This is a genomic window from Methanoregula sp. (genome assembly GCF_049690535.1).
GTDB lineage: Archaea > Halobacteriota > Methanomicrobia > Methanomicrobiales > Methanospirillaceae > Methanoregula.
On the sequence record NZ_JBAVMX010000024.1, the window covers coordinates 1 to 57,671 of the forward strand.

52 protein-coding genes and 1 tRNA gene (1 of these 53 running past the window's edge) are annotated in these 57,671 nt (G+C 52.9%); 30 read left to right on the top strand and 23 right to left on the bottom strand.

Going from position 1 to position 57,671, the window contains the following annotated elements:
• The coding region (locus WCE46_RS01580) for a heparan-alpha-glucosaminide N-acetyltransferase domain-containing protein (RefSeq protein ID WP_424732010.1) at positions 1-104 on the bottom strand (104 nt) is incomplete at its 3' end.
• Between the two features lie 122 nt (positions 105-226).
• Positions 227-311: transfer RNA gene (locus tag WCE46_RS01585), tRNA-Leu, on the bottom strand.
• Between the two features lie 302 nt (positions 312-613).
• Between WCE46_RS01585 and WCE46_RS01590 the strand changes: the two genes are divergently transcribed.
• A complete protein-coding gene (locus tag WCE46_RS01590; protein WP_424731947.1) occupies positions 614-1,114 on the top strand; it encodes a regulator of amino acid metabolism, contains ACT domain protein in 501 nt (166 codons plus the stop codon).
• Between the two features lie 18 nt (positions 1,115-1,132).
• Here WCE46_RS01590 and WCE46_RS01595 read toward each other — a convergent pair whose 3' ends face one another.
• The 5 genes from WCE46_RS01595 to WCE46_RS01615 are packed head-to-tail and all read right to left on the bottom strand — an operon-like array spanning position 1,133 to position 4,019.
• Positions 1,133-1,630: an HD domain-containing protein gene (locus WCE46_RS01595; RefSeq protein ID WP_424731948.1), complete on the bottom strand. Its 498-nt coding sequence runs from the start codon at positions 1,628-1,630 to the stop codon at positions 1,133-1,135.
• Positions 1,623-2,144, bottom strand: coding sequence for a transcription factor (locus tag WCE46_RS01600; RefSeq protein ID WP_424731949.1), 522 nt, complete (start codon positions 2,142-2,144; stop codon positions 1,623-1,625). Before WCE46_RS01600 ends, WCE46_RS01595 begins: the two co-directional genes overlap by 8 nt.
• Entirely contained in the window at positions 2,144-3,217 is a 1,074-nt protein-coding gene (locus WCE46_RS01605) for an ATP-grasp domain-containing protein (RefSeq protein WP_424731950.1), read from the bottom strand. The genes WCE46_RS01600 and WCE46_RS01605 overlap by 1 nt, the downstream gene beginning before the upstream one ends.
• Positions 3,214-3,744 carry a tRNA (cytidine(56)-2'-O)-methyltransferase gene (locus WCE46_RS01610; RefSeq protein WP_424731951.1) on the bottom strand — a complete coding sequence of 177 codons (531 nt, stop codon included), beginning with the start codon at positions 3,742-3,744 and terminating at the stop codon, positions 3,214-3,216. Before WCE46_RS01610 ends, WCE46_RS01605 begins: the two co-directional genes overlap by 4 nt.
• A 2-nt stretch (positions 3,745-3,746) precedes the next feature.
• On the bottom strand, positions 3,747-4,019 hold the full coding sequence (locus WCE46_RS01615; RefSeq protein ID WP_424731952.1) for a MarR family transcriptional regulator: 273 nt from the start codon (positions 4,017-4,019) through the stop codon (positions 3,747-3,749).
• 101 nt (positions 4,020-4,120) lie between these two features.
• Between WCE46_RS01615 and WCE46_RS01620 the strand changes: the two genes are divergently transcribed.
• Positions 4,121-4,531 carry a hypothetical protein gene (locus tag WCE46_RS01620; protein ID WP_424731953.1) on the top strand — a complete coding sequence of 137 codons (411 nt, stop codon included), beginning with the start codon at positions 4,121-4,123 and terminating at the stop codon, positions 4,529-4,531.
• Here WCE46_RS01620 and WCE46_RS01625 read toward each other — a convergent pair.
• The 3 genes from WCE46_RS01625 to WCE46_RS01635 are packed head-to-tail and all read right to left on the bottom strand — an operon-like array spanning position 4,526 to position 7,127.
• Positions 4,526-5,239, bottom strand: coding sequence for a UPF0280 family protein (locus WCE46_RS01625; RefSeq protein WP_424732011.1), 714 nt, complete (start codon positions 5,237-5,239; stop codon positions 4,526-4,528). The genes WCE46_RS01620 and WCE46_RS01625 overlap by 6 nt on opposite strands.
• Positions 5,236-5,622 carry a DUF362 domain-containing protein gene (locus WCE46_RS01630; RefSeq protein WP_424731954.1) on the bottom strand — a complete coding sequence of 129 codons (387 nt, stop codon included), beginning with the start codon at positions 5,620-5,622 and terminating at the stop codon, positions 5,236-5,238. Before WCE46_RS01630 ends, WCE46_RS01625 begins: the two co-directional genes overlap by 4 nt.
• Positions 5,619-7,127 carry a homocysteine biosynthesis protein gene (locus WCE46_RS01635; protein ID WP_424732012.1) on the bottom strand — a complete coding sequence of 503 codons (1,509 nt, stop codon included), beginning with the start codon at positions 7,125-7,127 and terminating at the stop codon, positions 5,619-5,621. The genes WCE46_RS01630 and WCE46_RS01635 overlap by 4 nt, the downstream gene beginning before the upstream one ends.
• Before the next feature lie 92 nt (positions 7,128-7,219).
• Here WCE46_RS01635 and WCE46_RS01640 point away from each other — a divergent pair, with 92 nt between their 5' ends.
• The 4 genes from WCE46_RS01640 to WCE46_RS01655 all read left to right on the top strand — a co-directional run bounded on the left by WCE46_RS01640 (position 7,220) and on the right by WCE46_RS01655 (position 11,645).
• Entirely contained in the window at positions 7,220-7,927 is a 708-nt protein-coding gene (locus WCE46_RS01640) for a Nif3-like dinuclear metal center hexameric protein (RefSeq protein ID WP_424731955.1), read from the top strand.
• Positions 7,924-8,241, top strand: coding sequence for an SWIM zinc finger family protein (locus WCE46_RS01645; protein WP_424731956.1), 318 nt, complete (start codon positions 7,924-7,926; stop codon positions 8,239-8,241). The genes WCE46_RS01640 and WCE46_RS01645 overlap by 4 nt, the downstream gene beginning before the upstream one ends.
• Positions 8,242-8,303: 62 nt before the next feature.
• Positions 8,304-11,048: an alanine--tRNA ligase gene (gene alaS, locus WCE46_RS01650; RefSeq protein WP_424731957.1), complete on the top strand. Its 2,745-nt coding sequence runs from the start codon at positions 8,304-8,306 to the stop codon at positions 11,046-11,048.
• Between the two features lie 3 nt (positions 11,049-11,051).
• On the top strand, positions 11,052-11,645 hold the full coding sequence (locus tag WCE46_RS01655) for an ArsR/SmtB family transcription factor (protein WP_424731958.1): 594 nt from the start codon (positions 11,052-11,054) through the stop codon (positions 11,643-11,645).
• Positions 11,646-11,772: 127 nt separating this feature from the next.
• Here the strand turns inward: WCE46_RS01655 and WCE46_RS01660 are convergent, their stop codons facing one another.
• From WCE46_RS01660 to WCE46_RS01670, 3 genes are all read right to left on the bottom strand, one after another.
• Positions 11,773-12,606 carry a hypothetical protein gene (locus WCE46_RS01660; protein ID WP_424731959.1) on the bottom strand — a complete coding sequence of 278 codons (834 nt, stop codon included), beginning with the start codon at positions 12,604-12,606 and terminating at the stop codon, positions 11,773-11,775.
• An 84-nt stretch (positions 12,607-12,690) separates the two neighbouring features.
• Positions 12,691-13,299 (bottom strand): imidazole glycerol phosphate synthase subunit HisH, encoded by a 609-nt coding sequence (gene hisH, locus WCE46_RS01665; RefSeq protein ID WP_424731960.1) that lies wholly within the window; start codon positions 13,297-13,299, stop codon positions 12,691-12,693.
• Positions 13,274-14,683: a phosphoadenosine phosphosulfate reductase family protein gene (locus WCE46_RS01670; protein ID WP_424731961.1), complete on the bottom strand. Its 1,410-nt coding sequence runs from the start codon at positions 14,681-14,683 to the stop codon at positions 13,274-13,276. Before WCE46_RS01670 ends, hisH begins: the two co-directional genes overlap by 26 nt.
• A gap of 209 nt (positions 14,684-14,892) precedes the next feature.
• Between WCE46_RS01670 and WCE46_RS01675 the strand changes: the two genes are divergently transcribed.
• Together WCE46_RS01675 and WCE46_RS01680 are read left to right on the top strand one after the other, a co-directional pair.
• Entirely contained in the window at positions 14,893-15,156 is a 264-nt protein-coding gene (locus WCE46_RS01675) for a hypothetical protein (RefSeq protein ID WP_424731962.1), read from the top strand.
• A complete protein-coding gene (locus tag WCE46_RS01680; RefSeq protein ID WP_424731963.1) occupies positions 15,153-15,503 on the top strand; it encodes a hypothetical protein in 351 nt (116 codons plus the stop codon). The genes WCE46_RS01675 and WCE46_RS01680 overlap by 4 nt, the downstream gene beginning before the upstream one ends.
• 199 nt (positions 15,504-15,702) lie before the next feature.
• Here WCE46_RS01680 and WCE46_RS01685 read toward each other — a convergent pair whose 3' ends face one another.
• Both WCE46_RS01685 and WCE46_RS01690 read right to left on the bottom strand, forming a co-directional pair.
• On the bottom strand, positions 15,703-16,050 hold the full coding sequence (locus tag WCE46_RS01685; protein ID WP_424731964.1) for a hypothetical protein: 348 nt from the start codon (positions 16,048-16,050) through the stop codon (positions 15,703-15,705).
• Positions 16,051-16,740: 690 nt separating this feature from the next.
• Positions 16,741-18,429, bottom strand: a complete 1,689-nt coding sequence (locus tag WCE46_RS01690; protein ID WP_424731965.1) for a PAS domain S-box protein — start codon at positions 18,427-18,429, stop codon at positions 16,741-16,743.
• Between the two features lie 392 nt (positions 18,430-18,821).
• Between WCE46_RS01690 and WCE46_RS01695 the strand changes: the two genes are divergently transcribed.
• The 7 genes from WCE46_RS01695 (at position 18,822) to WCE46_RS01725 (ending at position 28,038) form a co-directional block, all read left to right on the top strand.
• Positions 18,822-19,001 (top strand): hypothetical protein, encoded by a 180-nt coding sequence (locus WCE46_RS01695; protein WP_424731966.1) that lies wholly within the window; start codon positions 18,822-18,824, stop codon positions 18,999-19,001.
• Positions 19,002-19,018: 17 nt separating this feature from the next.
• Complete coding sequence (locus WCE46_RS01700; protein ID WP_424731967.1) at positions 19,019-19,612, top strand: acetate uptake transporter; 594 nt, start codon at positions 19,019-19,021, stop codon at positions 19,610-19,612.
• 5 nt (positions 19,613-19,617) lie between these two features.
• Positions 19,618-21,096 carry a methyl-accepting chemotaxis protein gene (locus WCE46_RS01705; RefSeq protein ID WP_424731968.1) on the top strand — a complete coding sequence of 493 codons (1,479 nt, stop codon included), beginning with the start codon at positions 19,618-19,620 and terminating at the stop codon, positions 21,094-21,096.
• A gap of 15 nt (positions 21,097-21,111) precedes the next feature.
• The gene (locus WCE46_RS01710; RefSeq protein WP_424731969.1) at positions 21,112-21,651 is read left to right on the top strand and encodes a chemotaxis protein CheW; all 540 of its coding nucleotides are present in this window, start codon (positions 21,112-21,114) and stop codon (positions 21,649-21,651) included.
• Between the two features lie 127 nt (positions 21,652-21,778).
• Complete coding sequence (locus WCE46_RS01715; RefSeq protein WP_424731970.1) at positions 21,779-22,219, top strand: response regulator; 441 nt, start codon at positions 21,779-21,781, stop codon at positions 22,217-22,219.
• Positions 22,216-24,609, top strand: coding sequence for a PAS domain S-box protein (locus WCE46_RS01720; RefSeq protein WP_424731971.1), 2,394 nt, complete (start codon positions 22,216-22,218; stop codon positions 24,607-24,609). The genes WCE46_RS01715 and WCE46_RS01720 overlap by 4 nt, the downstream gene beginning before the upstream one ends.
• 324 nt (positions 24,610-24,933) lie before the next feature.
• A complete protein-coding gene (locus WCE46_RS01725) occupies positions 24,934-28,038 on the top strand; it encodes a PAS domain S-box protein (RefSeq protein WP_424731972.1) in 3,105 nt (1,034 codons plus the stop codon).
• A 761-nt stretch (positions 28,039-28,799) separates the two neighbouring features.
• Here WCE46_RS01725 and WCE46_RS01730 read toward each other — a convergent pair.
• Entirely contained in the window at positions 28,800-30,377 is a 1,578-nt protein-coding gene (locus tag WCE46_RS01730; RefSeq protein WP_424731973.1) for an L-lactate permease, read from the bottom strand.
• Between the two features lie 166 nt (positions 30,378-30,543).
• Between WCE46_RS01730 and WCE46_RS01735 the strand changes: the two genes are divergently transcribed.
• From WCE46_RS01735 to WCE46_RS01755, 5 genes are all read left to right on the top strand, one after another.
• Positions 30,544-31,857 carry a protoporphyrinogen/coproporphyrinogen oxidase gene (locus WCE46_RS01735; protein WP_424731974.1) on the top strand — a complete coding sequence of 438 codons (1,314 nt, stop codon included), beginning with the start codon at positions 30,544-30,546 and terminating at the stop codon, positions 31,855-31,857.
• Positions 31,858-31,931: 74 nt separating this feature from the next.
• Positions 31,932-32,630, top strand: coding sequence for a glycosyltransferase (locus WCE46_RS01740; RefSeq protein ID WP_424731975.1), 699 nt, complete (start codon positions 31,932-31,934; stop codon positions 32,628-32,630).
• 36 nt (positions 32,631-32,666) lie between these two features.
• Complete coding sequence (locus tag WCE46_RS01745; protein WP_424731976.1) at positions 32,667-33,086, top strand: PaaI family thioesterase; 420 nt, start codon at positions 32,667-32,669, stop codon at positions 33,084-33,086.
• A 79-nt stretch (positions 33,087-33,165) separates the two neighbouring features.
• Positions 33,166-33,720 (top strand): ferredoxin domain-containing protein, encoded by a 555-nt coding sequence (locus WCE46_RS01750; protein WP_424731977.1) that lies wholly within the window; start codon positions 33,166-33,168, stop codon positions 33,718-33,720.
• Between the two features lie 13 nt (positions 33,721-33,733).
• Positions 33,734-34,813 carry a GHMP kinase gene (locus WCE46_RS01755; protein ID WP_424731978.1) on the top strand — a complete coding sequence of 360 codons (1,080 nt, stop codon included), beginning with the start codon at positions 33,734-33,736 and terminating at the stop codon, positions 34,811-34,813.
• A gap of 105 nt (positions 34,814-34,918) precedes the next feature.
• Here the strand turns inward: WCE46_RS01755 and WCE46_RS01760 are convergent, their stop codons facing one another.
• The gene (locus tag WCE46_RS01760; RefSeq protein ID WP_424731979.1) at positions 34,919-35,578 is read right to left on the bottom strand and encodes a VTT domain-containing protein; all 660 of its coding nucleotides are present in this window, start codon (positions 35,576-35,578) and stop codon (positions 34,919-34,921) included.
• A gap of 147 nt (positions 35,579-35,725) precedes the next feature.
• On the opposite strand from WCE46_RS01760, the gene WCE46_RS01765 reads away from it, so the two are divergent.
• Positions 35,726-36,583 (top strand): PEGA domain-containing protein, encoded by an 858-nt coding sequence (locus WCE46_RS01765; RefSeq protein ID WP_424731980.1) that lies wholly within the window; start codon positions 35,726-35,728, stop codon positions 36,581-36,583.
• Between the two features lie 310 nt (positions 36,584-36,893).
• Entirely contained in the window at positions 36,894-39,356 is a 2,463-nt protein-coding gene (locus WCE46_RS01770; protein WP_424731981.1) for a PAS domain S-box protein, read from the top strand.
• 223 nt (positions 39,357-39,579) lie between these two features.
• Here the strand turns inward: WCE46_RS01770 and WCE46_RS01775 are convergent, their stop codons facing one another.
• The 5 genes from WCE46_RS01775 to WCE46_RS01795 all read right to left on the bottom strand — a co-directional run bounded on the left by WCE46_RS01775 (position 39,580) and on the right by WCE46_RS01795 (position 43,740).
• Positions 39,580-40,101, bottom strand: coding sequence for a PEGA domain-containing protein (locus tag WCE46_RS01775; protein WP_424731982.1), 522 nt, complete (start codon positions 40,099-40,101; stop codon positions 39,580-39,582).
• 118 nt (positions 40,102-40,219) lie between these two features.
• Positions 40,220-40,864, bottom strand: a complete 645-nt coding sequence (locus WCE46_RS01780; RefSeq protein ID WP_424731983.1) for a class I SAM-dependent methyltransferase — start codon at positions 40,862-40,864, stop codon at positions 40,220-40,222.
• A gap of 92 nt (positions 40,865-40,956) precedes the next feature.
• Positions 40,957-42,246, bottom strand: a complete 1,290-nt coding sequence (locus WCE46_RS01785) for a magnesium transporter MgtE N-terminal domain-containing protein (RefSeq protein WP_424731984.1) — start codon at positions 42,244-42,246, stop codon at positions 40,957-40,959.
• Complete coding sequence (locus WCE46_RS01790) at positions 42,243-42,458, bottom strand: hypothetical protein (RefSeq protein ID WP_424731985.1); 216 nt, start codon at positions 42,456-42,458, stop codon at positions 42,243-42,245. Before WCE46_RS01790 ends, WCE46_RS01785 begins: the two co-directional genes overlap by 4 nt.
• A gap of 13 nt (positions 42,459-42,471) precedes the next feature.
• Entirely contained in the window at positions 42,472-43,740 is a 1,269-nt protein-coding gene (locus tag WCE46_RS01795; RefSeq protein WP_424731986.1) for an NRAMP family divalent metal transporter, read from the bottom strand.
• A 445-nt stretch (positions 43,741-44,185) separates the two neighbouring features.
• Between WCE46_RS01795 and serS the strand changes: the two genes are divergently transcribed.
• The 7 genes from serS (at position 44,186) to WCE46_RS01830 (ending at position 55,460) form a co-directional block, all read left to right on the top strand.
• Positions 44,186-45,463, top strand: a complete 1,278-nt coding sequence (gene serS / locus WCE46_RS01800; RefSeq protein WP_424731987.1) for a serine--tRNA ligase — start codon at positions 44,186-44,188, stop codon at positions 45,461-45,463.
• 104 nt (positions 45,464-45,567) lie between these two features.
• Positions 45,568-47,106, top strand: coding sequence for a zinc ribbon domain-containing protein (locus tag WCE46_RS01805; RefSeq protein WP_424731988.1), 1,539 nt, complete (start codon positions 45,568-45,570; stop codon positions 47,104-47,106).
• A gap of 83 nt (positions 47,107-47,189) precedes the next feature.
• The gene (locus WCE46_RS01810; protein ID WP_424731989.1) at positions 47,190-48,143 is read left to right on the top strand and encodes a PEGA domain-containing protein; all 954 of its coding nucleotides are present in this window, start codon (positions 47,190-47,192) and stop codon (positions 48,141-48,143) included.
• Between the two features lie 237 nt (positions 48,144-48,380).
• The gene (cooS, locus tag WCE46_RS01815) at positions 48,381-50,342 is read left to right on the top strand and encodes an anaerobic carbon-monoxide dehydrogenase catalytic subunit (protein WP_424731990.1); all 1,962 of its coding nucleotides are present in this window, start codon (positions 48,381-48,383) and stop codon (positions 50,340-50,342) included.
• A complete protein-coding gene (locus WCE46_RS01820) occupies positions 50,339-51,232 on the top strand; it encodes an AAA family ATPase (RefSeq protein ID WP_424731991.1) in 894 nt (297 codons plus the stop codon). Before cooS ends, WCE46_RS01820 begins: the two co-directional genes overlap by 4 nt.
• A 144-nt stretch (positions 51,233-51,376) precedes the next feature.
• Positions 51,377-52,258 (top strand): NAD(+) diphosphatase, encoded by an 882-nt coding sequence (nudC, locus tag WCE46_RS01825; protein WP_424731992.1) that lies wholly within the window; start codon positions 51,377-51,379, stop codon positions 52,256-52,258.
• A gap of 145 nt (positions 52,259-52,403) precedes the next feature.
• The gene (locus WCE46_RS01830; protein ID WP_424731993.1) at positions 52,404-55,460 is read left to right on the top strand and encodes a response regulator; all 3,057 of its coding nucleotides are present in this window, start codon (positions 52,404-52,406) and stop codon (positions 55,458-55,460) included.
• Positions 55,461-55,794: 334 nt separating this feature from the next.
• On the opposite strand, the gene WCE46_RS01835 is transcribed toward WCE46_RS01830, so the two are convergent.
• The gene (locus tag WCE46_RS01835) at positions 55,795-56,535 is read right to left on the bottom strand and encodes a metal-dependent hydrolase (protein WP_424731994.1); all 741 of its coding nucleotides are present in this window, start codon (positions 56,533-56,535) and stop codon (positions 55,795-55,797) included.
• Between the two features lie 459 nt (positions 56,536-56,994).
• Here WCE46_RS01835 and modA point away from each other — a divergent pair, with 459 nt between their 5' ends.
• Positions 56,995-57,671, top strand: the 5' portion of a protein-coding gene (modA, locus tag WCE46_RS01840; protein WP_424731995.1) for a molybdate ABC transporter substrate-binding protein. It continues 280 nt past the right edge of the window; only the first 677 of its 957 coding nucleotides appear in the window; its start codon is at positions 56,995-56,997; its stop codon lies beyond the right edge, outside the window.

A 57,671-nucleotide genomic window follows, 5' to 3' on the forward strand; every position in this document is an offset into this window, starting at 1 on the left:
ATCCGGAAGAATGAGAGATCAAAAAGGGAATGGAAGATAATCATCATCATGATGGCGATACCCCGGAGAAGATCGATCTCAGGATATCGTGCCGTGCCGCGCATGTGTAGTGGTACAATTGCTCCCGGACTCTGATATGTATTTTTGTAAAAACCGGGTGAGCGCGGAGAATTCTTTTACTGGCGGATAACTTGCAAAAAGCTGGAAACCTGCCCCTTCAGAAAAGTGCGAGGGATGGGATTCGAACCCAAGAACTCCTACGAGACTAGGCCCTCAACCTAGCGCCTTTGACCTGGCTTGGCTACCCTCGCCCGAATAGAATTGCACCAGCGGACACCGGAACCCCGGCTTACCTCGCTTTTGTGCCATAACAAAGAGGTTGTCTATCTAAAAGAATGTTATGGCATATTTCAGGCAAGCCACGTCAGAACATTAAGGCCGTGACCGATCCGGCCGGTGCCCGGACGCCCGCCCGGCCCGGGATGGACCGGCCTCATCTGACCTGCATGGCTTAGACGTTCTTTCCCGGCACCCCCGGACACTTTTTTTATAGACGCTGATGACATGCAGGAAGCATACATGTATATTTTCATACGTTTTACCCGGTGCGTGTATGTGGTCTGATATCATCCACGAATTTGCCGACTCGCCATCGCAGGGTCGCGTGGTGCGGTTCCTCCTCGAAAACGGTTTCGGGGTCAACACAGACGGGAAGATCTGCAGTAACGGCATCGATATCCCGGCAACCGCCATTGCAAAGGCGATCGGTTCGGACCGCCGCGTCGTGGATGCCACCGCCCGGCGCATCCTTGAACGCCCGTTCCTGCGCGGGATATTCTTAAACATGCGGGCGACTCCCGACCTGAGCCGGGTGGCAGAGTCCCTCGGGCTCTCGGTTATCACCGTCATGCCAAAAGACGCAAACGAGAAAGGCATCGTAGGAGCGGCTGTGCGTGTGCTCTCCAACCATTCGCTTGCAATACGGCAGATCTTTGTCACCGACCCCCAGTTCTCCGAGGACCCGAAACTCGTCATCATCATGGAAGACCCGCTGCCTGCCGGTGTGGTAGACGAGATCCGCGCCCTCCCGCAGGTGCGCCAGGTCATCATATAAAAAAAAGTCCTTTTTTGCTTACTGCGTAAGCTCTTCTACTTCATCTGAAAGCCGGCGTATCCGTTTCCGGATCTTTTTTGGCAGGCGGCTTGACGACGCGAGGCTTTCATCGATCGTCACCCTTTTTGTACCGGCAATCAGGTTATCCGCATGGGTGACGATCTTTTCTTCGATCGTCTGCGGCATGCAGTCCCGGGGGTCAAGCCCGAGGGCCACGCATTCGTCTGTGGTCATCCCAGCCCCGGTGTGACACTCCACGATCCGCGCAACGTTCTCGGGAAATCCCATCTCGCGCAGGAGATCCGCACCCTTCTGGGCATGGTCGATCCCGTGCGTGACCCCCCGTCCGATATCGTGGAGTAGCGCTCCCGTCATGACGAGTTCCTGGTCGGCACGATCGCACTTTCGTGCGTACTCCATCGCACAGTCACAGACCGCCTCGCAATGGGCGATCACCTTCGGGCTGCACCCGGCATTTTTTAAGAGCTCGATGCAGCGTTCCCGTGTTTCAGGCATGGCCGAGCGCTTTTTTCATGGCGTCGATACGCTCATGGAGCGCCTTTACGAGCATGTCGTTATCGAAATGAGAGAGCGGCTGCTCGCAGTTCGGGCACTTGAAGTCGCCGCCCATGGCCTGCGTGAAGGTAAAAATATCGTGGCAGTCCTTGCAGATGAAAAAATCGTTCTCCTCTTCGAACTGCACCCGGTGCTCGAGTTTGTCCAGCACCACGTCCATATCATCGCGGATGGCGTCGTGGATATGATCGATCCGCAGCTGCCAGAGGTACGTGAGCCAGCCGGTCTCGTTGTTCTTGATCCTGTGATATTCGGCAAGCCGCTTCTCATACAGTGTATAGAGCGTGTGCCGCACGGAGTTTAGGTTAATCCCGGTACTTGCGGCCAGATCCTCATCGCTGTGTTCGCCCTCTTTGGGGAACTTTTCCAAAAGATTGAGGCCTTCGTCACCAATCAGCCGGTGAATGTAAGCTCGCATTGCCGGGTCATTCAGCACTTCTTCCACAGGATCCATCAGGCAATATATTGTCGGACAGAGCTAATATTTTTATCCAGCGCAGAAAGTGCCTCATCGCGTGTTTTCCCGGTCCCGGAAACGCTCACAACTGCCTGTTCCTTTTCAAAAAAAGTTCCCGGCCACGGGATGTCGGACACCAGCGGTGCGAGATCTTTGAGGTCTGCATCCAGTGTCATGTCCCGTTCGGCAAAGATGATGCGCCGCGCTGCATATTCCTGCACCTTCGGCGCTTCCGGCAGCGTCCCCGCGCAGGCATTGACATGATACTGGAACAGGCTGCACCCGTATGCCATCTCCACCGTGTCAACCGTTCCCTGGAAACGGGGGTTCACTTCGATTACATATGGTGCGTCCTTGCCGATCACAAAATCGATGCCAATGGTGCCCATGCAGCCGCTTGCTGCGGCGATCTTCTCGGCAAGGGCGATCATCTCGCCGCACAGCGGGTGGTAAAAAGGCGTGACCGACCCGGAGAACCCGAACGTAGATTCACCGTCTCCCCTGAGCAGTTGTTCGTTTACGGCAATCGCACGGGCAGCATGGCCGTTTGCCACGCAGCAGACGCTTGCAGGAATACCGTCAATTATCTGCTGGCGGATGTAGGGGATGTCCGGGTACAGGGATGCCCATGATCTCTCCTCTGCGGCATCGCGGAGTATCGCGTTACGCCATCCACCCGCACCCCGGCGCGGCTTTGCCATCACCGGGTATTCTCCAGCGGCAGCGATGAGGGGTACCGGAACCTTAAGATCCTCAAAAAAGTGCTGCATATCCAATTTGTCAAGGAACCGGCCTACCTTGTCCCGGGGTGTCCCGCAGAGCGGGACCGGGAACGTCAGGTCTTCGGCACCCGAAGTAGCGACGACAAAATCAAAAGAATACTTGCGGCACATCCGGTCAACGGTCCCGGGAAGATCAGAGAGATCTTCAAACTTCATCCTGTCCCGGGTATACCAGGACAGGTCCTGATCGCAGAAATGGTCGACCGCACAGACTTCGTACCCGGCCTGTGCCGCCGACTGCGCCACATGGCGCGTGGAAAACCCGGCAACGAGGACCCGGCCTCTCACAACTCCTCCGTCTGCTTCCCGGCCTTTGATGGGACGATCCGGATCTTCGCGTCAGGGAACGGATGGGAGAACTCCGTTCCTTCATAGAGGTGATCCAAAAAGAGTGCGAGGCTTGAGATCTCCGAATGGGGCTGGCCGGTCACAGCAACATTGTAATCCGCAAGGCCGTACATTTCGCCGGGCACTTTCTCCGCCCCGACCACCACGAGAAGTTTCTCGCACGGCCGGATCTCGCTGATGATATCGGGCAGGTTGATCCCGTACATCGTGAGGTGGACAACTTTCCCCCCGGCAGCCTTCCAGTCCCTGATGCAGACACGCCACTTGACATTATCCTCGCAGAAAAATTTCCCGCCCCACCGGTCTGCCACATCATCGACGCTCTCGACCACGCCCTTGTCGCTCGCGGCAAGATACATGCCCGAAGCGCCGAGCGCCCGGCCGGTCAACGCGACGTGGGTAGTTACCCGCTGGTCACGCTCGGGCCGGTGCCCGATCCGGAGTATTGCAACTTCTTTTCCTGTCATAGTTACTTCTTCCTTGCTTTTATCACGCCATCTTCGATAACGTACGGAAGCTCATTATCGTATTTTGCCTGGCATTTTATGAGTGACTCCCCGACAGAGAGAATCCGGATCTTTCCGCCGGTTCGGTTGATGAGGAGATTATGGTCGAGCCGGACGAGCGACGCATCAACCGTTGCTGCGTCAAGGCCGCTCTCTTGTACCAGTTCTTCCGCAGTAACAGTACTCTTCTGCGCGATGATATGGTAGATCAGCCAGTCGGCGTCCTCTTCTTTCACCTGTAATCATTCCAGCCCGGCCTGATTATAGTTTATTGCCCACATGATTTTTGACCGGCCTCTACGGCACTCTTTTTGTCCTTTCCCGCGAATCTTATCCCATGGATACAGAAAATCCCGCGCCGTCATTTTCCGAACTGGTCAGGATAGCGGACTGCCTGCTCGATGAAAGCGGCGAGGATGAGGATGCGCTTATGCGCCGGCTGGAGACCCTGCCCGGACCGGTGAGAAACGAACTCCTTGTATCGGATCTCCTGAACGCATGGCAGGTATTCTATTATTTCTTCCGCACCGTGCCCGACGAACTGGTACGGGAGCGCCTCGAACTCGAACCTGCCTCATCGCTTGTTGAGGGAGTGGAGATTGATGAGATCGAATTGCTCACCCGGGTATTCCTCGTAAAAAACAGCATACCGACAATTATCGTTACTGACGGAAAAGACCCGCTGAAAACATTCTCCGGTGCCAGTGCGGTTGCCGACAGCCAGACCTATATCGAATCGACGCTATAACCGGTCGCCCGCGCTTATCAGCTGTTCGTCCACCCGGGCCGGGACAACGGGGGGGACGACGCCCCATTTTATGACTATTTCTCCCATAATCGCGAAGACTCCCTGTACCTTGTCAGGATCGATCTGCTCAAGGATGCTCCTGTCATCCGGTCGTACCTGGTTGCAGACTGCGGTTGCCCATGCGTCGGCGAGCAGGGGGTCGGGTGCGAAGATCGTAACCGCGTCTGCTATACCAAAGGAGATGGACGGGCCGACCGTCGCCGACGATGTGCAGATGCCAAACGGTGTATTGTGCGGCGGGACGACAAAGGCGATTTTGTCTGAGAGCGGTGCGGTCCCGGCATGCACGCCGACCCGGACGTCCCGGTCGCTGACAAGAGCGATATCCCCGCCGTTATCGATCACCCCGAACCGGGCACCCGCCCCGATCATGGCATCGATTCCGGCGGCGGCAATGGCGCCTGCAACGGTCGCCATGGGCCCGACGCCGGCGTCTGCGGCAGCGGCGGCCATGTGCAGGATCAGGGGCTCGTCCGTATCCGGCTTATACGGTGAAAAGGTGCTTGCAAAAAAAGGGTCGCGGGCAATATAGCCCTCGAGCACCTGCCGGGCAGCGATTATGCCACCCTTAGCTGCTGCCGCGTGAGCGGGGGTCTCTGCGAGGATCGCTGCAAAGGTCTCGCGGAACCGGAACGGCTCGCGGATCATAGGGGTAATGACAGCGCCTTGTGCGGGCACGCATCCACGCATTTGCCGCAAAGCACGCACCGGTCTTCCGCGATCGCAAGTTTCCACTCATGGTCAAACGAGAAGACCTCGCGGGGGCAGATCGAGATACAGGCGCCGCAGTCCACGCACTCGCTCGTATTGAGGTTGATCCCGTGTTCGAGCAGTCGCACGGTCGCCCCGAGCCGGGTCATGGTTGTCCGGATCAGCTGGCACTGGTCATCGGGCACTTCGATGAGCGCCTCGCCCTCAGATGAATCGATCATGGCCCGTTCGACATTGATGAGGACTCCGGTATCCTTTACCGCCTGCGCGATGATCGGGGCGCTCCCTTTCCCCCGCGAAAAGTTCACGAGCAGTTTCATTTCAGCCACCTCCCGCCAAAGAGTTTCCCGAGATTGATCGCGGTGAGCATTCCGATCACGTGGCGATCCTTATCGACTACCGGCAATGCGCTGATGTTATTCTGTTCGAGTTTCCGGACCGCGATATCGACTGCTTCATCGGTCGTGGTCGTTACGACTCTCTTTTTCATGATATCGCTTACCGTGCATGCCTTCCCCGGGTTTGCAACTGCCTTTGAGACATCAAACGTGGTCACGATCCCCACTAGCCTGCCATCGCTCCCAATGACCGGCAGGTGGTTGGTCTCCCCTTTGAGGAGTTTCTGTGCTGCCGTTCGGATCTCCTCGGATTCCCCGACACTCACGACCTGCCGGTCCATGATGTCCATCACGCGCGGGCCTTTCCTGCTCTCGTGCATCGGGTGTACTTTCTTTGTCGCATCGATCGGCCGGGTGGGCAGTGCGAGTTGCATGGCGCCTTTCCCGATCCAGTCTTTGAGTTCTTCGGCAACCTTTCGTGCCCTCCTGAAACTTGACAGCGAGGAGGTTCGCACCTGTTCGCCGTTGATCTCGACAGCACCCGATCGCAGTTCTTCATAGGTCACGCTCCGGATCAGGGGCCGGTTGCGGCTCGGTACGCCGTAATCGATCAGGTCAACCGAGATATCCTTATCACGGACCGCCGTTGCCCGGACCACGTCGAGGTCGAGCACCGGCAGCGGCACCCCGAGCCCCACGTAAAGGGTAACGCCGTAGCCGGTCATGGTCGCGGCGCGGAGGTACTCGGAGGACATCTCTTTGAGGTTGCCCGTAACCATCAGTGTCCCGAAACCGCCGCCCGGCGAGTGCTGCGTTCCTTCTCCGACCACCATGCCCTGCGCGCCGCACAAAAAGATCGGGACGCCGCTTCCTATCAGCCGGAGTTTCGGGTCGTTTGAGATTGGGTTTAACACGCCTGCTCCCGAGTAGGTGATGTTACCGGAATTCGGGAGGAGCGTTCCCATGTAGGTATGCAGGAGCCGGTCGGTCGTGTTCGTCGCCGCGTTGTACCGCTGGTACGCGTTCCGCGGGTTGCACATGATCGCCTGGTTGAGGTTTTCAAGGAGCAGTTCAGTTGTAATGGTCCTGCGCGGGTAACAGTCGGTGCCCCGGGAGGTTGCCCGCAGCTCCACGGATTTTCCCGAGACAAGATCCTCGAGTACATGGGCGCCGCCGTACTGCTCTTCGAGTGTATCCGACTGCTGGGTCGCGCCGATATATGTATCTACCGCGGCGAGCCCTCCGTAGGCCTCGACATCGTTGAGCCAGATCCGCTCCATCCGGATGGGCGGTTCCGAATGCCCGAAATTCAAAAACGCGCCGGATGAACACATCGCACCAAACGTACCGGTGGTAACAACATCGACGTCCTTAAGCGCGCCTTCCTCACCCAACTCGTCAACGAGGCCGGGCATCTCCTCTGCGGTGACAACACGGGCACTGCCGTCACGGATGCGCTCGTTGATCTGTTCGATGGACTTATGCATGACCAGATATGCCATTTTATGAATATTAAAACTCACTGCTATTACCCAAAGTAATAAATGGTATATATCCCCGACCAGCGATACTTCTGTATATGCACCTGCGTGCCTTTGCAGAAGTGATGGAAGCACTTGCCCCTCCGGCCCTTGCCGAAGAGTTCGATGCCGGCAGGATCGGGCTCGTGGTGGAGGGAAAACCGGAGATCGAGAAGATCTGCTGTGCCCTGGATGCCACGCCGGCAGTGGTCCGGCAGGCAGTCTCATCCGGCGCTGATATGCTCGTCGTCCACCACACCCCGATCTGGACACCGCTTACGGCCCTCACCGGGCCCACCGCCTCCCTGATGAGGGAGATCCTCGCCGGGAACCTGAACGTGTACGTGATGCACACGAACTTCGATCACGCGACCGGCGGCGTCAACGATGCCCTTGCTGAACTTCTCGGACTTTCGGAATGCGAGCCGATGTCGCTTGGCGCGGTGGGCACCTGCGAACTTCCGCTTCCGGAAATCTCCCGAAGACTGGGCGGGAACCTGCGGGTCTGGGGGAACCTCGCATCCTGCCGGCGGCTTGCAGTCGTCGCCGGCAGCGGTTTTGATCTCTCCCTCATGGCCGAAGCACGACAGATTGGGGCCGATGCGTTCCTCTCGGCCGAGATGAAACATTCGGTCGCCCGGGCCGCCCCGCTCCCCTGCATCGAGTCGACCCACTATGCACTTGAAGCGCCGGCCATGAAACGCCTTGCGGGACAGCGGGGCTGGCAGTACATCGACGATCCTCCGCTCCTCTCTGTCTGCCCATGAGCGATATCTGGCAGCAGCTGCGTGAAAAAAAAACGCTGGATGACGAGCTCCGCACCGGCATTGTCGCTGAATTCGGGACCCGGGGCACAAAGGCACTCGACGCGATCGATCGCAATCTCGTAAAAAAATATCTTGATTTCTTTGTCGTCACCGGATCGACCGGTGAACACGTGGTCTCTGAAAATGTCTGTACCTGCCGGGATTTTGCCTTCCGGCAAAAACCCTGCTGGCACCTCATTGCGGTCCGGATTGCAGAATCAACCGGTGCGTATGAATCCATTGATGCATGGTACCAGGAAAACTGGAAAAAATAAGTGCAGCCAAAGACAATAACTATCCTGGTACCCTTAATTATACAAGCAGTACGTGGTTTTTCATGTTCGAAGAAGAATACCAACTCGAATATTTCAAGAATCAGGGGTTCACACGGAAGATCTGCAAATCATGCGGTTCTGCTTTCTGGACGCGCGACAGCTCCCGCGATAACTGCGGTGACGCAGTCTGTGAACCCTATACGTTCATCGGGAATCCCGTCTTTACTCCCCACACCGTTGATGAGATGCGCGAGGCATTTCTCTCCTTTTTTGAAAAGAACGGGCACACGCGCATCGAGCGCTACCCGGTGGCCGCACGCTGGCGGGATGATATCTACCTGACCATCGCCTCCATCGCCGACTTCCAGCCCTTTGTAACAAGTGGTATTGTCCCGCCGCCCGCAAACCCGCTCACCATCTCACAACCATGCATCCGGTTAAACGATCTCGATTCAGTCGGGAAATCCGGGCGTCACCTGACCACGTTCGAGATGCTCGCCCACCACGCCTTTAACACACCGGATGAGGAGATCTACTGGAAAGATCGCACAGTCGAACTCTGCGATCAGTTCCTTGCATCCATCGGTGGTGATCTCAACAAGGTCACATACAAAGAACACCCGTGGATCGGGGGCGGGAATGCAGGCCCGAGTGTCGAGGTCATGATCGGCGGCCTTGAGGTTGCGACCCTTGTCTTTATGAGCCTTGGCCGGCAGAAAACAAACCATCCCGGCTATGACCTCAATGGCGAGATGTACTATCCGATAAAACTCCGGATTGTTGATACCGGGTACGGGCTTGAACGGCTGGTCTGGGCATCGAAAGGATCCCCGACGATCTACGATGCCGTCTTCCCAGAAATGGTCAGCCGGGTCATGAGTTCGGCCGGGCTTTCACACCTGCTCGAAAACAAGGACTATACAAAGATCCTGGCCTTAAACGCGAAGTTCGCCGGGCTCATGGACATCTCCGGCTCCAATCTCTTTAACCTTCGAAAGAAGGTGGCGGCCGCAATCGACATTTCTCCTGAGAAACTTGACCGGATGATTACACCGGTTGAGAAAGTGTATGCGATTGTCGACCACACCCGGTGCCTTGCGTACATGCTCGGCGACTGCATCGTTCCGTCAAACGTCCGGGAAGGCTACCTTGCCCGGCTCGTCATCCGCCGTACCCTGCGGATGATGAACGAGTTCAAGATGAAGGACTCCCTTGCTGATCTCATCGAAGAACAGATGAAGATCATCGGGATGAACAAGTTCCAGCAGGATATCGCCATCGTCCGTGAGATCGTCGACCGTGAAGTCGTGAAGTACGCCGACACGCTCGAACGCGGAACCCGGATCGTCCAGAAGGTCGCAAGGACCTACAAGGCAAAGAGCCAGCGTGTGCCACTCTCCGAGATCATCACCCTGTACGATTCCCACGGCATCCCGCCCGAGATGATCAAGGATATTGCCGGAAATGAAGGTGCGGTCATCGATCTACCGGACAATTTCTACTCCCAGATAGCCGACATGCACTCCGAGTCAAAGAAGGAGGCTGTCATAGACAAGACCTCGAAATATGCCGAACGGGTCCAGGGCCTCCCGCCGACAAAGAAACTCTATTACGAGCAGCCCGAGGACTTCGAGTTTGAAGCGGTCGTCATCGACTTCTTCGAAGGGTATGCGGTGCTCGACCAGACGCTCTTTTACCCGGAGGGCGGTGGCCAGCCAGCAGATACCGGCAGCCTCGTAGGTGCTGACAGCATGACACGGGTTGACGATGTGGTCAAAGTCGGAGATGTTATCCTTCACCATATCAGCGGCGGTCTCCTCCAGCGTGGCGAGCGGGTCAAGGGGATGGTCGATGAGGAACGGCGGTTCTCGCTGATGCGCCACCACACGGCCACCCATATTCTTCTCCATGCCTCAAAAGAGGTGCTCGGCGCTCATATCCACCAGTCAGGTGCGCAGAAAGGGGCGGAGAGCTCGCGTATCGACATCCGGCATTTCAAGCATATCACTCCGGAGGAGCTGCGCAAGATCGAGATCGCGGCAAACCGGATGGTGATGGCAAATCAGCAGGTCGAGATCTCGGTCGAGAACCGGACGAAAGCAGAGCAGGAGTACGGCTTCTCCCTGTATCAGGGAGGTGTCCCGCAGGGAAAGGATATCCGGGTGGTAAAAGTCGCCGGAGATATTGAGGCCTGTGCAGGGACGCACTGCCGGAGCACCGGGGAGATCGGGATTATCAAGATCCTCCGGGTCGAGCACATCCAGGACGGGATCGAGCGCATTGAGTTCGCGGCCGGGACGGCAGCAGTCTATTACCTGCAGCACCTCGAGCAGCTTGCGACCACCTCTGCCGATACCCTGTCCGTCCAGATCGAAAACCTCCCGGCCACGGTCACCCGATTCTTCTCTGAATGGAAAGATCAGAGAAAAGAGATCGAACGCATGAGCCAGAAACTGGTGGATCTTGAGATAAAGACCGTCAAGCCTGAGACCATCGGCGGAATATCCGTTGTTGTAAAACGGATCGATCTCGCGCCGCGTGAACTTTCGACGATTGCCACCGCGCTTTCTGAACACGGCGGGGTTGTTCTCCTTGCGACCCCGGGCGAGACCGCACGGGTCGTCCTTGCATCGGGCGACAGCCGGGTGAACGCCGGGGAGATCATCGGACAGGTATGCAGCCTTCTTGGCGGCAAAGGTGGCGGAAAACCCTCGATGGCGCAGGGTGGCGGGCCGGATGTTGAAAAACTCGACCTCGCCCTGAACGTGGGGCGTGAGCGGATCATCGCGGCACTGCAGAAAAAGTAAAAAATGACCGGAAACGTGGTGGTGCTGGAACCGGGCGACGAACGGGCGCAGAAGATTGCAAAAGCCATGGCCAGCCAGACAGCAAATGATATCCTTACCCTCCTTGCTGCCGGCACAAAAAGTCTCACCGATATCACGGAGCAGCTGAAAATCCCTCTCACTACCGCAAAATACCACACCGAAAACCTGCTCGACGCCGGCCTTCTTACGGTCTCTGAAACCCGGTACAGCATCAAAGGGCGCGAAGTCAGGATGTATGCACTCACCGATCAGATCCTGATTGTCGCACCAAAACAGACCGACATCCGTGCCCTTCTCCTCAAGTACAGTTCCCTTTTTGTGATTGTCATCGCTGGCACGCTTTCGATCTTCACCCTTGCACCCCTGTTCTCTTCACAGACTGCAATAGAGGCAGCGCCCATGATGGCGACCCGGGAAACCTCGGGAGCGGGTTTGTACGCGGCAAAAGCCATGACAGATACGGGCATTGTTCAGGAAGTATTCCCTGACTTTGCACTTGCTTTCTTCTGTGGTGGGGTATTTGTTATTCTCGCCCTGCTCTGCTACGAGGCATATCTCTGGAAAAAGAAACGATAAACAGACTCGTGGCTAAACCATTTTTTACAAATCCGGTCTCCCCGGTTGCGGCAGTGTGCTGCCCGACAGGGAAGAAGTATTTCCCGGCTTTTGGTCTCATTAAAAAAAAAGAATATTTGAATGATTTTTATGTACGGTCTTTATTGATCTTTCCTGCAATCAGCATGGCGATCAGGAGTGCCCCGATCACGATACCGGCTGGCAGCGGTGACTTTGTGGGAGTGGGGATGGGTGTAAAGGTAACCTTCGGTGTGGTGCTGACCGTTTTTACTACCGTCAAGGTGGGCACAGTTGTTGCCGTTGTCGGTGCCACCACGTGGAACGTGATAGTGGCAATAGCGCCATTCGCATCGGCAAACTTGACATCATAATCATCCGGCTGCGTGACGGAAATCGTCTGCGAGAACGCACCATCGCCGCTCTGGATCATGGTTGTGGTCCGGATATACTGGGGGCCAAACACGCGTCCGGCTGACTGGCCGTCGACCTGGACCTGTATGCCGGCGTTACCCCCTTTCTGGAGAGAACCCGCAATCACGAGTGCATCGGCCAGGTTCTGGGTTGTCGGGGATGTAATAGTAAGTTCACCGGATCGATCGGTGAGGGTCACAAGTTCGCTCATTATAGAATCAGAGCGCACATCCGGCACGACACCGTTAAACTGGATCTCTACCTTATACTGGCCACCTTTGAGACCTGTCGTGTCAAAGAGCTTGTACTGGGTAGCCTGGTTCGACTGGATGGTCATAGTCTGACGGTCGAGTTCTGTAGATGTATACTGGGACTGGTAAAAGACAAGATCGAAACTGGTCCCGGGCGGGTAATCGGAATCAACCGCGCATTTCAGGGTCTGACCGACCGGGATTGAATTTGGCGAACAGTTCAGGTAAATACCATATGCGGATGCCGATCCCACAAGGAACAGGGAGAGCAGGGCGAGGACAAGAATATACCTCTTCATGTCTACATGGTCGAATGCGCAAAATTAAAAAGGTTCCCCTTTTTTCCAAAAAAAATTCAGGATTGTCTGCATTCTTTTGATACGTCAGACAAGGTCAATAAAATTTTTGAGCAGGCACAGACCGACAGCTCCGCTCTTTTCAGGGTGGAACTGAACGCCGTACACGTTGTCCCGGACAACGGACGAGGCAAAGGGGACGATGTATTCTGTTGTCGTAAGCGTATATTCCGGTATCGTATCTGCATAGTACGAATGGACAAAATAGACATACTCTTCCGGGGAGAGCCCGGAAAAGAGCGGGTTGTTTTCTTTATTAAGCCGTATCGTATTCCAGCCCATATGGGGTACTTTTACTCCCGGGACATGCGGGAACCTGCGCACCCGGCCCGGGATAAGTCCCAGCCCCTCGTGCGTCCCGTGCTCTTCGCTTGAGTCCATGAGCATCTGCATGCCAAGGCAGATCCCAAGAAGAGGCACCTCTTTTGATGCAGCGCAAACTGTCTCTTTGAGGGGGCCCAGCTGGTCCATTCCTTCGTGGAAAGCGCCGACTCCCGGGAGCACGATGCCATCGGCCGCTGCGATCTCATCCACATTCCCGGTAATGGTGGCACGAGCTCCCGCGGCCTCGATCCCGCGCATGACGCTCCGCAGGTTCCCGAGGCCATAATCAATGATGGTGACGCTCTTTTTCATGGACTCCCTCCTTTAACCTCCACGCCCCGCTTGTAATCCAGTCATCCGGCAGTCTCTGTGCCTGCTGCCAGGCTTTCAGTCGTTCATGCCAACCGTTCCAGAGCCCGGCAAAGTCGCTCTCGATCATGTGGATCAATGCCATATCACTGGACGGGCACATGAAACATCCGATCCGATCCAGCCGATGCTCATAGAGCCGGTTGTAGGGCGCCTCTTCCCGGAACAGGTACAGCCAGACATGAAGTGCGGTCCAGTCCTGGATTGGCGCAGCAGATACCTGGACTTTTACCGTCGGGTTTCTCCAGACCCGGTCACTCTCTGCCCGGGAGAGGGATTCATACCTGCGCTGCCCGATAAAGGAGAGGCATTCGCCCCAGGTCGAACGGATGGTCGCGGCGACCGGCAGAAGTTTGCAGACGCTGCAGCACCAGCGGGCATTAACCGCCGGCGGGCCCTCACGGGCGAGCGTCTCATAGAATTTTTCCGAGGTTTTGGTGCGGATAACCTCTGCGTTGTACTTCTGCTGCACGGCCTCCACGTTTGCATATGTGTCGGGAAACTCAAGGCCGGTATCGGCAAAGAGCAGCGGAACGTTCCCGAGTGCTTTTCTGACCACAAGCAGGGTTACAAGGCTGTCCTTTCCCCCGGAGTAGGAGACCGTCGGCTGGAGAGGGTACGCGGCAGCGACATCTTTTACAAACCGTACCGATTCGTCTTCAGCCCGCGCAATTACATCGGCATTTGCCCGGATTGCATCCTGCCATGTCGCCCTCCCCGGCACGATCTGCGAGGGGACGTTCCTGCGGGTGCGGACGATCTGGCCTTTCTGCATCGCCCGCGCCTCTTCTGCCCCCGCTTTTGCCCGGCCCACCGCAATACACTCTTCGCTTTCTGTGACAACAAAAACCTCGTCACCGGTACAAATTGCATCATCGAGGGATACGAGGCCGGGCCTGAGGACGCTCATTCCCTGATCACGGATGAACGGTGCAGCGCTGTCATCCACCACAACGACGTGTTTTGTTGGTTTGAAGAGGACATATGCCTCCGGCCGGGGTATCGGTTCCCAGCGTCGCTCTTTTGGAATATAGCGGATGGAACCGGCAATCCCGCCGCCGATCACGATCTCTTCCATCCGGTCATTATCCGGCACCTTGTTTAAGAGGACCAGATGCCCGTCCGGAACAAGCGGCGCCCCGAAGTGTTCTTCAAAGATACTGTTGATGAGCGCGATATCAGCTGGAAAAGCCGGTCGTGCATCTCCCGGGGGGGTGAGCGGGACTTCGCGGGTTGGTGCACCGCAGGCGCAGGTTTTTGAAAGGACCGGTGTATGGCACTGGTCGCACCAGCGCAGCAGGATCTTACCGAGATAGGACGGGTGCATTCCCACATCTGTTCGCGTTTGTCCGATAAAAGTGTAGGCGCTGTGTCCTGCGCACGGCTATACGATCATTCATTGTACAAGATGGAAAACAGTCGCCCTGCATAAGGGAATTGCACGAGGTTTGATATGCACCGGTTCTCCATTTTAGTACTGTGATACGAGACAGCAGGGAACCCGGTAATCCCGGGGTTTTCGGAGTGTGATTGCAGGTGACCCTTGACATCTGGCTTTTTGCGGCTGTCTGCCTTTTTATTCTTGCCTTCTGTGCAGTACTGCGTGTCATTTCCGGTCCGACCCTGCATGACCGGTTGATCGCAGCAAATATGGCTGTCACCCTTGCCTGTGCGGGAGCGCTATCCCTCACCGTTTCAGTCGGGGACCTGATTATTCCTGTACTAACAGGGCTGCTTGCATGTATCGTGTTTGCGACCACCATACGGATCTCCCAGGTACAAAAGAGGGAAACACCATGATCGAGTTCGCCGTTGACGTGCTCCTGTATATCCTTCTTCTCGCGGCCATCGGGTTTGGATGGATCAGCGTAATTGGCCTGCTCCTCTTTCCGGATATCCGGAGCAGGGCTTTTACCGGTCTTCGTGCCGGTATTCTTGCCATGACGCTTGTTACCTCGTCCGCGATCTGCTATAGCATCTTTACCTGGACAAGAGATGGCGGGATGCAGTACCTGATGCTGGTTCTTGCCGCCGCCCTTATGCTTGTCATGGTCGTCGCCTTAAACCGGATTGCTGCAGACGCTATCTGCCGTAAGACCGTACCGGTCGGCCCATCGCATACCGGTGAACAGAAAGATCGGTCATAATCTTTTTTACAACAGCCGCAATCCCGGAATCAGGAACCAATAGTCCGGACAAGAACAAAAGTGAGAACTGTATGCTCTCCCAACTCCGTAAAGAAAAAATTCTGTTTTGCTTTGGCAATTCCTGGTGCAGGAACTTAATCCACAACACAATAGAGAAAAAGTAGGGCAATCCCGGTCAACTTTCAGTACGATTTTTCCTTTAAAGGGCCTCTTCAGTTACGGGCTCCTCTGTTTCAAGATCAAGGAAACAGAGGACAGCTGCAATCCCCAGGATAAGAATTGCCGGCAGGTACAAATACAGCAAATTAAGTGTGCCGGCGAGCGGGACTGAAAGTGTGATCCAGACCGCGGAGGAGAGCAGCATCCAGCCGGCAAACCGGGTTTCACTGTTTGCTATCGCCGCACCCATCAGGCCGAGGCTGGAGAAAAGTGCAGCCTGGACCCCGGAGAGTGTCATTTCAGAGGATCCTGAAGAAAAAATCACGTATCCTGCGGTCGCAATACCCAGAAATCCTCCGATTGCGCCAATGATAAATTGCCGCTTCATCTGTACACGATAGCACAACACATGCTCATAAAGATTCCTTTTTTATTTTTTGTTTTAAAATAGCCGGGATCGGATGAAAGCGCATGAGCCGGAGTCTAAAGAAAATCCTGCTGCATAATGAATTTGCCAAGTGCCTGTATACAGGATGTACTAAAAATAATGCCCGATTAACTCGTTTTTAGCCAAACAAGTCATAATTGAGAGGATTGCGCATTTCGCTCCTGATCGCCCGTAAAATCCGTTCTATTTGGGATACCCCGTTTTTGCGCGGGACAAAGTTGAGATTTATAGCGATTCTATGCAGGAAACTATCATTTTGACCAAAATATTTATGTATTCATAGAATAATGAAAATTATAACCCTTTCCGGTGGGAGGTGTGAAGAAGATGGTTGTAGCAAAGAAACCAGCCGCAAAGAAGGCTCCAGCAAAAAAACCCGCCGTAAAGAAGGCAGCCCCTAAGAAGAAATAATCTTTTGGGCATTATTTTATTTTTTTTAGATTTTTAAAAAATTCTTCAAAAAAAAGTTGCGCTCGTTGTTGGTGCTCTGATTACCTGATTCACAGAATCAGGTTCCGCACACCCCACTCCTGCCGGGTGAGAACCAAATCCCGTGATCCTGGTATACCCACAGCCGGAGATAAATAATAAAGCCGGACCCGACGTATCGATCACGTGCTTTACGGGATATTATTGCACAGCGGCAAACCTGTACGCACCCTCAGGCACTATCATCTCGAACCGTGCACCTTTTCCTGCTATTCCCGTCTCCCGTATGGTAATACCGGTAATCGCAAGGATTTCCCGGGTGAGGAAGAGTCCATATCCGGTATTTTTTCCGTATCCCCTGGTAAATATATGCTCTTTATCCTGTTCGGGGATACCAATGCCATCGTCTTCAATGGCAAGAACCACGTTTTTTTCTGCCTGCTGGTATGATACACAGATCCGGGAGACATGTTTGCCGTGGCGGAGTGCATTTTCAATAAGGTTGAAAAAGACTTTCTCCATCAGGAGGTCTGCATAAATCTCCAGATTTCCCGTGTTGAGTACAACAGATACGTTCCCGACATTTGCCGTTACGAGAACTGACGAGATGCTCGTTTTTACATTTTTCCACTGGGGTGGTTGCACGCCAACATTCTGGTAAATCCGGGTGAACACAATCTGACTATGGATCGTTTTGACAATATTTTCCTCTTTCTTAATCATGCCAGCAAAGTTATCGTCACCCGGTAACTTTTTCAGGCGGGTAATGTACCCTTCCAGCATGGTGAGCTGATTAAGAATATCATGCCGTGTGATACTGGTTAAAAGGCTGACTTGTTTATTCGCCTTTTTTATTGCATCCTCCGCCTGCTTACGTTCTGTAATGTCTCTGACCACCGAGATTGCCACCTGTTTTCCCTGGAGATGGCCGATATGGACATTGATCTCGACCGGAACGAGAGTGCCGTCTTTTTTCCGGTGCCGGGTCTCGAAGACCGTATGGCCGGTTGTGGACAACTCCTTTGCTATATCTGGTAAAGGCCGGCTGTGTTCACCGGAGACACGATCAAGAGCCCCCTGCATCAGCAGTTCGTCGCGGGTAAACTGCAGCATCCGGCAGGCTGTTTCGTTCACATCGATAAATTTTCCGAGCTTCCCGTCTGGTCCAATTTCATGGAGGTGGATTCCGTCATTTACTGTGTCAAAGATGCCCCGAAACTTCTCCTCGCTTTCCTTCAATGCGTTCTGTACCTGGATTTGCTCCAGGATCTGTTTTTCAAGAGCATCGTTGGTCATGACGAGTTCTGCGGTCCGGTCTTTCACCTGTTTTTCAAGGACAACCTGGTACTTTTTCATTTCCGTAATATCTTCAAAGATGATACCAACAGCACGCCCGCCTTCTTCAAACACGAGGGGAGTAAATTTCATCCGGAAATACCGGTCTTCATCTGCCCCTTGAATATGAATATCAAACACGCTGCCTGATCCATCGAGTGCCCGGTCAACTGCGTCAAAATGCTCCCTGGTAAAATAGGGGGCAAGTGAGGAATGTTCTAATTGCCGTCCCTTCAGATCCTCTTTTGAAACCTTAAAATAATCGAGGAACGAGTCATTGGCCTCCTGTATGAAGAGATCCTTATCGAGGATAAGAATAAGATCTGATGCAAGGCTCAGCAGGTTGGTCAACGGAAGCCGCTGGGAAAGATAGAAAAGTTTTGCCCGGCCCAGTTCCCTCATGTCTGCCTGACCGGACATCACCAGGGAATTAAGGTATTTTGCTGATGTTGCCCGGTTAAGCGAGAGTTTTTTTGAAACTTCCTCGATGGTCAGGCCTTTTGGATTCAGTCTCAATATATCTTTGATCCGTTCCAGCTCATTTTCCCGTTCCAAAATACCAGCGACCTTATATGTGAAATGTGATCACTGACAATATATATTACTGTTGTTCAACTCTAATAAACATCTTTGATAATCATCATAAAACTAAATATTTAAATAGTTTGTAGATGAACAGAATGATCACTGCCCAAAGCTGTATCAGACCGGCTCAGGGAAGTCAACATTCAAAAACATCGGGTGATGGGGTTTGAATTCAAAAACAACAATTCTGGAAAACCGGGCAGGAAACGCACCTACCAACCGGTCTGTTGAGGATGATCTAAAAAGGCATTTTGCTGTTCTTTATGATCTCTCACAAAAATTTGAGGATTACAGATCTATCCCGACAATCCCCGTCGATCACCAACCGGGGTACAGGTAAGAAAAGGACGCTGCGAGGAATCATGAATCACCGTCTCAAAAAACAGGAAACTGCTGCGCTCTGGGTGCAGTATAATGATCTGATGGTCCCGGTTTTCACAGCCGGGATTTCCCGCTGGATGGATAATGGAGCACGGGCAGCCGGGGTTCTGCAGCAGGACCCGGTCAGGTTCAGCAATAAAGAGATCATTGTTGCACAATAAAACCGGAGGGGTAAACGATGGATACTGAAACAAGCACTATCAAGGACACTACCAGGATTGCTGATACAACTGCCAACCCGACACCGCTTGGACTACTGGCGTTTGGCATGACTACGGTGCTGCTGAACCTGCACAACACCGGGTTCTTTGCGATGGGGTCGGCAATCTTTGCGATGGGGATATTCTTCGGAGGTATTGCACAGATCATCGCAGGTATCATGGAATGGAAGAAGAACAACACGTTCGGCACAACTGCGTTTGTCTCGTACGGTTTTTTCTGGATCTCGCTTGTGGGCCTGATCCTCATGCCGGTGCTTGGCTGGAGCGGCCCGCTCCAGATGGAAGCGCTTGTATCGTTCCTCACCTTGTGGGGATTATTCTCATTTGTGATGTTCATCATCACATTCAGGCTGCCAAAAGCGTTTCAGGTGATCTTTGGATCCCTGACATTATTGTTCCTGCTCTTAATTGCGGGGAACGCGACAGGTAATGTTACCGTACTCCAGATCGCCGGTGTCGTAGGTATTATCTGCGGACTCTCCGCGATGTATACCGGCCTTGGGCAGGTAATGAATGAAGTGTATAAAGAACAGGTTATCAGACTCGGGTGAAAAAAATGGTAGAATTACAAGACTTTACAGAAATGTTTGAAAAGAATCCGCTGGCACATGCAGTAGTGGACGCGAATCTCAAGTTTCTCATGGTAAATGATGCATTCTGCAAACTGGTCGGATATAGTAAGGACCGGTTGCTGGCACTCAGATACTCAGATTTCCGGGCACAGGGAATGATGAAGTATCTCGATGAATCAGGTGAATCACTTGTTGATGCGGTTAACGGCAGACGGACTACTGTGGGCCAGAGTACGCTTGAAACCCCTTCAGGATCACACGTTGTTGTCCGAACAAACATTCCGCTGTTAAGTGAAAACAGGGATGTAAAATACATCTATGTCACGTACAACGAAATCACAAAGGTGGTTAAGGCCCGGAAATTTATGGAAAACGAAGTCGGGGAACTAAGTAAGATCTACGCCCGGATGGCAGAAGGAGATTTAACCGCCCGGTATGAGGTCACCAAGCCAGATGAAGATACCAAAGAGACCTATGATACGATCATCGAGCTCCGGGATGCAGTCCGTGGGATCGTTGTCAACCTTGAAAACAACATCAAAGATGTCAACAAAAAGATGCAGAACCTGACCTCGACTGCAGACAATGCCACCCGCAGTGTCGAAGAAGGTTCCAAAGGAGTCCAGCAGATCGCGCAGAATGCAGGTAAAGTAAGCAGCAATGCCGAAAAAGCATCACAGGGTGTTGAACAGATCGCAAAAGCCATGCAGGACATGAGTGCGGCGATAGAAGAAATCACCTCAAGCATGGAGTCGGTCTCGAACCTCTCCAAACAGACCAATGATCTTTCCAAATCCGGTGCAGAGCTCGCGGGCAAGACGGAGAAGAGCATGAGCGAGATCTCCGCATCCTCATCTAAAGTCTATGATATCGTGTCGGACGTGGAGAAACAGATGGGGGAGATCTCCAAGATCGTTGTGCTCATCCGCGAGCTGGCCAACCAGACCAACCTGCTGGCACTCAATGCCGCCATTGAAGCCGCACGTGCCGGTGATGCGGGACGGGGTTTTGCTGTCGTTGCAACAGAAGTGAAATCGCTGGCCCAGGAGTCCCGGAACTCCGCCGAGCGGATCGAGGATATGATCGCGACCTTGAAAAAGAGCACCCAGGACGCGTCTGCCGCGATGAACGAATCGAAAGGGCTTGTCGAGCAGGGTTCAAAGATGGTAACCGAGACGGTGCAGTCCTTCAACAAGATTGCGGCTGCTGTTGAGAAGGTAGCAGCAAGCGCAACCGAGGTTGCGGCAGCAACCGAAGAGCAGGCGGCAACAACAGAAGAGATTACGGCAAGTGTCAGCGAAGTTTCGCATCTGGTGGAACAGACTGCAAAGGAAGCCGGTGATGCGGCAGCAGCGACTGAAGAATCCTCAGCCGCTCTGGATGAGATCACCCGGATGATGGAGACCGTAGATAAAATCGCTGTCGAGGCAATGGAAGCAAACAAAAAATTCAAGGTGGATTAAACGGGGTGCGTTACCATGGCGGCAAAAGTTAGCGAGCCAGAAGAAACGCAGGCCCGGACCACGGAAGATATTGCCAGGAGGCGGCAAAACAGCATCCAGATCGTGGAGTTTGTGCTTGGTAAAGAACTCTTTGCCATCGACCTCTTCGATGTCAAGGAAGTCGTCGAATACACAACGATCACCAAACTTCCCAACGTGCCGGCATACGTGAAGGGGATCATCGATCTCCGGGGCGAGATTACAACCATCATCGATCTCAAGCACCGGCTTAACATCACGGAGACCAGCCAGGTCGCTGCCGAATCCTCCCGGATCATCGTGCTCGACGACAAGATTACCGGCACCAAGATCGGGATCCTTGTCGACGATGTGACCTCGGTTTCGACATTTGAGGCAAAACAGGTGGACTATACCTCTGCCTCAGTGAGCAAGGAGGATACAGCAATCATCGGGATTATCAAGCGAAAAGTGAAGGTCAAGGACAAGGAGAAGAATGAACTGATCATCTGGATCGATATCAAGCAGCTGCTCGGGGATATTGATACATCGGTCTGAATTCATTCTCCTCCGGCTTTGTGGAGTTATCCGGTAAATCCCGGGATATGATCATCAAAACGGGTAGGGCACATACCCTCCCTTTTTTCACTCAAACGAGTCTGGCACGTAAGGAGGGGGTTTGTTCATGATTTCCGCACTCTATGTCGATGACTGGTTGCCATTACTCGATACCATCGGGCGTATCCTGGAGAAAAAAGGAGATATTGTGGTTGAAACATCTTACTCAATCGAAGATGCGTTGCGGAAACTTGACTACCTCTCCTTTGATGTCCTTATCACAGATTACAATTCCACGGAATCGGCCGGTATCGATCTCCTCCGGCAGACACGACAGAAAGGAATTATTGCCCCGTTTATTTTCTTCACACTGGAGCAAAACGTTGGCATTGAACGGGAAGCCACCAGGTACGGCGGGGTTGCATTTGTCCCGAAACTGCTCGACTCTGGCTCGAACTTTGGCGAGCTCGAAAGGACTATCCGGTCAATAGTTATGGTATCTCACCCGGGAGAGATACACCCGCACAAGGATCCGCTCTCCCCGTCAAGGGGGAGATCCTCATCATGATCTCGGTTCTCTATGTCGATGATGAGCCTGCCCTGCTTGAGATCGGCAAACTCTATCTTGAACGGAACAGCCAGTTCAGTGTTGACATCATTACTTCTGCCCCGGCCGCTCTTACCCTGCTGAAAACGAAGAGGTATGATGCCATTATCTCTGACTACCAGATGCCGGGGATGGACGGTATCGAATTTTTAAAGAATATAAGGACTTCAGGAAAGACTATCCCGTTTATCCTTTTCACTGGCCGGGGCCGTGAGGAAGTTATCATTCAGGCCCTGAATGGGGGGGCAGATTTTTATCTCCAGAAAGGTGGGGAGCCTGTTTCGCAGTTCACCGAGCTCGCGCACAAAATCCGCCAGGCCGTCCAGCAGAGAAGGGCAGAATCTAGTATCCGGGATCATGAGCGCCGTGAAGCGGATATCCTTAACTTCCTGCCTGACGCAACCTTCGCCATCGACAAGACAGGGATCGTCATCGCATGGAACCATGCCATGGAAAAGATGACCGGGATCAAACCCTCGGAGATCCTCGGGAAAGGCAATTATGAATATTCTTTCCTGTTGTACCATGAACGTCGCCCGATGCTCATTGACCTCATTCTGGCCCCTGATGATCGGTTTGAGAAAGACCGGTATCTCTATACCCTCCACGACAACACGAATCTGACGGCTGAGTCAACTTTTGAAAAACCGGATGGAACACATGTCCATATCTGGGGAAAAGCCAGCCGCCTTTTTGATCAGGATGGGAACCTTACCGGCGCGATCGAGTCCATCCGGGACATTACTGAACGCAAGCAGGCAGAGACAGAATTCCGTGCAGCCCACGAACAGCTCACCGCTGCCGAGGAAGAACTGCGCAGCCAGTATAATGAGCTGGCACAGAGCGAACGGTTAATCCGGGAAAGTGATGAGAAGTTCAGATCTCTTGTTGAGTATGCCCTTGAAGCAATACTTATCCTCGATTTACAGGGAAAGATCCTGTTTGCCAACAATGCGGCGCTCAACCTGACCGAAGCCGGGGGTGATGCCGGATTTATTGGGCGTAATGTGATGGAATTCATTGCGCCGGAGTCCCGGGAGGATATTATCCGGGATTTTATTCAGATATCCGATGGTCACGATGCATATCTTGCACAGTACTACGTAATTTCAGCAAAAGGAAAAAAAATCTGTGTGGAAAGCATTGGGAAGATCATAAGGTACGAAGGGAAGCAAACAGCTCTCATCTCCCTGCGGGACGTCACCGAACGGAAACGGGTCGAGGATGAACTCCGGGCCGCGTACGAGCAGATTTCCGCACAGGAGGAAGAGCTCCGCGGACAGTATGACGAGATGGTCGCCCTGCAGGAGCGGACCGCCGAAGCACAACAGATGCTTACTCAGGTGCTCAATACGGTCCCGGTCCGGGTATTCTGGAAGGATCTTGACCTTCGCTATGTAGGGTGCAACGAAACGTTCAGCCGTGACGCCGGGCTCTCTGCTCCAGCTGACCTGATCGGGAAGACCGATTTTGACATGGGGTGGAAGGAACAGGCTGAGTTGTACCGTGCCGATGACCGGGTGGTTATCGATACCGGCATCCCGAAAGTCGGGTACGAGGAGCCCCAGAATGCAGCGGATGGGAACTGCATCTGGCTTCGGACCAGTAAAGTCCCGTTGCGGGATCCCAGCGGGACTATTATCGGCATCCTTGGAACGTATGAGGATATCACCGACAGCAAGAGAGCGGAAGACGCACTCTGCCAGGCAAATAAAAATCTCAATATTCTTTCAGGAATCACCCGGCACGACATTGACAACCAGCTCACGATAATGAAGGGTTACCTTACATTACTCAAGAAAAAACACCCTGATATTTTAATTGATGAAAATTTTAAGAAGATCAACACCTCCGCACAGCACATATCGTCAATGATCCAGTTCACGAAAGAATACGAGGAAATAGGCGGTAATGTCCCGTTCTGGCAAAACTGCCGCACGATCGTTGAGACCGCGGCAATGCAAATCCCTTTTGGACAGATCGTAATGAAAAATGATCTTCATGCAGGAACCGAGGTGTATGCCGACCCGCTGATTATCAAGGTCTTCTACAATCTCATGGATAACGCTGTACGGTATGGAGGGAAAATTACAACTATCCGGTTCTTTTCTGAAAACCGGAATGGTGAATATAGTATCGTGTGCGAAGATGACGGAATCGGAATCCCTCACGATGAAAAGGAGAAGATCTTCGAGCGGGGATTTGGCAAAACCACTGGCCTCGGGCTCTTCCTCGCCCGCGAGATCCTGTCAATCACCGGCATCACCATCAGGGAGACCGGGGAACCGGGAAGAGGCGCCCGGTTTGAGATGACGGTTTCGAAAGGTGCTTACCGTCTCATCGAAGGATAATATAATTTACATACGTTCACGTCTTGCAACCGGGTTATAATCTCATAAAAAATCCATCCTGCAGTGACGCGGATTATTCGAAGATTTGCGCATACAGAAAAAAAGGAAATTTTTTCGGGCAAAATCTCAAAGAAAAAATCTGATATCACGTGGGGCTTTGGCACATGCCGCCGTCCCATGTATGAGATATTTGTCACAACAATCTACCCTCTAACGGAGTCCCAAAAAGCTGCCGATAAAACCAGGGCTCCGGTGTCTGAAAATGGGAGCACGCGTTTATAATATCATAGAACGACAAGACCTATTGCCATTGACGGATGTCGTATGTATACTGTCCTCTATGTTGATGATGAGCCGGGTCTGCTTGAGATCAGCAAACTCTTCCTTGAGGAGGATGGGCAGTTTATCGTCGATACTATTACTTCCGCATCAGCTGCGCTTACCCTGATGGATACAAAGATCTACGATGCCATTATCTCTGACTACCAGATGCCAGGGATGGATGGCATCGAATTTTTAAAGAAAGTAAGATCTTCAGGAAATACCATCCCGTTTATCCTTTTTACCGGTCGCGGCCGGGAAGAAATTGTTATACAGGCCTTAAACGAAGGGGCCGATTCCTATCTCCAGAAAGGCGGGGAGCCGGTGTCACAGTTCGCCGAACTTGCACACCAGATCGTCCATGCCGTGAAACGGAAACGGGCTGAGAATGAGCTGAAGGTTAGTGAGGAAAAGTATCGCCGAATTGTCGAGACCGCAGAAGAAGGTATCTGGCAGACGGACGAGAACCAAATACCTAAAACGACCTATGTCAACAGACGTATGGCGGAAATGCTCGGTTACACTCCGGAAGAGATGACAGGCCGGGACTTAACTTCTTTCATGGTGGCAGAAGATATACCAGACCTCAACTACCGGAGAGAGGAGCGCACTCAGGGAAAGAGTGGCCGGAATGAACGCCGCCTCGTCACAAAAGACGGGAAAATCCGGTGGATGTGGGCATCTACGACCCCGCTCATGGATCCAAACGGCACGTTTCTGGGTGCCTTTACAATGTATTCCGATATCACGGAGCGTAAAACAGCGGAAGATGAGATTGCCCGCCGTAATGAGGATCTTCATGCAGCATACGAGCAGCTGACAGCGACCGAAGAAGAACTCCGGCAGAATTACGATGAACTGGCAAAAAGCCAGGAACTGATTAAAGAGAGCGAAAAGAAATACAGGAACGTTGTCGAGGATCAGACCGAATTCATCTCCCGGTTCTTACCTGATGGCACTCATATCTTTGTCAATGAAGCCTACTGCCGGTATTTCGGCCTGAAACGCGATGATATTATAGGGCACCAGTTCCGGCCCAGGATCCCAGTCGAAGACCGGGAGCGTGTGAAAAAGTTCTTTACGTCTTTAAACCAGGACCACCCGATCGATATCATCGAAAACCGGATTATCATGCCGGATGGCGCACTCCGGTGGCAGTGGTGGAGCGATCGGGCAATCTTCGATTCTTCCGGAACTGTTACCGAATACCAGGCAGTAGGCCGGGATATTACGGAAGAAAAAATTACCGAGATTGCATTGCAGGAAAGCGAACAGCGCAATGCTGCCATGATCGCCGCATTGCCAGACATCCTTTTTGTTCTTGACCGTGATGGCACGTATCTCGATTTTCAGGCAGCAGACAATAATCTGTTGTCTGTGTCACCGGATCGGATTCTCGGAAAAAATATTATTGATGCCGGTTTTGATGCAGATACTACAAAGACCCTCCATCTGGCGATTTCAACAGCGATTGAAACCGGAATCCCCCAAAAAATCGAATACAAACTTGTCGTACCTGCAGGCAACTCCTGGTTCGAGGCCCGGCTGGTCCGGCTTGGTGCCGACCGTGTACTGGGCATTGTCCGAGATATTACCGAACGCAAGCAGACCGAAGATGAACTACTCAAAAAAAGCGAAGAATTAAAAGTGCAATTTGACGCACTTGCAAGCATCGAAAATATCACCCGGTTAAGTGAAGAGCGGCTGATCATGGCTCAGAATATAGGTTTGACCGGCTGCTGGGAATTTGACTTAACCACTGACAAAATCTGGGGATCAGCCGAAGGACTTCGCATTTTCGGATTTCCTCCGGTAGCCGGAGATTTCTCCATTGAAGATATCGAGGCCTGCATTCCGGAACGGCAGCGGGTCCATCAGGCACTCCTTGACCTGATCACCATGGGTAATGAGTATAACATGGAGTACGCAATTAATCCCGCAGACGGCTCACCGCCAAAGATGATCCATTCAGTCGCCCGACGCGAAAATGATTCACAGGGCAACGTGATCAAGATCATGGGAGTCCTCCAGGACATCTCCGAACGCAAGCGGGCAGAAGAAGAGATAATTTTTAAAAATCTCGTCCTGTCAACACAACAGGAAACCTCCCTTAATGGGATCCTTATCGTGGATGAACAGGGAAAAATCATTAATTTTAATCAGAAATTTATCGAAATTTGGGAGATCCCCCCGGATTTTATAGCGTCCCGGTCAGATGAACCCGTGCTCCAGTATGTCGTAGAACAGGTTGTTGATCCGGAAGCGTTCCTTTCCCGTGTACGATATCTCTATGATCATAAAGACGAGAAAAGTTTTGAAGAAATTACTCTTAAGGATGGACGGATACTGGACCGGTTCTCGGCTCCGATAATAGGGGAAAATGGAATCTATTACGGGAGGGTGTGGTATTTCCGGGATATCTCCGAGCGTAAGCGGGCGGAAGATGCCCTCCACCTCGTGAACCGTAAGCTCAACCTCCTCACCGGCATCACCCGGCACGACATCCTCAATAAGATCTCAATTATTCTCGGGAATCTTAAATTTGCAGAAAAAAAATTCACCGAGCCCTCTCTGGTCGAGATTTTAAAGAAAATTGAATCCGCTACAATGGCGATCCGCACACAGATCGAATTCACCCGAACCTATCAGGATCTTGGCGTACAAGCGCCAGCCTGGTTCCGGGTTTGCGATGTGATCCGAAGTGTCAAGCCTCAGACGATCTCCCTTATCTGCAGCTGCGATTCCTGTGAGATCTTTGCAGATCCGATGATCGCGAAGGTGTTCTTCAATCTGTTTGACAATGCAGTGAAGTATGGGATGGGTGTGACAACCGTCACGATTGAATGCAGACCGTCGCACGACGAGTTGATCGTTGGGTTTGCCGACAACGGTGTTGGCATCCTACCTGAAGAGAAGGAGCATATCTTTGAACGGGGCTTTGGGAAAAACACCGGTCTTGGGCTTTTCCTTGCAAAGGAGATCCTCTCAATCACCGGGATCAGTATACGGGAAACCGGGGAACCTGGAAAAGGCGCACGTTTTGAGATTATCGTGCCGAAAGCGGGGTACCGGTTTGCAGATGTGAAGGAAAACCCTGGGAAACTTTGAGACTGACGAGGCATGTCTCATATCAATTATACCCCCATCACCCTTCAAAATGACCGGGATGCGGACATTATCATCTACAGTATACCTGCCATAATCCGGGCCCTATCCAGCCTCCGATTCCTCACAATCGACCCGAAAAGAAGCCCGTATCGGGCTCCGTTTAAAAATAAGCCCAAATCAGCCGTATTTTGTTAATCGGACAAAATAAAACGTTCACATAAACGCGTTTTGAGGCCATTTCTCAGGCCCGGTCGGGTTTTCGTTGATCGTGAAAATGATCGCTGCCAGAACGTGAATATGGCCTGCTAATGGGCATTATATGGGGCTCAATTTGGACTTATTTTTGTAAATGGGGGCGTATAAACGCCAGGATTTTTGAGGGTGGCGATCGGGCGATTTTACGGGCTTTTTTAGGTATATCTGAGTAAGATAACAGGCATCGGGGCCTGTCCTTATTCAGGGACTTCTCTGATCGGCTCATTCAGTTATCTTCACATGTCGCTTCAGGTTTCTGATGACACTTCCTCAAATTTTCCACAACCCGGAAAATTCTCCTGCAGGGAGAGATCGTCAATGCAACAAATGCCTCGTTTGCGTATGTCCTTCGTAAAACCCATGGAGGTTTTGCTATCTTTCCGGTTTTACTTTTTTAGCGTAAAGGACCGGGTGTGCCCGCCGGATTACCTATGTGGCATCGCCTCACAGACGCGTCCAAAAAAACAGAGTTTGATGGGTCTTTTGGGATCCGCTAAAAAAGGAGATTAGAGGTAAAGCATCATGACCAGCATCACACCGGTAATGAGCGTCAGTATAATCGCGACCGGAGCAAGCTTTCGCACGACTTCCCCTTCTATCCCTAACTTATCGACAACTGCAGCAGCATTGATAATCTTTGCGACTGCAACACCAGACGCAATGCCTCCTGCTACCAGGTGGGCGGAATAAACCTGGAGGAAGTTAAGGTTGAGGACATCGGTCGATTTTTTGATAATACCATAGAACATGACGTTGGATGACGTCTCACTTCCCGCGACAAATGACCCGAACAGTCCCAGCATGGGGCTGAACAGAGGGAACGCGACGCCAAAGATAAGGGCCAGCACGAGGCCGATAACCATGTTCATGTTTAATGCCGCCGGAGCTAAGGTGAGCGCACCGTTGCTCACCGATTTTCCTGACCAGTCCATCACATACGCAATGGCAAAAAAGACCATCGCGGCCAAGGTCGGGCTCCATGCCCGTTTCAGCCAGAGTTTGGTAATCTTTCCAACCTCATCTTTTGACCGGATCAGGAGAGGTGCCGTGACAAGCGTACTGATGAGCACCCAGAAATACGCCTGGCTCAGGAGATTCAGGTTGACAATCTGGTCGGCCATAACCGGAATTTTCTGCATGTTGCCGAGTATCGAAGGCAGACCGGACTTGATAACCGGGATGCTGATGACAATACAGAACAGGACCAGAACCACCCAGGGAAGCGCTGCCTTCCAGAGTGGCATCTTACCTTTCCGTTCCTCTTTTGCGGCCTGAATTGCGGCAGGCTCGGCGACATCGAGCGGCCGGCCCCGGATCTTCCGCATCAGGAGGATGACTACAACGGTAACGAGACCGGAGAAGACGCCCACAAGGCCGATCGCTGCTGGCGGGAGGATATGCACGAAGAGGATCGCACAAAGCCCCAGCGTTAGGCCGGCGACCAGTGCTGTGACAAATCCTTTTTTCACACCGGCGATACCATCGGCAACCCAGAGCATGGCAAGCGCAATGCCGGTCGAGATCACCGGCAGGAACCACGCGACCGTGATGCCGAGTGCCCTCACGTCAAGCCCGAAAACGGATGCCGGAAGCGTTATCGGGACTGCAAGGAGTGAGAACGAGGTGAGTGGATCATATCCCAGACAGGGCAGGGCAACTGCTGCAATGGGAGAGAACCCGAGCGCGAGCATAATGGGCGGGAGCATGGTCACCGGGGTCGCGCCGATAGATACCAGAAATGTCCCAAAACCGACGTTCAGGATCATAATCTGTTCGTACCGTTCCGCAGCCACCGTTTTGATGTACGCCGTGATGCTGCTGATAGCACCCGTCACGTCCATCATAGTGACCTGCAGGATGGAAAAGAGCACCATCAGCGAGATCCCAAACGACGAAAGTACGCCGTCCCAGGACGCCGCCAGTGCAACACTAGCGCTTGTCTGGAAAAAGAATACCGCAATGATGACGGTCAACACCCATCCGACGACACTCATCAGCGTTCCGGACTTCCGGAAAAGGACAAGCCCGATAAAGATCAGGAGCATTGGCAGGATGGCCAGGATAAACTGAATACTCAGGTCCACTTTGATCTACCCTCCGGGGTATGAGTATAAAGTCTGCTATGTTATAGCATAACATTATCGATCTGATCCTGTTAAATCTGTGAACAGGGTGTACGGACTGGGGGGGATGAGCCACAAGGCAAAGGAACGGTGAGTTCTATAAATTCTGCCCGCCAACAGTTGGGCAGTGAAAACGGCAATTCTCGGGGGTGGGTTGTCCGGCCTGATGCTGGCCCGGCTCCTGCACGAAAAAAATACAGATCTTGTGGTCCTTGAAGCAGAGCCGGAATACGGTGGACTCTGCCGGTCGCGGACCACCAACGGGTTCACGTTCGATATCGGCGGTTCGCACATCATTTTTTCACGGGATACCGAAGTACTCACCTTCATGCGGCAGCAGATTGCCGGAAACGAACAGGAGAATGCGCGGAATACAAAGATCTTTTACAAGGGCCGGTACGTGAAATACCCCTTTGAGAATGGTCTTTCAGAGCTGCCTGCTGAGGACCGGTTCTTCTGTATCAGCGAGTTTGTAAAAACGCTTATTGCCGTGGAAAAAGGCGACCTTCCGGCACCGGAGACATTCCGCGACTGGATCTACTACACGTTCGGGAAAGGGATCGCGGAGTGCTACATGGTGCCGTACAACGAGAAGATCTGGAAGTACCCGACAGAGAAAATGTCCCGGCACTGGGTAGACGGGCGCATCCCGAGGCCACCGGTCGATGACGTGATCAAATCCGCGATTGGCATCCCGACCGAAGGGTACACCCACCAGTCCGTCTTCTCTTACCCGCTTGACGGCGGGATCGAAGCGCTCGTAAAGGCAATCGCTCGACCGGTTGAACAGTACATCCAAACGGATTTCCGGATCCGTTCGATCAGGAAAAAGGGAAAACAGTGGATCATCAGTAACGGCACGGAATCGATCGAGGCAGACCGTATCATCTCAACCATTCCCATCCAGCACCTGATTGCAGCACTTGACCATGTGCCGGGGAAGGTCAGGAAGGCCTGCGCGGCCCTCACGTACAACTCGCTTGTCTGTGTCAACATCGGCCTTCGTGGGAGCGTGCCGGATTATTCGTGGCTCTACATTCCCGACCCGGCACTCGGGAAGACCAACCGGATCTCGTTTCCATCCCAGTACAGCCGGCACGTGGCACCTGAGGGACATTCCGCGATCCTTGCCGAGATCACGCACCAGCCCAGCGACAACGTGGCGCAGATGACTGATGAAGATCTTATCGCAGAGGTCACCGACACCCTTGCTGAAATGGACCTGGTAACTCCTGACCAGATCGTCTCTGCGTCCGTCGTGCGCCAGCCGTTTGCGTACGTCGTCTACGATACAGAATACCAGAAAAATATTGCCATTGTCCGGGATTACTGCGGATCGATTGGCATCCCGCTCGTAGGCCGGTTTTCCCAGTTCGAGTACCTCAATATGGACGGCTGCATCAGGAGCGTGCTGGATTTTGTAAAATCGTATTCGGCCTGAAGCAGTTTCCCATTCACGGCATCACGCTTATAATCCGACAACCTAAAAAATGTACAGGAGTTTTTCTGACCCGCATGATATCGGTAATCGTCCCGTCATTCAATGAAGAGGAGAATATCGCCCAGTGCCTCGTATCGCTCTCGCACCAGACGGTCAATAAAAGCGAGTACGAGATCATTGTCGTTGACGGAGGGTCAACGGACAGTACCTGCGAGATTGCCCGAAAGTATGCCGATAAGGTTTTTATCCAGACCTCAAAGAAAGTCGGCGGGGCGCGAAACGACGGTGTAATGGCCTCAAAAGGCGATATTATCGCATCAACCGATGCCGACTGTATCCTCCCGCCGGACTGGATCGAGCGGATCAGGAATGATTTTTCTGATCCGGCCGTCGTGCAGGTCTATGGCCCGGTCTACCCTATCGAGGACAGTATCGGCAACCATTTCTCACTTTTTCTCGCAAATACCTTTTCCCGTATCGGGTACTACAGCCGTACCTTTTACTACACACTCGGCTGCAACACCGCGTTCCGTAAGGATGCATTTCTCAAAGCCGGCATGTACCGGTGCATCGATGCCGGGGACGATATCGAGATAGCGATGCGCATGAAAGATGAGGGAAAGATCCGTTTTGACGGGAAACTGAAGGTCGGGTTTTCCATGCGCCGGTACCAGCAGTACGGCACACTCAAATCGCTGTATGAATGGTTCTACATTGTCGCCCATGGTGGGGAGACCCAGAAGTATGCGTATTCCCAGAAAAAATACAAATGATCAGCGGGCAGGCCGCACAATATGCGTGGAACGCATATGACCGGCGCAGGAAAAACGCCGGCCGGTACTTCATCGGATTTTGTGCGCGAACAGGTTGCTGCATTCGAAAACAATGCATTTGCCCGGCTGCTGGGACTGCACATCGTTGAGGCCCGTGACGGCTATGCACGCGTCGAAATGGATTGTGCCGGAAAACTCAACCCCCACGGTATCGCGCATGGCGGTGCCGTCTTTTCGCTTGCCGACCATGCATTTGGCATTGCTTCCAACTGTGGCAATAATCACTATACGGCGGTCTCGGTATCCATCCAGTATCTCCTGCCCGCAAAAGGCCGGCTCTCTGCGGTTGCGGAACGTATCGCGGTAAACGAAACCTGTGACACATTCCGTGTGATGGTATACGAGGGTGACCGCACGGTTGCGGTTTTTGACGGCGTTGCGTTCAGGCTCCCCTGAGTGCCGCGCCGGGATTTTTTTAGCGTACCGCCCCACACACCCTGCGACTTTATCACCCGGCAGTTTCTCATACTCACCCATGACTGTTGAGAAAACAGCAGTGACTGCAGTCGCCGGACTCATGGCGCTTGCAGCCCGCACCGCACCAAAAGCACATGGGGATGATGAGATACTCCTCTCCGTGCTCACGGACGCCCAGATCAAAAAACTTTCCCGCGCGATGTCTGACTATGGCACGAAAAACGGGCTGGGGTATTTCCTGCGCGATGCCAGGAATGTTGCTGCTTCTGACGCGTGTCTTGTTATAGGCGTCCGCGGGATTGCCACGGTCGGTCTCAACTGCGGGGCCTGCGGGTATGCAACCTGTGCCGCCGTTGTAAAAGCAGCAGAGAAAAAGAAATCCGCAACAACCGTGTATGCCGGCCCCAACTGTGCGGTACGGATGGCGGATCTCGGGATTGCCCTTGGGTCTGCGGTAAAAACTGCCCAGATCCATAACGTGGACAACCGGATCATGTACACGGCCGGATCGGTTGCGATGAACCTCGGGTTTCTTGGTAAAGACTGCACGGTCGCCTTTGCGATTCCGCTCTCGGCATCGGGGAAAAGCATTTTCTTCGATCGGAAAGCATAACCGGTGAAAGACAATGCCAGTCATGATGATACGCGGCGGCGATCTCGATCTCGTTGAATACGAGTTCAGGTCATTCCTTCCCGGAGAAATTACAAAGACGCTCGGTTTTGAGAAGAATACCTACCGGCTGCGCCCGAAAAAAGGTAAAGTCGTGGTAAAGGCACCGGCCCGGATCCACCTCTCCGTTCTTGACATGAACCGGTTTGCACCGGATCACGCGGGCGGCGGGGGGATCGGTTTTGCTATCCAGTGTTACTGTACCGCCGAAGTCGAGTGCACCCAGCAGGGACTCTTGATCGATTACAACCGGTCGGCCATTATCGAGAACTTTGTCGCCGTCTTTAACAAGGCGGTTGGGTATACCGGCGGCTTTAAGATAAAAGCGACCGACCACCAGCGCAAGCATGTTGGCCTCGGGTCGACAAGCACCGTGATGATCGCAGTCGCGACTGCCATGAACGAGGCAGTCGGCTCGCCGCTGACGAATGCAGAACTCCGCCGGCTCATCGGCCACAACTATGTCGAGGAGACTGCAGAAGGCACCATTGCGTTCGGCTTCGAGACCGGTGTCGGCCCCGCTGCAAGCACCCATGGAGGCATGGCAGTGATGGGAGATGAGCTCGTGCTCGTGTACCACCACCCGTTTGCGGAAGGAAAAAATGTCTTTATCGTTGTCCCGCCGACCGACATCTCTTCAGCCGGCACAAAAGAGTTTGATCTCCTGATGAACCGGGCAAGAACACTTGACTACCGGGACCGGGAACTCAAGGCGTACCTCTTCATGATGGATTTCATCCCGGCGCTCGAACGAGAGGATATAAAAAAGATCGGGGATGTCGTCTGGGAGATCGAGTTCCGGGGATCGAAACGAGCAGAGATCGAACACCACAGCTACCGGATCTACCAGTACATGAGCATGCTGCGCGAGGCCAGCCTTGAGTTTGTCGGTATGAGTTCTGTCGGGCCGTCGATTGCAATCGTGACCGAGAAGGACCGCAAAGCAATCCAGAAGATCCTCAAACCCATTGGCCTCGAGATCGCCATCGCGACAAAAGTGGATAATAAAGGTATGACGGTCACGTGCAGGAAATAATGGTCACTGCATTTGGAAAACTTTTTTTTTTAATAATTTTACTTTGTTTCACCGGTTTCTTGTCGCATCCGATGTGATCTTTGGCAGTTCTGAGAATGGTTGAAATTACTGGCTGCCCGGTTTATTCTTCTGCCGGTAAGCCTGGATGATCCCGACGATGATGAGGAGAATCGTTCCTGCAGTCACCGCGAGGACAAGGAAAAGAAGCACGCTCATATTCTGCTGGACAACCGGGAGCCTGCCAACATAATAACCGGCAAGCACAACGACAAGCGTCCATGAGACGGCCCCCAGCACATTGTAGAACAGGAACTTACGGTATTTCATCGTCCCGACGCCTGCAAGGAACGGTGCAAACGTACGGACAACGGGTACAAACCGGGCAACAAAGATCGTGGTGCCGCCGTACTTCTCGTAAAAGGAGTATGTCCGGTCGATGTACTCTTTTTTGATAAAGTTCGGGAACCGTTGCTGGAAAATATGCAGTCCGATGTAGCTGCCCAGCCAGTAATTGACCGTATCCCCCAGGACCGCCCCGAGGATATATGCTGCGATCAGGAAATCAATGTTCAGGATCCCGCTTGCGGCTGCCGCCCCGGATACAAACAACAGGGAATCCCCGGGCAGGAACGGTGTGATAACAAAACCCGTTTCAAAAAAAATGATGCAGAACAGGAAAAAATATGTCCAGATACCGTAGCTCTGGGTAACGGCCATCAGGTGATGATCAAGATGGAAGATGAGGCCGAAGATCGATTCTATCATGAATGATACAGATATTGGACGAGCAGTCTATATCAACGTCACCGCTGTTTTTGTTCCGGCATGATTTCCAGATACTTGTATGTCAACGTATATTGTTGAAAAAACCCAGATACTCAGACAATAGTACCTATATGCGATGTGATTACCATGAACGTCCACAATAAGACCCTGTACCCGCTCTTCCTGTGCGGCATTCTCTGTATCGCACTTCTCCTTGTCGCTCCGGTGCATGCATTCACGGCAGATTCACTCAGTATCACCGTTGCAAAAAACGGTGATGCTACTGCCGCGTTTACATACACCCTTGACGGGGTAATTGAAAATGCCATTCCTGAATCCATACTCCAGGAACAGCTGGTCAAAGGACTGGCAACAAGTTCGGATCCACCCCAGATACTCTCGTTTTCCAAGTCAGAAGCAGATCTCTACCTGAAAAATTTCGCCATGGTAACCGATGTACCGACAGGAACAGAGTACCAGACTGCGTCCATGGATTTCAAGAAAGCCCAGATTGCCCTCCAGAACTCTGCCGTAAGCACGGTTATATCCGCGGATTTTTCTCCGAAAGTTACAACGGTCACCTTCCCTGATGGGTATTCCCGCCAGCTGACCTCTTCATCGGTCCTGCCAAGCCTTGACCATACGGTTATCGATCCGGCAAAAGCAAATGCGGTACCGACAATAAATCCCTCGGCACTTGGGGCCCTTAATATAAGTTCATACCCGGAGAATGTGCGTGTGTATATCGATACGATCTATGTCGGGGACACTCCCGGAACATTTTCCCAGATCTCCCCGGGCCAGCATGAGATTATGCTGGAAGCAGACGGGTATGTCCCCCTTACAACAAATGTTACCGTAAACCCGGGAGAGACAACACCGCTTATTGAGGATCTGGACTTTGTCCCGACACCAACAACGAAAGCAAACGCACCTGGTTCCGGTGCAGTTATCGGGGTACTCGTTCTTGTGATGTGCGGCGTGGCGGTTCTGCACAGGAAATAAATCCTATTTTTATCCATCGTCAACTATATTCGCGGATCGGCCCGTCAACACATGATCGGGCTTTTTAGTAACCTTGTCCCTGGCTCTCTCATATGGCCTTCGCGGTATTTCAGAACCTCAATACCTATAAGAGATGGTGCGATAACGTGACCCGTCGCACGTTCCTTCAATGCGTTCTCTGACATATGTCGAGTACGAAAATAGATGCGACAAAATTATTTTTCTCGGGTGTAAAACACAGCATTCATATATTGTTCAACTATTATATCTCACGGTCAAAACCGGGGGAATTCTCCACGAGGCGTTCCTTGTGATCTCTGTGCTGTATGTTGACGATGAAGAGGTACTTCTCGAAATCGCGAAGATTTTCATAGAACGGAGCGGGGAAATTTCTGTCGATACTGCCACCTCTGCTCCGCTTGCCCTTCAGAAACTCAAGCAGGCTGATTTTGATGTAATCGTGTCAGATTACCAGATGCCGGAGATGGACGGCATCGAGTTTCTCAGGCATCTCCGCGCAGAAAAAAATTACACGCCGTTTATTATATTTACCGGCCGTGGTCGCGAGGAGATTGTCATCCAGGCCTTCAATGAAGGGGCCGATTTTTATATCCAGAAAGGCGGGGAGCCGAAGAGTCAGTTCGCCGAACTGACGCATAAGATCCAGATGGCGGTCCAACATCGAAGGGCCACTGAAAAAATACAAGTTCTCAACAGATTATATTCGGTACTTTCTGCAACCAACAAGGCGATCGTTCACCTCCGTACAAAGAGCGAATTTTTTTCCGAGATCTGCCGGATTCTCGTGGAAACCGGAGGATTCCGCATGGTATGGATCGGTCTTTCTGATCCGGAACACTTAACGATCCGGCCTGTTACCTCTGCCGGTTATATCGACGGTTATCTTGATACGATCAGTATCTCTACGGAAGATATCCCCCGGGGCCGCGGACCGACCGGCGCTGCATATAGAGAAGGGAAGTTTTATTACTCTAACGACGTTTCACGTGATCCAAACATGGAAGTGTGGCGGGAAAGCGCCCTGATACGTGGTTATCTTGCAAATGCTGCATTCCCATTTGCCCTTGGAACAAAAAACGCCGGTGTGATATCCCTTTACGCATCTGTTACCGGATTTTTTGATGCGCAAATTATCGATCTTCTGGAAGAACTGGCCATTGACATGTCCTTTGCCCTCAAGACTATAGATGAGGAGAATGACCGAAAGCGGGCAGAGATGGAGATTGCCCGCCGCAATGAGGAACTGCATGCTGCATACGAGCATCTGACAGTAACCGAAGAAGAACTCCGGCAAAATTACGATGAACTGGCAAAAAGCCAGAAACTACTTTCCGAGAGCGAGAAGCAGTACAGAAATGTAGTTGAGGACCAGACCGAATTTATCTCCCGGTTCCTGCCTGACGGTACGCACGTTTTTGTTAACGATGCCTACTGCCGGTATTTCGGCCTGAAACGTAACGAGATCGTCGGGAGCCGGTTCCGGCCAAAGATCCCTAGTGAGGATCAGGATCGCGTAAAACGTTTTTTTGCCTCCTTAACCCCGGATCACCCGGTTGCCAGTATCGAACATCGCAGTATTATGCCGGACGGCTCGATGTGGTGGCAGTGGTGGAGCGACCGTGCAATCTTCGATTCTTCCGGAACGATTGTCGAATATCAGTCGGTAGGCATGGATATAACGGAAAAAAAGGCAACTGAAGCAGTGCTGCTCGAAAGTGAACAGCGTATGAATTCTATTTATAATACTGTCGGAGACGTCATATTTCAACTGGCGGTCGAAGATGGTGAACATTACCGCTTCACCTCAGTTAACTCTGCCTTTAGCAGAACCACCGGATTAGCCGCTGATCAGGTTATCGGCAGGAATGTGAATGATATCATCCCCGAGCCATCTCTCTCCATGGTTCTGGAAAAATACCGCAACGCCATCGAAGAAAAGGTCATCGTTCATTGGGAGGAAACCTCCAATTATCCATCCGGACAGGTAACCGGAGACGTCAGTATCGCACCCATCTTTGACGAGGTGGGTACCTGCACGCACCTGATCGGATCAGTGCATGATATCACTGAACGCAAGCGGATGGAAGAAGCCCTCCATCAGGCAAACCGAAAACTCAACCTGCTCTCCAGTATCACCCGGCACGACATCAACAACCAGCTGACGATGCTGCTGGGATATCTCGCAATGCTGGAAAAAAAGCGAGCTGATCCCGCATTCAATGAGTATTTCCAGAAAGCCAAAACTACCGTTGAACGCATCTCTGCAAATATCGGGTTTACCAGGGAATATCAATCGATCGGTATAACGGCCCCGGTCTGGCAGGATTGTCGCACACTCATTGACACTGCGGCAAAGAAAGTCTCCCCCGGGAAGATCAATGTGATAAACGATCTTCCTGCCGGAACCGAAATATTTTCAGACCCTCTCATTGAGAAGGTCTTCTATAACCTCATCGACAATGCTCTTCACTATGGTGGCGAAAAAATGACAAAAATCCGGTTCTTCTCTTATGAAACTGATACCGGGCTTAACCTTGTCTGTGAGGATGATGGAAGTGGGATCGACAAAGAGGATAAAAAGCATCTTTTCGAGCGGGGAGCCGGGAAAAATACCGGGCTTGGCCTTTTCCTTTCCCACGAAATCCTCTCAATCACTGGAATCACTATTTGGGAGATGGGAGTGCCTGGAGAGGGAGCCCGGTTTGAGATTATTGTGCCAAAAGGGGTGTACCGGGTCACCAATGCACAGTAAAACTTTTCACTGCACGGGAGATCTGACAGTCTAAAGTTTTGATACGATTATGATTAGGACCGGGATACTGGGAAAGACTTGCCGTAGCAATGCAACAGAACCCGTAGTTATGATTTTTTCTGATCCTGGTGCCCGGTACCATCAACGCATTACAGGACATGTATAACCCCGTCTATTTTAAACCGACAAGACCGTAGGTACGAAAAAAAGAGAAATTGTGTTTTTAGCGCCGTGACCGGATCGAAAGGATACCGATGACACCAAATGCTGCAAAGACCGCAAACGGCAGGCTGCCGGATTTTGTCGGCTGCGGTGAGGTCTGGGCTGAGGTCGTCATTTCAGCGGTAACATTGGCCTGGGTTCCTGCTGGTGCCGGAGCGGTCACATTTGCCTGCCCTGCAGTCGTGTTTGCTGCTGCGAGTGGGGCGAGAGTTACATCGATCTCAACAGTCTCATTTTTCCCCGGGACTGAAGTGATGTTTGCTGAGTAGAGTTCGTATCCGGCCTTCTCAACAGTAATGACGCGGTAGGGGGTTCCAGTCGTGTAGACCGGTACTGCCAGCTGACTGTTATTCGTGACACCCTTGAAATCAGAATCAAAGGTAACATTTGCTCCGTCAACGTTTGCCTTGACAAGGTAGGTGCCCATGTCCCCGCCGATAAGCTGCGGGGCGGCAGTCGCAGTTACTGCCGTCGTCTGGTTATCTGCGGGAGCCACTGCTGATACGCATCCGACAATTGCCATGCACACAATAAGAGTTAAAAAGAATACTCTCTTCACACAATCACATCCAAGTACGGAATAAAAGAACGTTTCACGCCCATTTAAAAATTCCTTCTTGATCCAGAGGACAATGGTGAAATTAACCCTTTTTTTGGGAAATTTTTTTAAACGTGGCGGCGATCTCAGCGCGGGGGAGCGGCTGTCCGCGCACTGTCATCGTCCAGCGTCGGGTGTTACACCCGCAGAGCTGTAGTGTGCAGAAAAGTTCACAAACCTCATGTTCGGTGAAATAATGAGTGGCGATCCCGTTTTTCCGCAGAAATGTACCCGGTTCGGTTTCGCTCCCGGTACCGGCCCGTAAATCCCCGATGGAAAAACCGGAAAAATACAGTGTGCCCCCCACCTTGAGCACCCGTGCCGATTCCAGAGCGCACCGGATACGCCCGGCTGCCGGCAGGTGCCCGATCACGTGGAACGCGATCACACTGTCAAACGAGGCCTCGCGAAACGGCAGGGAGCCGACATCGGCAAGGGCGATTTCCGCGCAGGCATTTTTCGGGGAAAGGGACCTGCACAGGATCACAGCAGAAGATGAAAAGTCGATGCCGACAACTTCGCACTTTTTTTCTGTGAGCGCGGAGAATGTCTTCCCGCTCCCGCACCCGAGTTCGAGCACGCGCTCCCCGTCACAGAGCGGGGGGAGATGATGGACTGCCCCGCCCCAGATCCGCCCCCTCCGGGAATAATCGTTGTCCCAGTGGTCTGCATCGCCATCCCTGTTCATGTGAGTATGTCTCTTTTAATCACGCTACCTAGATACGTATCCCGCGTGGCAGAACCGCCATGCAAAGATCCCTTTCGTCCAGACCCTTACTCTTATTCAAGGAAGTGGTGGGTCAGGTTCATGACATCCCGGTACTTGATGACCCCGACAAGGTGCTTGTCGTCATCGGTGACCGGCAGGGCCCGGAAACTATACCGCTCAAATTCCTGCGATGCCTCCTTAAGAGTACTTCCTGCCTCCAGGCCGATCACATTCTCTGTCATGATCGCAGAGAGAGGCGCCTTGTCATCCGCGCTCAACAGTTCCTTTAAATCGATTACGCCCAGCAACCGGTTCTCGCCATCCACGACATAGATGTACATAACGACATCTTTTCCCCGTGCATGCCGGGGATAATCGTTCTGCACATACTCGACAAGGGTATCCGGGGAGAACGTGAGAATCTTCTGGGTTGTGTAGTGGATCACCTTCTCCTCCTGCTTTTCCATGATCGCCCTCAGGTTTTTCGCATTATCTGGATTGAGAGCCGCAAGGATATCTTCAGCATCCGCATGAGGGATGACCGAAAGGACGTCGGCCGCCTGTCCCGGTGTCATATCGTTGATGAGCTGGACAACCTTGTCTGTAGAGAGTGATGAAATGATATCGCGCTGCACCTGTGGTTCGATCTCTTCAAGTGTATCACTTGCATGCTCGTGATCGAGTGTGGAGAAGAGCATGACCCGCTGATCGTGATCCATCTCTTCGAGGATATCTGCAAGATCGACAGGATGGATCTCCGAAAGTTTGTCCTTTAAGACATTCAGTTTAATATTTCCCTTGAATCTCCCGATGTTCGTCGGGAGGGGCTGAATGTATTTCCATGATATCATCTGCTCTGCTTCGGTATCGGCAGATGTGTAGAGGATCTTCGCAAGTATACCGAGGCCCAGCCTCCGGAGACGGGCCGCTTTCCCGGTATCCACATCGGTGACATACAGTTTCTTGTTCCGCAGGACAAGCCGGATATCGTAGACTATTTCGACCTCATTCTCTTCAAGGTCGATCACTTTCTTGTCGAGAACATAATCCCGGAGGAGAATGACATCATCTCCCGGTTCGATCTCATAGGGTGTGAGATCCCCGATAGTGACCTCGATTCCCCGGCCGGTGAGGGTGTGGACATTCTCCCATGGGATGAGGAGACTGGGATTGCCAAAAGACCGGGAGACGTACAGTGACCGAACCTCGGGGATCTTTGCGGTCTCTGCAATCACGAGATCAACAAGCGATCCTATTTTTTTTCCTGAACGAAGGACGGGGACATTCAGGATATCGGAAAGAAGGATCTCGAGGTCCCCGGCCATCGCAGAGGTAGGTACAGTATCCTGCTGCGTCATCATGCACCCCCGTGGACGATCGTCCAGAATTTGTACCCGAGCAGAACCACAAGAAAGATGAGATACAACCTGAGGAAGAGGAGGGCAAATTTCGCGCCTTTCGATAGTTTGATCTTGGGTGTTGCATATCTCCTGTTGATCCTGGTGATAATCTCGGTCGATTCATGGATGGCACTTCCGATCCGTTCCCCGAAGATACTTTCAATTGCTACCATATCTCTCCCTCCCTTACCCGAACAGGTTCGGGAATAGTGTGCTGATACCGTAGAGTGTTGACACAAAGATAATGCACACGACTATCGTTATGTTCGCGATATTGTCAAACAAGGTATTTTTATATTTCCCCATTATTTCCTCGCTGTTCAGAAGGATAATCAAAAATACCAGCGCTGCCGGCAAAAGGGTCACAGCAACGACCTGCACAAAGAGGGTGATCAACACCAGCGGAGCACCTGGTATAAGCACAACCGCACCAGCGGTGATCAGTCCTATGAAGTAATATACGTAGAACCAGAACGCCTCTTTTACCTTATAGTTCAGTGAGTGCGCCCAGCCGAAGACCTCCCCGAATGCCCAGGAGTTTGTGAGTGCTATGCAGATCGCACCGAGGAAACCTGCATCGAAAAGGCCGATGGCAACAAGCGTCCCTACCCACGGGTGCGTTCCCATAATTACCTGTGCAGCCTGCGCGGCACTCTCGATATTCATCCCGTAGAGGAGCGTCCCGGTCACGACAATCACAAAGATCGCGACGATTACCGTGAAGATTGCGCCGACAATGGTGTCGAATTTTCCCCACGGGATATCCTTCTCCTTCATCTGTTTGTCGACAACAGCACTCTGCTGGAAGAAGATCATCCATGGCGCGATCGTCGTGCCGATATTTGCCATCAGAAAGAAGAACAGTTCCCCGTTAAAGCCTCCCGGGAAATTGGGGATGATACCCGCCCTGAGGATATCGGGGACAGAGGGGTGGATAATAATTGCTGCCGGGATATAGATCAGGTTGACGAGACAGAATGCCATGGTGATCTTCTCCCACGTCCAGTACCGGCCCGACATGACGATCCCGAGCATGACGAATATGACAATGATGACGGTGAGTATGGGTGGTACACTGAAGATGCTGAGCGCTGCGGTCATACCGATAAACTCAGTGACCATGGTCAGCCAGTTGACGATACTGAGATCCAAAAGGGAGAACCAGCCCCAGAACGAGCCAAATGCACTGAAGATCGCCTCCGCATGCCCATGCTTGGTGACGGCGCCCAGCCGTACTGTCATTTCCTGCACGAAATACGCGACAGGCCCGAGCAGGATGAGGAACCAGATAAGGTTGTACCCGAATTTAGCACCGGTTGCTGCATAGGTTGTGATCCCACCTGCGTCGTTGTCCGCGATCATCACAATCAGGCCTGGACCGGCAAGCAGCAGGTAGATCTTGATGGTCTTAATAATCCGGCTGTAATTAAAATAGAATTTTGATAAAAAATCCATGGTACCCTTCCTTTCCTTATTTTTAGTGCATTGTCTCTGTCATCCCCCCATTCGATCTGAATGGCAGTTGAAGAAAATCTTCCCGAAAACCGGGGACGTTTCCTACCACCAGACAGGTGGATACCGGAGTCATATATAATTATCCCGTTCGACGGAATTTTTTCGGTAGTAAAACGCCATTTTTGAGCAGGCCTTATCACACCTTAACAGCACAAGCAAAAATCTACGATTTTTAATCGAATAAAACACGAATTTGCGGATTCCGAATATTTTTATGAGGATACAGGCTGTTTTTTTTGGAAACCGGAAACTGCGCTATGCCGGCAGGTACCTTTCGCTGGTGTATTGAAACATAATAAGATACAACAAGATACACCAATAAAGGAATATAACATCTGAACCAGTCCCTTGTAACAGATGGGGATTATCATTTGAGGTGCGCGAAATGTTGGACATCAGGTTTGTACGGGCGAGCCCGGAGATCGTAAAAGCCGATCTGGTGAAACGAAACTCTCCGGAAAAAATTGCATGGGTGGACGAGATTCTTGCAAAAGATGCGAGGTCCCGCGACCTCAAGGTACAGACCGATGAACTCCGGCGCCGGAGAAATACAATTGCACGGGAGATAAACGAGGCGAGAAAAGCGGGAAACGATCCGGCGTCCCTGATGGCAGAAGCAGCCGGGCTCCCGGCAAAGATCAAGAATAACGATACAGAGCAGGAAGAGATCCAGAAGATCATCCGCACCCGGCTCATGCGCCTCCCCAACATCCTGCATGAGACTGTACCTCAGGGAAAAGACGATACCGAAAACCTCGAGATCCGGCGTGTCGGCACCCCGCGCACGGTTGACTTCGAGATCCGGAACCACGGGCAGCTGGCCGCTGACCGGGGCTGGGCGGACTTCGAGCGGGCGGCAAAGATCTCCGGCGCAGGCTTCTATTTCCTTAAAGGCAGCCTCGTTATGCTGGACCTTGCGCTCCAGCGCTTTGCCCTCGACCTGCTCGAAAAGAAAGGATTTACCCCGGTTGTCCCGCCGTTCATGATCAACCGGGGCTCGTATGAAGGGGTCACCGATCTCGATGATTTCGAGAAGGTGATGTACAAGATCGATGGCGACGAGACATACCTGATTGCGACAAGCGAACATCCGATCGCTGCGATGTACCAGGACGAAATCTTTGAGGAAAAAGACCTGCCGTTGCGCCTCGCCGGACTATCCACCTGCTTCCGGCGGGAAATCGGCGCTCATGGTCTTGACACAAAAGGGCTCTTCCGGGTCCACCAGTTCACAAAAATAGAGCAGTTTGTTTTCTGCAGGCCGGAAGATTCCTGGCAGATCCACGAAGAACTGCTGGCTAATGCCGAAGAGGTTTTCCGGAAACTGGATCTCCCCTACCATGTTGTCAATATCTGTACCGGGGATATCGGTACGGTTGCAGCAAAGAAATACGATATCGAGGCATGGATGCCCCGGGAGAACGCCTACAAAGAGGTTGTTTCCTGCTCCAACTGTACCGCGTACCAGGCAGCTAGTCTCAATATACGGGTACGGGACAAGGAAAATTTCGAATCAAAACGGTATATCCATACCCTTAACTCGACCGCGATTGCCACATCACGGGCCCTGCGGTGCATCCTGGAGAATTATCAGAACCAGGATGGATCGGTTACGATCCCGACCGTGCTGCGGCCCTACATGAACGACCGCGAATTCCTGTAATATCTGCGGGTTTTACCTCTCATTTTTTATCATCAAACGCAGTACATCTGATAAATACTTATTTGCCAAAGATAGTGCAAGAGTATAAGTGAGAATGTGGTACTATGGGCTATCCCGATTTGAAAAGTGATGAAACCATTATTCTGACCGCACAGCAGGTAAAAGTAAAATCTGTGCCGTTCGAACTGGTGCTCACCAACCGGCGTCTTATTATCATCGACAGCGAGAAGAACGTTGTCCCTACACAGCAGATTCCGCTGATCACCATCAGAAACGTAACCTCCGGGGAGAATGCAATCCGCGACCCGGTCATCACCCTTACAATCCTGACAGATACGGCGGATACCCGGGAGATGGCGCTTACTTTTGCCATGCAGACTGCCGGTGAGCGCAAGCGCGAGGCCGGGGAGTGGGTCAAAGCCCTCAAGAAATATATCACTGAGGCAGTATCGTATCCGGTGGAGATGGCCCCGGATACACAGGCTCCCGTGGAAACCCGTCTGGACCATGCCGGAACTCCCGGTATAAAAAAGAAGATCGAGATTGCCCGCCCGATAAAAAAGATCATGGTGGATACGAGCCACATGCCGCCAAAACCGGTCGAGACCTCGACACTGCCCGAGGGTTCGTTCTGTGGCCGGTGCGGGAACCGCATGCCCCCGGGATCAACATTCTGTAACCGGTGCGGAACCAAAGTTGCAGCCCTGGTCGGACAGGAAACTGTTTCTGCCACACCGGAACAGATTACGACAGCCCCGGCAACCGCTGCTGCATGGCCCGGCGACCACAGGGGCCGGCCCATTGAGCAGATCATTCACTCAATCGAGCCCCTGATTGAAGATTCGGTGCCCCGCACGGAAACCACACCCGCAATCCCGGAACCGGAGCAGGCACTCTACGTTCCCCCGGAAGTGCCCGAAGCCCCTGCAGCTGAGACGACGCCGGCCGCTGAAGGAACACCGGGAACAGAACCGGCACCCGCCGCTGCCCCGGCAGTCCCGCCCGTTTCACCGTTCCCTCCGCTGCCACCGGTACCTGCAGCCCCCCGGAAAAAACGTTCAAAGATCTTTGCGGCGGCCATTATCCTCATCGTAATTATTGCGGTAGCAGCCGGGGGATTTATGGTCATGAAAAACCTGCAGAAGAGTGCCGTGGTCACTCCGGTGACAACGACAATTCCCACCCCGACCGCCACCATTCCGACCGCAAAGCCAACAGCTGTCGTAACAACCGTTGTCACTACCGCTGTGCCGACAACACCACAGGTGCTGATCCCGCAAACGGGTGTCTGGGTTGAGGTCACATACGACAAAACCTACACCGGACAGGTAGGAACCCCGGGTTCACAGGTCGCAGTCACTGATACCGGTGATCATTTCTATATTGTTCCGACCAGTACCGGAACCGTTGCCGTGTCCCTCCAGAAAACTGATGGTTCCGGTGACGAACTTAAAGTGACCGTCTACGATGCTGGTACGGCAGTAAAATCTGTGTCAACGACCACGCCCATGGGGCGGATTGACCTGCAGTTTGCCCTCACGGCTCCGACAATCCCCCCGACTCCCGTTATAGCAACACTCCCCACGACATCCCTTTCATCGACTGCATCAGCAACGGCAAATGCAACCAATAGCACGGTGTAACCGCAGAGAAATACCATCAACCATCACCGGTTTTTTTGTCCGGGCGTTGGACAGCCAAAAAAGATGTGAACGGATGAATCCTTATGATATACCGTAACCTGTTTGCAGGAATTTTCCTGCTCTTCGTGCTCGCGGGTGCGGCAGCTGCATCCGGCTCGATACAGACTTACCTGGGCGACACCGTCAAGCTTTCCGGGTATTCTTCTGACAGTCAGACTGTCTACCTCTTCCTGACCGGACCGAACCTCCCGGTAAACGGGGTGGCCCTGGATAACATCAACAACCGGGCTGACCAGGGTGGGTTTACTGAAGTCAGCGTTGACAGTAACAATCACTGGGAATACGATTGGGGCACAAATTCACTGGGTGGGAGACTCGATTCCGGCACGTATACTGTCTGGGTGGTTGACAGCCCCAGTGATCTTTCTCATCTTGATAACGCAGAATACAGCACGATCTCTGTTTCACTGGGGAATCCCAGTATCAGCATTGTCACTCCGGTTATCCCGGGGAGTTTCGATCTCCGTTCGATCCCGGACAATGCATCAGTCGTAATAAACGGGGACTATAAAGGGAGCACTCCCCTAACTCTCTCCGGTCTCGATCCCGGCACCTACAATATCACGTTCTCCCGGTTCAATTATGAAAAGTTCTCCACACGTGCAGCGATCGAACCCGGTTCGATTACCGAAGTAACTGCAACGCTCCAGCCAAAGACCGGAACCCTTGTAATTAACACCACACCTGTAGGTGCGCAGATAGTCCTTGACGGAATAAGTGTAGGCACCGCACCGGTCACCAGTACGAACCTAGCCGCCGGTAACCACACGATCAATGCAACGCTTGAAGGGTACATCCCTGTCGAAGAACAGGTTCATGTGATTGCTGACCAGTCGGTTACAAGCACAATTGAACTCAAAAAACCTTCCACAGTCATCCCGGGAATTTCCGTACCTGTACCGATCCCGGTGACTATCGGCGCCTGCACCTGTGCGATCCTGATTTTTGCGTTCTGCCGCCCGCGTGCGGGCCGGTAAAAATTGCTGAAGTGGCGAGTCCCGGAAAATACCGATACATTTCCTGTTTTGTCGGATATGTGGCGTATCACGTTCCCGGATACTGATCGATAAAAATACCGGGGCAAGACCGCTCCATTACTTTATTTTTATTATACGGACGGTGAGGAAGGCCCTGTCAGAGAAGTACCTGACCAAAGGGCTATATACCACGTCGGGCGATTATCCACTAACCAATGTCGATGGAGTGAGTAATCTATGTCAGAAGAAGAACCAAAACCCGTTCTGGTCCGGGAACGGCTCGATGTCTGCGAGCTGGACCGGGCCCGGATGTCCCTCTTAAACCCTGCGCTGATCGCGCAGAAGATGGCTGAGCGGACAATCGATGAGAATGCAAAGCCCCTCATAGAGATGGCGATGAAGGAGGGCATTGAGACAGTCTGGGACCGTTTTGAGATGCAGCAGCCCCCGTGCAAGTACTGCGAAGCGGGGATCTCCTGCTCGCGGTGCACCATGGGACCGTGCCGGATCATACCGCCCCACCGGATCCGGGGCGTCTGTGGAGCCGATGCAGACCTGATCGTATCGCGCAACCTGCTTGACACTATCGCGACCGGCTCGGCCGCCCATTCCGATCACGGCCGCGACATTGTCGAGACGCTGTACCTTGTCGGGACAGGAAAGACCAAAGACTATGGCATCGCCGATCCGGATAAACTGCGCCTGATTGCAAAAGAGTACGGCATTGAGACCTCAGGAAAGAGCGCACATGAACTCGCCGCTGCGGTCGGGAGCGCCATGCTCGAAGAGTATGGGATGGTAAAAAACACCCTCCAGTTCCTCAACAGGGCGCCAAAAGGCACCCGGGAGACGTGGAACAATCTCGGTATCTCCCCGAGGGGGATCGACCGCGAAGTGGTGGACTGCATGCACCGGATCCAGATGGGGGTCGGAGCGGATTATGTAAATATCCTGTTACAGGGCCTCCGGTGCAGCCTCTCTGACGGGTGGGGCGGGTCGATGATGGGAACCGATGTTTCCGATATCCTCTTTGGTACGCCGACCATTAAATCGTCACGGATTAATCTCGGGGTGCTCAAGGAGGACTATGTCAATATCGCAGTCCACGGCCACAACCCGGTTCTCTCCGAGATGATCGTAAAGGCAGTTGCGGACCCCGAACTCGTGGCCCTTGCCCGGAAAAACGGCGCAAAGGGGATCAATCTTGTCGGGCTCTGCTGCACGGGAAGCGAGCTTTTGATGCGCAAGGGCGTCCCAATGACCGGCAACCACTTAAACCAGGAACTGGTTATCACGACCGGTGCTCTCGAAGCGATGATCGTTGATTACCAGTGCATCTTCCCCTCGCTCCCAAGAACCGCAAGCTGCTTTCACACCCTGATCATCTCGACCAGTGCAAAGGCGACCATCCCGGGATCGTATTTCTTTGACTTTACCCCGGACGAAGGATTCTTGACCGCCAAAGCGATCGTAAGGATGGCTGTCGAGAATTTCAAAAACCGGAACCCGAAAAGGGTCCTGATCCCCGGCGCACCGGTCCCGCTGATGACTGGCTTCTCAAACGAAGCGATCAAGAATGCACTCGGCGGATCATTCAAGCCCCTCATCGATCTCATCGCCGCCGGTAAGATCCGTGGCGCAGTCGGGATTGTTGGCTGTAACAACCCGCACGTGAAGCATGACTACGGCCACGTGACGCTCTCAAAGGCCCTTATTAAGAAAAATATCCTCTGTGTCGAGACCGGCTGTGCGGCGATCGCCTCGGCAAAAGCCGGGCTTCTCATGCCGGAAGCTGCAGCTCTCGCAGGTGACGACCTGCGGGCTGTCTGCGAGTCACTCAAAATCCCGCCCGTGCTCCACATGGGTTCCTGCGTGGACAACTCCCGTATCCTTGTACTTGCGGCGGAACTCGGGAACGCGCTCAATGTCCCGATCCACAAACTGCCCATTGCCGGAGCGGCGCCGGAATGGTACTCGCAGAAGGCAGTCTCGATCGGTGCGTACTTCGTTGCTTCTGGAGTCTACACTGTGCTTGGCGTGATGCCGCATATATCCGGCAGCCCGGCCGTGGTTTCGCTCCTGACCGATGGCCTTAAAGGGGCGGTGAACGCGAACTTCGCGGTGGAACCTGATCCGGTCAAGGCGGTGGATCTTATCGCAAACCACATCGAACAGAAACGGACGGGACTTGGCATATGAGCGTTCCTGCCGGAACACGGGTTGTGTCTGTGCCCTTTCCGGGAAACTCCAGTACTCCCGAGGCAGGGGAATGCGGGATCCGTGTCGTCATTACCGGTAAAGGCGGTGTCGGGAAGACGACGCTTGCCGCACTTCTTGCCCACATGTTTGCCCGGGAGGGAAAAAGGGTCCTTGCGATCGATGGCGATCCCCAGCAGAACCTTGCGGCGACCCTGGGTGTCCCACCGGATACTGCGGAACAGATCGTGCCGGTTTCTGAAAGTGTGGACTATCTCCGCGAGAAGACCGGCGCCGGTCCGGATATATCCCCGGGCGGGCTTCTCACCCTCAATCCCGATGTAAGCGATGTCATCGACCGTTTTTCGATAACGGTTGATAAGAATCTCCGGCTTCTTGTCATGGGGAGCGTGAAGAAGGCGGGATCCGGGTGTCTCTGTCCCGAGTACACCCTGCTTGCGGCAATTCTCCGGCACATGCGGCTCCTTTCGGATGAGGTCGTCATACTTGATACCCCGGCAGGACTCGAACATTTTGGGAGAGCAGTTGCCGAAGGGTTCACCTGTGCGGTGGTGGTGGCGGACCCTTCGTACAACGCAGTCTCTGTTGCCCGGGAGTCGGCCCGGCTTGCAGGACAACTCGGCATAGGCGAAGTAATGTTTGTCCTCAACCGCGTGCAGGGAGATACGGATGTACAAAAAGTCTGCGGGGAAACCGTGTGCATGCCGGCATTTCCGCAGACTGTCCTCCTGCCCTTTGATCCACAAGTCAGCCGCACCGAACCGGCAGTCACTCCGCTCATAACCGGTGATTCGGCCTTCATTGAAAACGTCAGGGCACTTGCAGCGACAATTTCCGGGGTGTGCGAAGGCCGGAACCCCCGGGTCATTTAAACAAGAGATTTTGGTCCTTGTTCCTGCTGAAAGATTTAAGGGATCCCGTGGCCTGATGCTACTGGTGAGGCACAAGGCAGGGAGAAAACCATTTATTTATTGCAGGCCGGTGCATACGATTCTCCGGCAAACTTGAGTATTTCCATGACTCCCGGTACCTCCCTTGTTGTTCCCCGACCCCATTGTGCAGTATTTTCGGTTACCGCGCTCACCCAGCAGTTCCCGGAACCTGCAGACATCCCGGCAACGGGAGTACTCTTTGTGCTTGTATCCGGCCCAGGAGTAGCAATCCGGGAAGGTGATACCCCGCAGATCTATGTGCAGGCAGGGCTGACACCGGCCATCCGTGCCGCAGGCACCATAGAATACCTCGGGCACAGGGGATCAGTACCCTTCTACGCGGCAGAACTGTCCGAGGATTTTTTACTCCCTCGTGGCATGGTCGTATCCGGTGTACGAGATCTCCATGGCAGGATACCTGATGAGGATCTTGCAATTGCAGCGTATGCAGTACGGCTGATCGCATCTGCAACAGCGAACAGGATTTGCGGCCGGTGCGGGACAAAGACGGTACCCATGCTTACCGAGCGGGCAAAAAAATGCCCGTCCTGCGGTCTTGTAATCTATCCCCGCATCTCACCGGCGATCATCGTGCTTATAATCTGGGGTGATGAGATCCTTCTTGCCCGCTCCCCCCGGTTCCCCGCCGGTATGCACAGCATTATCGCAGGTTTTGTAGAGCCGGGCGAGACGCTCGAGCAAGCTGCCCACCGGGAGATTAAGGAAGAGGTGGGGATTACGGTAAAAAATCTGCGGTACTTTGCGAGCGAGCCCTGGCCGTTTCCGGATTCCCTCATGATTGCGTTTGAAGCCGAGTATGCCGCTGGTGAGATCACCATCGACAACAACGAAATTGTTTCAGCGGGCTGGTTTGGCCGGGATAACCTCCCTCCGTTGCCCTCCCCCATGAGCATCTCGCGAGCACTCATTGACCTGTGGGCGGGACGCAGGGGGCCGCGTACTTAAAACGTGGAATAATCTTTTCTTCTCGGGTAAAACCCGAGGATTTCTGCGCAATGTCGGCACATGCAAAAAACAATGGGTGTACCCGCAGGCGATATAAACATACATATAATATAAAGCCTTTTAATTCTGTAAGAGAGCATTAGAGATGAATTCTGAACCATCAGGTACAGATGAAGACATCCATGGCGGGGAAAACGCCATCGATATTTTCATTCTCTGTAAAGATGCCCGGGATTCCCAGCAGCTCATCGGGCAGCTGACCCCCCCGGGTTACCGGGTCACCCTTTTCTTGGAAAGCACGGACCTGGTTGAAAGCCTCCGTGCAGGAAAACCAAATCTCCTCATCTGCGACACCACCGGCCCGGAACAGGACGGCTACGAGGTCTGCCGTGAGATAAAAAAAGATGACGATCTCTGGAGGATCCCGGTGCTCCTTATCACCGGTGTTGCAAGCCTCGGGGACCTCTTAATTGTCCTTGACAGCAACGCGGACAACTTTATCGCGCGCCCGTACGATCCCCAGTACCTTCTCTCGCTTGTCGATATGATGCTTAACTCCGCGGTCGAAAAGCCGGATCCGGAGAAAATCAGGACCCAGTTCAAGATCCAGCACGAAGACCGGGAGTATGTCATTACGGCGGACCGCAGGAAACTCCTTGAATTCCTGCTATCCTCGTTCGAGATCGCGGTAAGCAGGGCAGCAGACCTGGGACAGATCCAAAGTACGCTCGACGGCCTGAAATCCACCCTTGAACGACGGGTCGCGGAGCGCACAAGCGAGCTCAGCACAGAAACAGCACGACTCCAGATGATCTCAAACGGGCAGGTCCGGGATCTGGAGAATGCCAGAAAAGCCCTTGCAGGGCTGAAAACCGAAGCTGAATCCCTTAAATCCCGGATTGAAGAGCGCGAGAAAGTTATTGCCGGAAAAACGGAGGATCTGGCCCGGCTTACGCAGGAACTGGAATCTACCCGTGCCCGTCTTGCAGAATCTGACGATATGGTCCGAACGCTTGGGACCGAGAAGACTGAACTTGAATTGGCCCTCCGCGGTGATGCCGAGACCTTAAACCGGGACCTTGAACAGGCCCGGTCTGACCTGTCAGCCGCAAAAAAAGAGCTTGCAGAGGTTTCAGGTTTCCGGGCGGAGCTCGAGGCGCAGCTTGCTAGGCTTAAAGAGCAATACGAGGAATCTGAAAAGGCCCTGAGTTCCCGTTCTATCGAGTTCGAGCAGATAAAAAGCGCTCTTATAAGCGAGAAAAACCGGGCAGATGCCGCCGAGCAGGAAGTAAAATCCATTATGCAGGAGAAAGCCCGGTCAGAGCAGGATCTTCGGCAGATGGTAGAGGATATCACCGGGAAAGCAAAGCAGTTGTCGCAGGACAGCATGCGCTTCGCGGATGAACTGACTGCTGAAAAAGAGCAGCGGGCAAAAGTAGAGCAGCAGTACAGCGAACTCGCGCAGGAGACGGCAAAAAAAGAGGCCGCATTTGTCGCTGAAAAAGGAACCTTCATGGAGCACCACGACGCACTCCAGCAGAAATATGACGTGCTCACGGAATCAGTTGGTGCCGAGCGTCAGAAGAGTGCGACACTCGAAGCCAACCTTGCCCATATAACAGCGGCACATGAACAGACCGCTACCGAAATGCAGGCATTACAGGAGCGGTTGGATGCAGCAGCTGCGTCCCTTGAATCAGAAAAACGCATGCGGGCCGGTGTGGAAACAAAAATACAGGAAATTACCGATGCAAAGGATCAGGAAATGCAGGTGCTCAACGCTAATATGGGAGCACTCCGGCAGGACCTGGAAGCGGCAAGGGCGAGCCTCATACATGCAGAGCAGGAGCGGGACGCCTCACGCGACGCGCACAAGAGCATAAGCGACGAACTTGCCGCCGCTGAATTTGCAAAGATCCAGTCTGAAAAACTGGCCCGTTCGGCTGCGACCGAGATGGAGCAGGCCCATGAGGAACTTGAGTCTGAGCGGCGCATGCGCCATGCAGCCGAAGAGAAACTTTCTGAGATAACGCAGGTTAAGGAACATATCGAGCAGAACCTGAGTGCGTCTGCCGGGCAGGCCGCGGCACACGAGCAGGAAATGCTCGCAAAAATCCAGGATCTTTCTGCCAGTCTTGCCTCAGAGAACGAAGCGCGTCGCGCAGCAGAAGAAAACCTTGCGCAGGTCTCCCGTGAGAAGGAGCAGGCTGAACAGAACCTGCACGCCGTAGCCAGTGCAAAGGCTTCGGAGGATGCCCGGCGCGAAGATACGGTGAAAAAACTCAGTGACGATCTCAGGGCCGCACTCGACCGGCAGCGGTCGCTTGAGGAAGAACTCCACAAAGCCGGACAGGAACAGAACGAAAAAGTGGCAACTCTCCGGTCCCTTGCTCTTGAGATAGATCAGGCCGGCGCCGAGATTGAGGCGGAAAAAGAGAAGCGTCATGCAGCAGAAGAGGAGTGTGCGGAGGCAAAAGATGCCCTGGCAGCGCTCAGGAAAAAAACCCAGATCCCCTCTGCACTGATCGAGGAAGTACCGATACAAAACCATATGATAGTGACAAAAAGGCCTGACTTTCCCACAGTGATCATGCACGGGCCGCAGGCTCTTGCCCGTAAAGAGGTTGATCACCTCGTGCCAGTCCAGCGACCGGCTGATCCTGTGAGAACCGATGTGATACCTGAAACGGATGCGCCGCAGGTCAGGATCCGGACCGTGGAAGACCTCTTTGAAGAGCCAGGAGAACTCGATATCGACGACCTGTCGGATGCGGTTACGGCCCCCGGTCTTGCAGGTAACGTGCCCGGGCATCGTGCCCCGGAAACAACCGGGGACGACACGATTGATACCGGGGCAGAAGATGATGAAGATGAGTCTGGCGAGTGCGAGCCGGATGAGGCTGACGACACCACAGACGAAGACGAGACCGGTGATGATGGGGCTGGTGAAGGCGACGAGGAAAGCGAATCCGGGAAAGAACCGTTACCTGAGGATGCGACCCCCACATTCAGCCGCCAGCAGTGGTTTGATCTCATGAAATGGGCGCACACCGCCAATGGCCTGAGCCATGAGGACCGGATCCGGTTTGTCAAGCTCGGGCGGCTGATCCAGAAGGGAAGGCGGCTAACCGGGCGGCAGGAAGCGCAGCTGGCAGAGCTCGTGACACTTGCCCATGCAATGGGATACCGGACAAAAGAGTGAGCCGCCCGGTTTTCCTGAATTTTTTTAGTTCGAAAAACGTTCTTAACCGACCGTATGAATCAGTTATATTTTTTATGATATATCCGGCTCTGGAGAAATCCTTAAATCAGGTCTCATAACAATTTTCCCGGGGGGAACTGCATTTTCGGGTCTGCGCTTTTCTGCATCAGGGAAATCACTCCCATATAGCGATAACCTGCGGGCAGGTCATACAACCTCATCCCGGAAGCACAATGGTGCGGTTTGAGGGAACCGGGCACTGCCTCTTTGTTATTATACGATCTCACAATTTGTGCAAAAACCGGGGACTTGTCCAGGGCCGCATTCTACTGATTCAGGTACTTTTCGCAGGTGACGGAACGTTCACGTCGCCCTCAAGGCCGGGATTTTGCCGGATCGAAACTTCAGAAAAGTATACCATCATGCCAAGACAGATGCCGACGCCGGCAATACTGATCGGCAGGAAGAGTGCATGTGCCAGAATTCCAAGACTTTCGAGCCCGAAAAAAACGAGGAGCACCGTGCAGTGCTGGAAATGATACCGGGCGATCCGGGGATCAGTCCTGTCGCAGGGGCGGATGGAACCGGCAACCGTCCAGGGACTGAAGGGAAAAAACGGGAAGATGCCTTTCCTGGTACAAAGATCTTCTGCCAGGTGAAGCCCCATCCCAAGGAGCACACCGCTCATGAGAATGCCGGCAGGCAAGGTGAGTACACTCCCCGTAACATACGCCGGAATATACAGGAGTGTCCCCATGCATGCACCGATAAACAGGACACCTGGTATTGAGTGGGTCAGCCGCTTGTCTGAAGGGTCCGGGACTGGATGATGAGTATGTGCATAGATCCGGCACATGAGAGAGGCGCAGACCCTTCGGGGAAACTGTACAATCAGCCACGCAAGCGTGCGGAATGTCAGATGGTTTGGCCGGGTCATGTGGATATCCGGCAGCAAAACACCGATGCAGGTGCCGGCAATAACCAGCACCATCATGAGAGGGTTTGAGAGAAAAAAGGCACTACCGAGAATAAGGGCACACATCAGGGCAAGTGCCAGATGATGTCGGGTGATCATGGTATCGGGATCCTCATGTTGTTGGCAAAAGGGTGTTATGGCAATGGCACAGATTCAGCGGGGAAGGGAAATCCCTCTTTTCTTTCCGGAGTATTAGGGAGTTTATGTGATATAATCATTAGTATTATACTTAATTCGAGGGTAAATAAACAAAAAAAAATTAACTGTAGTGTTATGCGGAGTGCCGATCAAAAAATTTCAACGAAGTAAAATAGTGATTACCAATGACGGACAGAATGGCCCCTTATAGATCGGGGGCCGGAATCACCATTGAATGTCAGAGTAAAGTCAAAACAGGTATATGGTAATAATTCCCCCTATCTGCCGTTTCGGGCCACTCTGTGACCCCACTCCAATAAACAATTTGTTGTTACTTTTTGGTAATAATAAAGCACAATTCTTATCTATTATCTGGGAAGAGTATATCTGGAATAATTAATCCAAGAGGATTGTGAAGTCATGAAACAGAAGTTGACACCAACGAAACTTGCACTCATCAGTATGGTCTTCGGACTCCTGCTTGTAGCGGTACTTTTTGCCGGCTGCACACAGAGCACGCCAAGCACCCCGGCCACGACCGTTGCAACAACCGTACCGGTAACCCCGGCAGCCACCCCGGTAGCAACAGTGGCAACCGCAGTCCCGACGACAGTTGCACCGACCGCGACACCGGCACCAGTGTTCACTCCATCGTCAGGAAATGTTGTTGCGTTCACGGCTGCATCATTAGCCGGTGCATCAACGACCATCGGCTCTTCATTTACCGCTGCCTATCCGGGAACTACAGTTGCCTTTGACCTTGACGGGACTCAGGCACTCAAGACACAGGTAGAGAACGGCGCATACGCCGACGTATTTATCTCAGCAAGCAACAGTTACACAAACACCCTTAAAAACGAGGGCTACTTTGTCAATGACTCGATAAAGACGCTCACGACAAACTACATAATTGTCATCCTGCCGGCATCCAACCCGGCGAACATCCAGTCCCTTGCCGACCTTGCAAAACCGGGTGTGAAGATCGCGATGGAGGATAAAACCGTCCCCGCAGGCACTGCGACCATTGCGGTCTTAAATAACCTGGCGAACTCGACCTATGGACAGAACTGGAAGAATGCGACGATCAGTAACGTTGT

What these genes read in the sequence shown, in the direction of transcription:
- WCE46_RS01590 (WP_424731947.1), top strand. Translation starts at nt 614, where the DNA reads ATGTGGTCTGATATCATCCACGAATTTGCCGACTCGCCATCGCAGGGT.
- WCE46_RS01595 (WP_424731948.1), bottom strand. Translation starts at nt 1,630, where the DNA reads ATGCCTGAAACACGGGAACGCTGCATCGAGCTCTTAAAAAATGCCGGG.
- WCE46_RS01600 (WP_424731949.1), bottom strand. Translation starts at nt 2,144, where the DNA reads ATGGATCCTGTGGAAGAAGTGCTGAATGACCCGGCAATGCGAGCTTAC.
- WCE46_RS01610 (WP_424731951.1), bottom strand. Translation starts at nt 3,744, where the DNA reads ATGACAGGAAAAGAAGTTGCAATACTCCGGATCGGGCACCGGCCCGAG.
- WCE46_RS01620 (WP_424731953.1), top strand. Translation starts at nt 4,121, where the DNA reads ATGGATACAGAAAATCCCGCGCCGTCATTTTCCGAACTGGTCAGGATA.
- WCE46_RS01625 (WP_424732011.1), bottom strand. Translation starts at nt 5,239, where the DNA reads ATGATCCGCGAGCCGTTCCGGTTCCGCGAGACCTTTGCAGCGATCCTC.
- WCE46_RS01630 (WP_424731954.1), bottom strand. Translation starts at nt 5,622, where the DNA reads ATGAAACTGCTCGTGAACTTTTCGCGGGGGAAAGGGAGCGCCCCGATC.
- WCE46_RS01635 (WP_424732012.1), bottom strand. Translation starts at nt 7,127, where the DNA reads ATGCATAAGTCCATCGAACAGATCAACGAGCGCATCCGTGACGGCAGT.
- WCE46_RS01640 (WP_424731955.1), top strand. Translation starts at nt 7,220, where the DNA reads ATGCACCTGCGTGCCTTTGCAGAAGTGATGGAAGCACTTGCCCCTCCG.
- WCE46_RS01645 (WP_424731956.1), top strand. Translation starts at nt 7,924, where the DNA reads ATGAGCGATATCTGGCAGCAGCTGCGTGAAAAAAAAACGCTGGATGAC.
- alaS (WP_424731957.1), top strand. Translation starts at nt 8,304, where the DNA reads ATGTTCGAAGAAGAATACCAACTCGAATATTTCAAGAATCAGGGGTTC.
- WCE46_RS01655 (WP_424731958.1), top strand. Translation starts at nt 11,052, where the DNA reads ATGACCGGAAACGTGGTGGTGCTGGAACCGGGCGACGAACGGGCGCAG.
- WCE46_RS01660 (WP_424731959.1), bottom strand. Translation starts at nt 12,606, where the DNA reads ATGAAGAGGTATATTCTTGTCCTCGCCCTGCTCTCCCTGTTCCTTGTG.
- hisH (WP_424731960.1), bottom strand. Translation starts at nt 13,299, where the DNA reads ATGAAAAAGAGCGTCACCATCATTGATTATGGCCTCGGGAACCTGCGG.
- WCE46_RS01670 (WP_424731961.1), bottom strand. Translation starts at nt 14,683, where the DNA reads ATGCACCCGTCCTATCTCGGTAAGATCCTGCTGCGCTGGTGCGACCAG.
- WCE46_RS01680 (WP_424731963.1), top strand. Translation starts at nt 15,153, where the DNA reads ATGATCGAGTTCGCCGTTGACGTGCTCCTGTATATCCTTCTTCTCGCG.
- WCE46_RS01685 (WP_424731964.1), bottom strand. Translation starts at nt 16,050, where the DNA reads ATGAAGCGGCAATTTATCATTGGCGCAATCGGAGGATTTCTGGGTATT.
- WCE46_RS01695 (WP_424731966.1), top strand. Translation starts at nt 18,822, where the DNA reads ATGAATCACCGTCTCAAAAAACAGGAAACTGCTGCGCTCTGGGTGCAG.
- WCE46_RS01700 (WP_424731967.1), top strand. Translation starts at nt 19,019, where the DNA reads ATGGATACTGAAACAAGCACTATCAAGGACACTACCAGGATTGCTGAT.
- WCE46_RS01705 (WP_424731968.1), top strand. Translation starts at nt 19,618, where the DNA reads ATGGTAGAATTACAAGACTTTACAGAAATGTTTGAAAAGAATCCGCTG.
- WCE46_RS01710 (WP_424731969.1), top strand. Translation starts at nt 21,112, where the DNA reads ATGGCGGCAAAAGTTAGCGAGCCAGAAGAAACGCAGGCCCGGACCACG.
- WCE46_RS01715 (WP_424731970.1), top strand. Translation starts at nt 21,779, where the DNA reads ATGATTTCCGCACTCTATGTCGATGACTGGTTGCCATTACTCGATACC.
- WCE46_RS01720 (WP_424731971.1), top strand. Translation starts at nt 22,216, where the DNA reads ATGATCTCGGTTCTCTATGTCGATGATGAGCCTGCCCTGCTTGAGATC.
- WCE46_RS01725 (WP_424731972.1), top strand. Translation starts at nt 24,934, where the DNA reads ATGTATACTGTCCTCTATGTTGATGATGAGCCGGGTCTGCTTGAGATC.
- WCE46_RS01740 (WP_424731975.1), top strand. Translation starts at nt 31,932, where the DNA reads ATGATATCGGTAATCGTCCCGTCATTCAATGAAGAGGAGAATATCGCC.
- WCE46_RS01745 (WP_424731976.1), top strand. Translation starts at nt 32,667, where the DNA reads ATGACCGGCGCAGGAAAAACGCCGGCCGGTACTTCATCGGATTTTGTG.
- WCE46_RS01750 (WP_424731977.1), top strand. Translation starts at nt 33,166, where the DNA reads ATGACTGTTGAGAAAACAGCAGTGACTGCAGTCGCCGGACTCATGGCG.
- WCE46_RS01755 (WP_424731978.1), top strand. Translation starts at nt 33,734, where the DNA reads ATGCCAGTCATGATGATACGCGGCGGCGATCTCGATCTCGTTGAATAC.
- WCE46_RS01760 (WP_424731979.1), bottom strand. Translation starts at nt 35,578, where the DNA reads ATGATAGAATCGATCTTCGGCCTCATCTTCCATCTTGATCATCACCTG.
- WCE46_RS01765 (WP_424731980.1), top strand. Translation starts at nt 35,726, where the DNA reads ATGAACGTCCACAATAAGACCCTGTACCCGCTCTTCCTGTGCGGCATT.
- WCE46_RS01775 (WP_424731982.1), bottom strand. Translation starts at nt 40,101, where the DNA reads ATGGCAATTGTCGGATGCGTATCAGCAGTGGCTCCCGCAGATAACCAG.
- WCE46_RS01780 (WP_424731983.1), bottom strand. Translation starts at nt 40,864, where the DNA reads ATGAACAGGGATGGCGATGCAGACCACTGGGACAACGATTATTCCCGG.
- WCE46_RS01785 (WP_424731984.1), bottom strand. Translation starts at nt 42,246, where the DNA reads ATGATGACGCAGCAGGATACTGTACCTACCTCTGCGATGGCCGGGGAC.
- WCE46_RS01790 (WP_424731985.1), bottom strand. Translation starts at nt 42,458, where the DNA reads ATGGTAGCAATTGAAAGTATCTTCGGGGAACGGATCGGAAGTGCCATC.
- WCE46_RS01795 (WP_424731986.1), bottom strand. Translation starts at nt 43,740, where the DNA reads ATGGATTTTTTATCAAAATTCTATTTTAATTACAGCCGGATTATTAAG.
- serS (WP_424731987.1), top strand. Translation starts at nt 44,186, where the DNA reads ATGTTGGACATCAGGTTTGTACGGGCGAGCCCGGAGATCGTAAAAGCC.
- WCE46_RS01805 (WP_424731988.1), top strand. Translation starts at nt 45,568, where the DNA reads ATGGGCTATCCCGATTTGAAAAGTGATGAAACCATTATTCTGACCGCA.
- WCE46_RS01810 (WP_424731989.1), top strand. Translation starts at nt 47,190, where the DNA reads ATGATATACCGTAACCTGTTTGCAGGAATTTTCCTGCTCTTCGTGCTC.
- cooS (WP_424731990.1), top strand. Translation starts at nt 48,381, where the DNA reads ATGTCAGAAGAAGAACCAAAACCCGTTCTGGTCCGGGAACGGCTCGAT.
- WCE46_RS01820 (WP_424731991.1), top strand. Translation starts at nt 50,339, where the DNA reads ATGAGCGTTCCTGCCGGAACACGGGTTGTGTCTGTGCCCTTTCCGGGA.
- nudC (WP_424731992.1), top strand. Translation starts at nt 51,377, where the DNA reads ATGACTCCCGGTACCTCCCTTGTTGTTCCCCGACCCCATTGTGCAGTA.
- WCE46_RS01830 (WP_424731993.1), top strand. Translation starts at nt 52,404, where the DNA reads ATGAATTCTGAACCATCAGGTACAGATGAAGACATCCATGGCGGGGAA.
- WCE46_RS01835 (WP_424731994.1), bottom strand. Translation starts at nt 56,535, where the DNA reads ATGATCACCCGACATCATCTGGCACTTGCCCTGATGTGTGCCCTTATT.